This is a genomic window from uncultured Thioclava sp. (genome assembly GCF_913064665.1).
Classification (GTDB): domain Bacteria; phylum Pseudomonadota; class Alphaproteobacteria; order Rhodobacterales; family Rhodobacteraceae; genus Thioclava; species Thioclava arctica.
On record NZ_CAJYBT010000010.1, the window covers coordinates 57,672 to 109,916 of the forward strand.

Sequence of the window (52,245 nt, forward strand, 5' to 3'; positions counted from 1 at the left end):
TTCAGCATCGCGATCCCGTTTTCCCAGAGCTTTTCGATCTCGGCGGGCATGCCCTCAAGGCGATATTCTTTGGGGATACCGATCTTCTTGCCGCGAATATCGCCCGTCAACATCGCTTCGAAATCAGGAACGGCGATCTCGGTCGAGGTCGAATCCTTGGGGTCATGGCTGCACATCGTGCCCAGCATGATCGCGGCATCGCGCACCGATTTCGTCATCGGCCCGGCCTGATCGAGGCTAGACGCAAACGCCACCACACCCCAGCGCGACACACGCCCATAAGTCGGCTTGATGCCCACGATGCCGGTGAAGGCTGCAGGCTGGCGGATTGAACCGCCAGTATCGGTGCCCGTTGCTGCCAGACACAGATCCGCCGCCACAGCCGCCGCCGAGCCACCCGAAGAGCCGCCCGGCGTCAACTGACGGTCATCGACCTTCCACGGGTTCACAACCGGGCCATAGCAGGCGGATTCGTTGCTCGAGCCCATCGCGAACTCGTCCATGTTGAGCTTGCCCAACATCACCGCGCCCGCATCCCACAGGTTCTGCGTCACGGTCGATTCGTATTCCGGCTTGAACCCTTCGAGGATGTGTGAGGCTGCCTGCGTTGCGACACCCTTGGTCGCGAACAGGTCCTTGATCCCTAGCGGGATGCCGCACATCGCAGGCGCATCGCCCGACTTGATCCGCGCATCGGCGGCCTTGGCCTGCTCCAGCGCGATCTCGGGGGTTTTGTGCACGAACGCATTCAGCGCCCCTGCCCCTTCGATCTCGCCCAGACAGGCCTCGGTCAGCTCCACCGAGGTCAGATCGCCCTTGGCCAGCGCATCGCGCGCTGCGGAAATGGTCAGTTTGTTCAGGCTCATTCGACCACCTTCGGCACGGCAAAGAAACCCTCGCGGGCATCGGGCGCGTTCTTCAGAATTTTCTCGGGATAGCCGCCATCGGTGACCACATCTTCACGCCGCTTCAGGCGCATCGGCGTCACCGAGGTCATCGGCTCCACCCCCTCAACGTCAACTTCGTTGAGCTGCTCCATGAAGGTCAGGATGTTGGACAGCTCGGATGCAAGCGCAGGAAGGTGGTCTTCGGGCACCCGGATTCGGGCCAGATGCGCCACCTTGCGCGCGGTGTCGATATCAATGGACATTGGGTCACTCCGCTACTCTTGGATCGCGGTTTAGCCCGTGCATCAGCCGCTTTCAAGCGCCCCGCCCGATTGTGAGCGTCCCTCCCCCTATCCGGCACAGATTTACGCCCTAGACTTGGGGAAGACACAAAGGAGGACCAATGATGAAACTGACCTGGCTTGGCCATTCCGGCTTTCGTATCGAGACGGGCGACGCGGTGATCCTGCTGGACCCGTTCCTGACCGGCTCGCCCGTCTTTCCCGATGACAAACGCGGCGAGGCGATCAAAGGCGCGACCCATATCTTACTGACCCACGGCCATGGCGATCACGCATCGGATGCGGTGCCAATCGCCAAGGAATTGAGCATCCCGATCTATTGCATCCATGAACTGTCGATCATCCTCGGGGCTGAGGGCGCTGAGGTTGTGGGCTTTGGCAAAGGCGGCACGGTCGATATTGGCGGCGCCAAGGTAACGATGGTGAATGCGACCCATTCGGCCTCGATCGACTATAAGGGCGGCGATCCGATCTATGCCGGACAGCCCGCAGGCTTCATGATCGCGGCGGAAGATCACACGATCTATGTCAGCGGCGACACCGACATCATGGCCGATATGGAATGGATGGGCGAGCTGCACCAACCCGATATCGGCATCCTCGCGGCGGGTGGTCATTACACGATGAACATGGAGCGCGCGGCATGGGCGGCCAAGAAATACTTTGATTTCAAGACCGTGATCCCCTGCCATTACAAGACATTCGGCCTGCTGGAGCAATCAGCCCAGCCGCTGATCGACGGGCTGGCGGGCGTTAACGTGATCGAACCCGAAATCCTCAAACCGATCGAAATCTAAACAAAGGCGCGACCGGGCGGCAAGCGATCGCTTGAAGCCCGCCGCCCGGCGCGCTAGATTTTGGCTCTAGAGGAGGGGCAGTATGTCCGATTTGCTGACGTTCAAGGAAATGTGCGAGCGCTTCGACGTAACGCCGCGCACCTTGCGCTATTACGAGTATATCGAGCTTCTAAGCCCACAAAAGGAAGGCCGCTCGCGCTTTTATGGTCCGCGTGAGATTGCCCGCATGACGCTGATCCTGCGCGGCCGCCGCTTTGGTTTTTCTCTAGAAGAGTCGCGGCAATGGCTGCAAATCTATGATCAAAAGGGCACGCAGGAACAAAATCGCGTCTGGATCGAATTGGCCGATCGCCAGCTCGGCATTCTCCGCGCGCAGCGCGATGAGCTGGACAGCGCGATCGAAGATCTCCGACAATTGCGTGATCAGGGCTCGCCCCCCCTTGATTCTTGACTGCAAAATGCATTCCTTAGCGTCAGCACGCATGAGAAACCTCAAGCGGGCTTAATAATAAGTTTCGCATTCGGCGAAAGAATATTTCTTGGCCGAATGGTTAAAAGTTCCTGACATTACGTCACCAAATTCGTGACGCGACGTTACGGTGACGTACGCGTCAAGAAGTCTTGTAATGTAGGGGCAGTCGTATGATTTGCCCCTGCATTACGCTAAGGAAACACGGGGCTGAGAGCATGACCGAAGACGAAGTTTTGACGATCCGCGAGATGTGTGACGCGTTCAATGTAACGCCGCGCACCCTGCGGTTCTACGAAAGCAAGGAGTTGCTGTTCCCCATCCGTGAGGGTCAGAAACGGCTATTTACGCGGCGTGATCGCGCAAGGCTGAAACTGATCCTGCGCGGCAAGCGTTTTGGCTTTAGCCTGGAGGATATCCGCCAGCTGCTGGATCTTTACGAAATGGGCGATCAGCAAAAGACGCAGCTGCACGAGACGATTAAAGTCGCGCAGCAAAGAATGTCGGAGATGTCGCGCCAACGGGATGAGTTGGGGCAGGCCATTTCCGAACTGGCCGAGCAGATCAGCTGGGCAGAGAAACAACTGGATAAGGCGCGCCACACCGACGCGGCCTGATCCGCGACTGACGAAAAACCGGGAGGACGCCATGCCGAATTTCACCGCCAACACCAAGGACATGCAGTTCGTGCTGCAAGAGGTTCTGAAGATCTCGCAGACCGATATTCCGGGCTATGAGGACATGGAGCCCGATTTCACCGAGGCCGTGCTTGATGCCGCCGGTAAGGTCAGCGCCGAAGTGCTCGCCCCGCTCAATGAAGTTGGCGACAAGGAAGGCTGCGTGCTGGAAAACGGCATGGTGCGCACGCCCAAGGGCTTTGACAAGGCCTTTGCCGCGATGAAAGACGGTGGCTGGACCGCACTGGATTGCGACCCCGAATATGGCGGTCAGGGCATGCCTTATGTGCTCAACTGCGCGGTGGGCGAGATGTTCGTGTCCGCCAACATGGCGTTCAACATGTATCAGGGCCTGACGCATGGCGCCTACTCGGCGATCCACACGCATGGCACGGACGCGCAGAAATCCACCTATCTGCCCAAGATGGTCACCTGTGACTGGACCGGCACGATGAACCTGACCGAGCCCCATTGCGGCACCGATCTGGGTCTCATGCGCACCAAGGCAGAGCCGCAGGACGATGGCTCTTATCTGATCACCGGCACCAAGATCTTCATCTCGGCGGGCGATCATGACCTCTCGGATAACGTGATCCATCTGGTACTGGCCAAGGCACCGGGCGGTGGTGAGGGCACCAAAGGTGTGTCGCTGTTCATCGTGCCGAAGTTCCTCGTGAATGACGATGGTTCCCTGGGCGAGCGCAACGCGGTCTCCGTGGGCAAGCTCGAAGAGAAGATGGGCATCCACGGCAACGCCACTTGCGTGATGAACTACGACAGCGCCAAGGGCTGGCTGCTGGGCGATCTGCACAAGGGCATGCGCGCGATGTTCACGATGATGAACGAGGCGCGTCTGGGCGTGGGCCTGCAAGGCTACGCCGTGGCCGAGGCCGCCTATCAAGAGGCCGTGGCCTATGCCAAGGATCGTCTGCAAGGCCGCGCCGTCACCGGGGCCGAGGCCCCTGACAAGGCCGCCGATCCGATCATCGTGCACCCCGATGTGCGCCGGATGCTGATGGATCAGAAAAGCTTTGTTGAGGGCGCGCGTGCGTTCACCTTCTGGGGCGCGCATCTGATTGACCGCGTGCACAAGGCGGGTGACAAAGACGCTGACGGGCTGATCTCGTTGATGACGCCGGTGATCAAGGGCTTCCTGACCGACAAGGGCTTTGAGACCGCGGTGCAGGCCCAGCAGGTGTTCGGCGGCCACGGCTACACCGAAGATTGGCCGATGTCGCAGCATGTGCGCGACGCCCGCATCGCGATGATCTATGAGGGCGCGAACGGCATTCAGGCGCTCGATCTGGTGGGCCGCAAGCTCGCTCAGGACGGCGGCAAGCATGTCATGGCCTTCTTTGAGATGGTCAAGGCCGAGTGTAAGTCGCATGACGGCGATGAGCGCATGAAACCCTTCACCGATGCGCTGAAAGTGGCCAGCAAACAGCTTCAGGCGGCGGGCATGTTCTTTATGCAAAGCGGCATGAAGAACCCCAACGCGGCGCTGTCGGGCAGCTATGACTTCATGCATCTGATGGGCCATGTCTGCCTTGGCCTGATGTGGACGCGGATGGCAAAAGCCGCCAATGTCGCGCTGGACAATGGAGCGACCGATACCGCGTTCTACGAGGGCAAGATCGCCACCGGCCGCTACTACATGGCGCGCCAACTGCCCGCCTGCGCGATGCACCTGGCCCGCATCGAAACAGGGGCCGAAACGGTGATGGCGCTGGCCGAAGATCAGTTCTGATCCCAAGCGACCCAAGACCTAAGACGGCGGGCTTTGGCCCGCCGTTTTCAAATTGATCACCAGCATGTGCGGTGAAGTGTCCGGCCGGGCGATTGTGTCAGCCCGGGCGCGCGCTACCCTAGCCTCAATTCGACTCATGAGGTTGCCATGTATCTGGGCACAGCTGAAACCAATCGCCGCTATGCGGTCGCGCTGTCTGAATTGCGCGCGCGCGGCGTGATTCACGGCCCCCGCCCGCTGCTTGCGCGGGTGATGGCAGCGCTTGGCCTGGAGCCGCGTCCGGGCCCGTATCTGAGCTGGCGGCAAACCCTGCTGATTTACACCATCGGCTTTGCCATCGCGCGTCTTGTCGTTGATCCGCTGCTAAGCTGGACGACAGGATTGTCCTTCGGTGTGCATATCCTCGGGCTGGTGCTAAGCGCGCTGTTTTTCGGCTCCATCGTGGCGGGTCTGCAAATCTGGCGTCAGCATAAATTGGGCCTGAGCGCCTGGGATCAGCTTTAGACGCGACGGCCCCAAGGCCACGCCCCAAGCCCATGGCCACCCCCCAAGATCATGCTAAACTGTGGCGGCACAGCTTCGGAGCGCCAGATGATGCCTCAAAATCCGACTTTTCCTACAGCACGTGGCGGCTGCCAATGCGGCGCGATCCGATTCACCGTGTCCGAAGGCCCCGCCAAAGCCGGTCTTTGCCATTGCCGGATGTGCCAGCGCGCCACCGGAAATGCCTTTGCGCCGCTTTTCGAGGTGCCCGGTGCGCGGGTCGAATGGCAGGGCGAGACGCCACGCGAATGGGCCTCCTCCAACATCTCTGTGCGCGGGTTTTGCCCGACCTGCGGCACGCCGCTCTATTTGCGGACGGGCGACACGATAGAAATCATGGCGGGCTGCTTTGCCCCCGATTTCCCCTATCAACCGCGCGACCAAGGCGGGATCGAGGCAAAGATGGGCTGGCTCGACCAGCTAAGCCACCTGCCCGCACATGACACTTATCCCGATCTGATCGCACAGGTCGTTTCGAACCAAGCCCCCGAGGAGCGCGGATGACCAAACGCCTGAAACTGACCCGCCGCTTTCCCGTCGCCATGACAAACGATGCTTATCGTCGCCTCAACCGCTTTGCTCAAGAAGCCGAGATCACGCCGGACGAGGCCTTGACCTTCCTCTTTGAACATTTCAATTCGGTGACCCATCAAGAGAACCTCACCCACAGGTTGCGGCTGTTCAAGGCGGAATTGCCAGAGCGCAAAGCCTAGGCGCGAAAGGTCCGATATGCCTCGTCTGCTTCTTGCAACTGCGCTTTGTCTCGCGACCAGCCTGCCTGCCCTTGCCTTCGATGCGTCAGATCGCAATGCGATCACCCAAGAGGCGGCGGGTTTCGTGCGCGCGGTGCAAGACAAGAACTATGACGTGTTTTTTGACACCGTGCCGCCAAAGATGATGCGCGCCCTTGCCTCGCAATCGGGCGTGGGGGTCGATGCGCTGGAAGGCGAGATGGAAACGCAGATCAAAAAGGCGATGGCCCCCGTGGTGATCGACAGTTTCTCCATGGATGTCGCCGCGATGCAAAGCGGGCAAACCAAGGCGGGGCGCGCCTATGCGACAATCCCGACCACCTCGGTTCTGAAACTGCCCGCACGCGGCAAGCTGCGGCGCGACGACACCACTTTGGCCCTGCAAGACAATGCCGAATGGTATCTGATCCGCCTCGATAGCCCCACGCAGCTTCGCCTGTTGCGCAAAACCTATCCGGATTTTCAGGGTATTACCTTTCCCAAAGCCACGGAAGTGGTGGTGCAATAGGTCGGCCAGTTCACCTTCTTTTCACCTTTCGCAAACGGAACGTCTCGCGCGCTCTCGCGTTAGACGCGACGTCGTGATGGAATGACGTTGCGGCGAAACGCCCGCAAGGGGCTTACGTTCGCGTCACTTAATCGCCAGATTATGGGCAGACGAGGGGGAGGTCGCATGACCGCAAAACTGTATTGCTTTGGAGAATCGGGCAACGCCTACAAGGCGGCGCTGACGATGGAGCTGGCCGGCTATGACTGGCAGCCACACTATGTCGACTTCTTCAACGGCGAGTCGCGCAGCCCAGAGTTTCGCGCGCTCAACGAGATGGGCGAGGCCCCTGTTTTCGTCGAGGGCGATCTGACGCTCACACAATCCAGCCTGATCCAGCTACATATCGCGGAAAAAACCGGCAAGTTTCTGGCCGATGACCGCAATGAAATGATGCGCTGGCTGTTTTGGGACGCTCAGAAAGGGTCAGGCCAGCAAGGCAGCTTGCGGTTCTTGATGAACTTCCTGCCCGAGGACAAGCGCCCGACCGAGGCGATCAAATGGCTCAAGGGGCGGGTGCTCGCCGCGCTGGCCACACTTGAAACCCATATTGAAGGCCGCGACTGGATCGTGGGCAATACCCCGTCAATCGCCGATTTCGCCTGCTGCGGCTATCTCTACTACCCCGAGCCTTTCGGCTTCGAGCGTAAAGATTTCCCCAATATCGACCGTTGGTTAGACAGCATCTCTGCCCTGCCCGGTTGGAAACACCCCTATGATTTGATGCCCGGCAATCCGTCTGACCGGGCGTGAGGAGGAACCATGACAGACGCCTATATTTATGACGCAGCACGCACCCCGCGTGGCAAGGGCCGCAAGGATGGATCGCTGCACGAGGTCACCTCGGTGGCGCTTTCGGCGCGGTTGCTGAACGCGGTCAAAGAGCGCAACGGCCTTGAGGGCCACGCGGTCGAAGACGTGATCTGGGGCAATGCCACACAGGTCATGGAACAGGGCGGCTGTCTTGCGCGCTCGGCAGTGTTGCTGAGCGATCTTGATGAACGCATCCCCGGCCTGTCGATCAACCGCTTTTGCGCCTCGGCGACGGAGGCAGTGAACCTCGCTGCCAACCAGATCAAGGGCGGCGCTGGCAATGGCTATATCGCGGGCGGCGTCGAGATGATGAGCCGCGTTGCGATGGGCTCGGACGGGGCGGCGATCGCCGTTGACCCGCAGCTGGCGATGAAAACCTATTTCGTCCCTCAGGGTATTTCGGCTGACATTATCGCCACCGAATACGGATTTAGCCGCGAAGACGTGGACGCGCTGGGTGTTGAAAGCCAGCGTCGCGCCATTGAGGCGATCAAGGACAACCGCTTTGCCAAATCGATCGTGCCAGTTCTCGATCAGAACGGCTTGGTCATTCTTGATCACGACGAGTTCCCGCGTCCGGGCACCACGATGGAAACCTTGGGCGCGCTGAAACCGAGCTTCAAGGATATGGGCGAGGTAATGCCGGGCTTCGATAAAATCGCGATGCTGAAATACCCGCATCTCGATCACATCAACCACGTCCACCATGCGGGCAACTCCTCGGGCATCGTGGATGGTGCCTCGGCGATCCTGATTGGCAACAAGGAATTCGGCGAGGCGCATGGCCTCAAGCCCCGCGCCCGCATCCGCGCCACCGCCAAGATCGGCACCGACCCCACGATCATGCTGACTGGCCCCGTGCCAGTGACCGAGAAGATCCTGAAAGACAGCGGCATGTCGATTTCCGACATCGACCTGTTCGAGGTCAACGAGGCCTTCGCCGCGGTCGTGCTGCGCTTCATGCAGTTCTTCAATGTCGATGCGAGCAAGGTGAACGTGAATGGCGGCGCGATCGCGCTGGGTCATCCGCTGGGCGCGACAGGCGCAATCATCATCGGCACGCTTCTGGATGAACTGGAACGGCGCGACCTGAGCACTGGTCTGGCAACGCTTTGCGTGGCCTCCGGCATGGGTGCGGCCACCATCATCGAGCGCGTGTGAGGGAGGGACAAATGGCTGATTTCAAATACGAACTGGGCAGCGACGGCGTTGCCATCATCACTTGGGACGTGCCCGAGAAATCAATGAACGTGATGAGCATGGAGGGGTTCAAACTCCTCGATAGCTTCATCGACACCGCGCTGGCCGATGACGCCTGCAAGGGCGTGGTCATCACCTCGGGCAAGCCCGATTTCGCGGGCGGGATGGATCTCAACGTCATCGCGCAGATGCGCGAAGGCGGCGCGCAGGCGATCTTTGATGGCGTGATGAGCATGCACCACGTCCTGCGCAAGATTGAGCGCGCCGGGATGGACCCGAAGACCAACAAAGGCGGCAAGCCGATTGCAGCCGCCCTACCCGGCACTGCGCTTGGGATCGGGCTGGAACTGCCGCTCTCGACCCATCGCATCTTTGCCGCCGACAATCCCAAGGCCAAGATCGGCCTGCCCGAAATCATGGTCGGCATCTTCCCCGGCGGTGGCGGCACGACCCGTCTCGCGCGCAAGCTTGGTGCGATGGTCGCGGCCCCCTTCCTGCTGGAAGGCAAGCTGTCTGACCCGAAAAAGGCCAAAGCTGCTGGCCTGATCGACGAAGTGGTCGATGATCCGGTCGCGGCTGCGAAAGACTGGGTGCTTAACGCCAAGGACGCCGATCTGGTGAAACCGTGGGATGCCAAGGGCTACAAAATGCCCGGCGGCGCGCCCTATCACCCGGCGGGTTTCATGACCTTCGTTGGGGCTTCCGCGATGGTGCATGGCAAGACCGCAGGCGTCTACCCTGCCGCCAAGGCGCTGCTGAGCGCGGTTTACGAGGGCGCGCTGGTGCCCTTTGATCAGGCCATCAAGATCGAGGCGCGCTGGTTCACCAATGTGCTGCTCAACCCGTCCTCGACGGCGATGATCCGGTCGCTCTTCATCAACAAGGGCGCGCTGGAAAAAGGCGCGAACCGTCCGGACGCCCCCGATCAGACCGTGAAAAAGGTCGGCATTCTGGGTGCGGGCATGATGGGGGCCGGGATTGCCTATGTCAGCGCCGTGGCCGGGATCGAAGTCGTGCTGATCGACAACGCCCAAGAGGCCGCCGATCGCGGGAAATCCTATTCCGAGGGCATTCTCGACAAGGGGATTTCGCGTAAGAAGGTCACCGAAGAGAAGAAAGCCCAAGTGCTGGGCCGCATCACCGCGACCACCGATTACGCCGCCCTTGAGGGCTGCGATCTGATCGTCGAGGCGGTGTTCGAGGATATGGGCGTCAAGGCCGAGGTCACCAAGAAGACCGAAGCCGTGATCTCGTCGGATGCGATCTTCGCCACCAACACCTCGACCCTGCCGATCACCGAACTGGCCAAGGCCAGCGCGCGTCCCGAGCAGTTCATCGGCATTCACTTCTTCTCGCCGGTGGACAAGATGCTGTTGGTCGAGATCATCAAGGGGGCGAAAACCGGGCCGGTGGCCGTGGCCAAGGCGCTCGATTTCGTGCGCCAGATCCGCAAGACGCCGATCGTCGTGAACGATGCGCGCTTCTTCTATGCCAACCGCTGCATCATTCCCTATATCAACGAAGGTATTCGGATGCTGGCAGAGGGCGTGAACCCGACACTGGTTGAACATGCCGCGACACAGGTGGGTCTGCCGTTGGGGCCGCTGCAACTGGTGGATGAGACCTCGATTGATCTGGGCGTCAAAATCGCCAAGGCGACCAAGGCGGCGATGGGCGATGCCTACCCGGATGGGGCCGTCGACGATGTGCTGTTCTGGATGGCCGATCAGGGCCGGATGGGGCGCAAATCCAATGCGGGCTTTTACGAGTATGACGACAAGGGCAAGCGTCAGGGCCTTTGGTCCGGGCTCGATGCCAAATTCCCGCGCGCCGATGAGCAGCCTGATGTGCATCACGTCCAGCACCGCTTGCTGATGGCGCAGGTTCTCGAGGCCGTGCGCGCGTTTGAACAAGGCGTGCTGGAAGATATCCGCGAGGGAGACGTGGGCGCGATCTTGGGCTGGGGCTTTGCGCCGTGGTCGGGTGGCCCGTTCTCTTGGCTCGATATCCTCGGCGCGGGGAAAGCGGTCGAGATTTGCGACGCGCTGACCGCCCAATACGGTACGCGCTTTGAGGCTCCGGCCCTGCTGCGCGACATCGCCGCCAAGGGCGACACGTTCTATGGCCGCTTTGGCAAAGGTCAGGCTGCGAAAGCCGCCTGATCGCGACACGACAGACCGGGGCAAGGCGCGGTTCCCTGCTATTGCCCGGGTCAATATGAAGCGCCGGGGTCTGCAAAGGCCCCGGCGTTTTCATGCCGCCAAACCCGCAAACGCAAACCGCCGCGCCCATTTCAGGGCGCGGCGGCTTTGACTATCGGAAAAGCGGAGCGCTTATTCAGCGGCGTAAGCGTAGCTTTGGGCAATCATATCTTCGGCGATCATCTCCGCCACGATCGAGCGCGCCATTTCCAACGGCAGCGCCTCATACATTGCGGGGGGCGGCGCGATCATCGCATTCAAGCTGCACGCATCAACCGAGCTGCAATGGATCATGCTGGTGCCATTGGCGTAGATCACCTCGTCGCGGGCAAATTCCAGCACGACAATTTCAACCTTTTGGTGCGGCGTGATGCGGTCAATTCCGCGATAGCCCTCAAGGGCGGCCGCCCGGACTAGCGCAAAGGGGTCGCCAAACACCGCCTCGGCCATATCGCTTTCGACAAGAACGGTTTGCTCGGGCAGCAAAAGCATCGCGTAGGCATTGCCCAACGCGCCGACGGGAACGGCGAGCGGCTGCAAATGACGCGGGCAGGAATTTGAGCCAAGCCAAAACTGCGTGCGCTTGACGGCCACCACCGGGCGCGCACCGTGATCAAATGTCATCACCATGTCGCCCGCCACGATCCCCTCGACCGGGCGCCAGCCCATCTCGGTCGCAATCCGCGTGCCCGCCACAATCCCCCCGCTCTGGTTCACACCCGAGGCATGGCCCGAGGCGTTCGAAAAAATCTCGTCGAATTCGACAGCGTCGTTCCAAGCATTAGCGGCAGATGCGAACATATCCGTCTTCCTTCTGAAAAACCCCGAAGGGGGCGTTTGCCGATGCGTTCAGTCCAAGCGATTCCCGAGATGTTTCGTGGGCGAGAAAACGGCGCAACAAAGGCATTGCGGCGAAGATCTGAACAGTTCAGGCAACATTCGCGTGATTGCTGCTTTAGAGGGTGCAATCAGCCACTTATTCGCTAACGGATTAAAAAGAATACCCAAAGCGCGCGATGTCAGGTGCGCAAAGCCGCGCGACGAGCGCATGATCGGCGTCGCTGTAATAGCGCCGCCAGTCGCGTGCTCGGCTTGATTCATTGGCCCGCGCAAAGGGGGTAATGGCGAAACCCAGATGCGCCTCTAGGGGCGCGGCGTCTTGTTCGACATGCTCAAGGCGGAGGAACAGATCGCATCGCTCGGCCCCGTCCGGCCCGCGCATATAGCTACCATAGGGCGCCGCCCCAATCGACGCCTGCATCTGCGGAGCCGCCAAAAACCCCGAGAAATCCTGCGCCTTGGCCAGCGTCACCGCCGGGTGGTCAAAGCTTTGCACGCGCAGCCAGTGATAATAGCTCACCAACCGATCCCACGGATTGCGCACCAGCGTGAAGGTGAAATAGCTGTGCGCCTCGGACGCGTCATACAGCCCGATCCCATCCGCCAGCGTGCTGTGCTTCCACAACCGCCCCGCCGTTTGCGCCCCCGCCAGCCGCCCCTTGCGGCGGCGCGCCTTGGGCGTATCCCCGATCAGGATATCGTCGGCCATGGCGCGCGCCTCCAGCGCCAGCGCCAGCGCTGTGCCCCCCGTCTTGGGGATATGAACAAAGATATAGCGGCGGCCATGCGAGACGATCATAGGCGCAACTCTAGTGGCAAGTGTGATCGACGAAAAGCGCCACGCCCCCTTCACATTCCTGCGCGAGAGGCGATAAATGCGCAAGGATATTACCGGAGGAGGATTGCATGGGCTGGCTTGCCGACGAAACAGGGCTGGAGAAATGCGCGGCGAACTATGTTGCGCTGACGCCCTTGTCCCATCTGAACCGCGCCCTCGAGGTCTTTCCCGAACGCACCGCGCTGATCTACGGGACACGCCAGCTGTCTTACGTCGATTACCACGCGCGCGTCAGCCAGCTTGCCTCGGCGCTCAGGGCGCGCGGGATTGAGCCGGGCGATGTGGTGGCCACGCTGCTGCCAAACACCCTGCCCCAGGTCGAGGCCCATTTCGGCGTGCCCGCCTGCGGGGCGATCCTAAATGCGATCAACACCCGGCTCGATGTGGCAACCATCGCCTATATCTTTGAACATGGCGGCGCGAAAATCGTGCTGTGCGACACCGCGTTTTTGCCACTTGCCGAAGAGGCGCTCAAGGCGATGTCCGGCCCCGCACCCCAGATCATTGAGGTCGCCGACCCCGAGCACGGGTTCGAGCCGACTGGCCATTATCTGGAATACGAGGATCTGCTGGCCAAAGGCGACCCGCTATTTGACTGGATCATGCCGCAGGATGAATGGGAGAGCATCGCGCTCAACTATACTTCGGGCACGACGGGGCGCCCCAAGGGCGTTGTCTATCACCATCGCGGCGCGCATCTGTCCACCATTGGCAATATGATCGCGTGGCGGATGCAGCTTTACCCGGTGCTGCTGACCATCGTGCCGCTGTTTCACTGCAATAGCTGGACCCATGCCTGGATGGTGCCGATGCTTGGGGGCACGGTGGTATGCTGCCGCGATGTCACCGCCAAAGCGATCTATGACGCGATCGCCGATCATGGCGTGAGCCATTTCGGCGGCGCGCCGATCGTTCTCAACACCATCGTCAACGCCAAGGAATCCGACCGCCGCGCCTTTGATCATACCGTCGAAGTGTTCACCGCAGGCGCACCGCCCCCCGCCTCGACCCTCGCCGCGGTCGAACCGCTCGGCTTCAACGTCACGCAAACCTACGGGCTGACAGAGACCTACGGCCCCTCGGTCGAATGCACGTGGAAACCCGCGTGGGAGAGCGCCGCGGCCGAGGAACGCGCCAGTCTCAAGGCGCGCACCGGCATGATGATGGCGATGATGGAGACCGTGACCGTGCATGATCACGGCAGTGAGGTGGCGCGCGATGCCTCGCATCTGGGCGAGATCGTGATGCGCGGCAATATGGTGATGAAGGGCTATTACAAGAATCCGCAAGCCACCCGCGAAGCGTTTGAGGGCGGCGTGTTCCATTCCGGCGATATCGCGTTTCTACACGAAGACGGCTACATCAAGATCACGGATCGCGCGAAGGACATCATCATTTCGGGGGGCGAAAACGTCTCGTCGGTAGAGGTCGAGGGCGTGATCGCCGCCCATCCGGCCGTGTCGCTGGCCTCGGTCGTGGCCAAGCCGGACGAGAAATGGGGCGAGGTGCCCTGCGCGTTTGTCGAGCTCAAAGACGGGGCCGAGGCCACCGAGGCCGAGATCATCCAGTTCTGCCGCGAACGCCTTGCGGGTTTCAAGACGCCCAAGCGCGTGATCTTTGCCGATCTGCCCAAGACATCGACCGGCAAGATTCAGAAATTCGAACTGCGCGCCGTGGCCAAACTGCTGGATCAGGACCAAGGCTGAGCTTGGGCGCGGCGCGGAGTGGTCTGCGCCGCCAAATCCGGCATCTGGCCAAACCCGGCATCTGATTGACGCATCGGCAGGATCGGCTATCCTGCACGTCAACAAGAGCAGTAACAGGTCCCAATGACCGCCCTAAGCGAATATGACCGTCTTGAAGCCGTGGGGCTTTGGCGCGCCGATCCTGAGGCGCAGCGCCGCGAGGTGATTGTATCGCTGGGCGATGCAAGCCTCGTGATTTCTGAAACCAAGGCGGGCGCGGCCCTGGCCCATTGGTCACTGCCTGCGATGATCCGGCGCAACCCGGGCGCGCACCCTGCGATTTACGCGCCATCTGACGAGCCGGGCGAAAGCTTGGAGCTTGAAGATGAGGTGATGATCGCCGCGATCGAAAAGGTCCATGTGATCATCGAGTCCCATCGCCCCCATCCGGGCCGTTTGCGCTCATTCCTGATCGGCGGCGTTGTGCTGTGCGTTGGCGCAGCGGCGCTGTTCTGGCTGCCCGGCGCGCTGGTCGATCATGCCGCGCGCATCACCCCAATGGCCAAACGTATCGAGATCGGGCGCAAACTTTTGGCGGAGCTCTCCACGATGACGGGCCAGCCCTGCGCAAGCCCACCCGGCGAACAGGCCCTCGCTGTCCTGTCCAAGCGCCTGCCCGGCCATGACACAATCGTCGTGCTGCCCGAGGCATTAAAGGGCGCGCGGTTACTGCCCGGCAAGCTGGCCGTGATCGGGCGCAATACCATCGAGGGCCCCGACACCCCCGAGGTCGTTGCTGGCTATCTGATCTCGACAGAAGACGGCGCTGCCGGGCAATCGCCGCTCAAACAGATGCTGGGCGCGCTGGGACCGGCGGCGGCGTTGCGCCTGCTGACCACGGGCAATCTGCCCGATAGCGGCATCACCTCTTACGCTGAACAATTGCTGCGCGAGCAACCGACACCGCCTGCCACCGACGGCTTGTTGCGCGCCTTTCGTACGGCCGGAGTTAGCTCTACCCCGTATGCCTACGCGCTTGATCCGACAGGAGAAACCGTTCTGGGCCTGATTGAGGCTGACCCGTTCAAGGGGGAGCCCTCACCGCGTCCCGTTCTGCCTGATGCACAATGGGTCGCGTTGCAAGACATCTGCACGGGGCGCTAACCCACGCATCCCGGTTACAAAAAGGCGGCCCGCTTGGACCGCCGTTTTCATTTGTGTTGATGCCTGAGCCTAGCGCAGCAGCGCATCCCGAAACCCAGCGCTGCGCGCCGAGTTTAGTGCGTTTTGCAGGGCAGAGGGCGCGCTGAAGGGGCCTGCGTAAACCACCGTCAAACGGCCCGCACGCCCTGTCGCCACCGGAAGCCCAAGCGCGCGCAGCCGTGCCTTTGCAGCCGCAGCATTGCTGGGCACGCCAAAGCTGCCCACCTGCACGAACCGCTTGCCAGACCCTGCCGGCTGGCGCGTCGCGCTGGACGCGGGGGCCACCGTCTTCGCGGACATCCGCGCGCTGGCCACGGGCACATAGATCACCCGCTGCTGGGGCACTGCAACCATTCCCATCGGCGTCTTGGTATTCCAACGCTGCGCCATTTGCGCATCGCCCGACTGCGTGCGCGGCCCGCGATATGGGTTCAGACGCCCGTCTTCGAATGCGGGTTTCCAGCCACCCGGAGGTTCGGGCGAGGTCGTTACGACAGGTGCCACGCCCCCGACGCTGACCTCACGCGGGATTTTTTGCACCACAGGTTGCACCATGGCGACCTGTGCGCGCGTCGCACGCGTTTGCCCCCGAGCCGAGGCGGGTTGCGCCATCGCGCGCGGGGCCAGTGTCTTCACCGGGGAATAGGGCGCGTTTGGCGAGCGCGCCTCGGGCACCATATTCGAGGCAATCGTGGCTATCGGCGCCTTCACGGAGCGCCGACTGAGCGTATTGCCGCGCATCACGGGCGCCGCCATTTTCGGCGCCGGGGCTGCTTTTGCGATCACGGTTTTGGGGGCTACAACCTTCGCAGGGGCCGCAACAGCGACCTTTTCGGCAGGCAAGCTGGGTTTAAAGCCGCAAACCGCCGTGCGATCGCGGTTGATCCGCGGCACCCACTTAGTGGCATCGCCATAGCCCGCGCGCACGAATACGCAGCCCGCGCTATCGACATATTGACGCCCCTTAAACGAAGCGGGTGGCGTTTCTTCGGGCGCATAGCTTTGCGCCATTGCCCCGCTTGCGCCCATCACCGCCCCAAAAAGCGCAGCCGTCAAAACCCCACCAAACCGCATGCATGCCCCCATGTCTAATAAGGCTGGAGGATGGCGGAGTCTTGACGGTGAGTAAAGGAAAAATGGCTTATTTTGTGCCAAACATCCGGTCACCCGCATCCCCTAGACCGGGCACGATATAAGCCTGATCATTCAGCTTTTCGTCAAGCGAGGCGGTGACGATCGGCACATCGGGGTGGGCCTCACGCATCCGCGCAACACCTTCGGGGGCGGCCAGCAGGCATAGGAAGCGAATATTCTTGGCCCCCTTCGCCTTGATCAGATCAATCGCCGCGACTGAGCTATTGCCCGTCGCCAGCATCGGATCGACCACAATCGTCAGGCGGTTTTCCAACTCATTGGGCAGCTTGCAGTAATATTCGACCGGTTGCAGCGTCTCGGGGTCGCGATACAGCCCGACAAAGCCCACCCGCGCCGCCGGGATCAGCTCCAACACACCATCGAGCAACCCGTTGCCTGCGCGCAAGATCGACACCAGCGCCAACTTTTTGCCCTCAAGAATGGGGGCCTCCATTTCGCACAAAGGCGTCTGGATCGTGCGGGTCGTCATCTCCAGCTCGCGGGTGATCTCATAGGCCAGCAACAGGCTGATTTCGCGCAGCAATTGGCGGAAAGAATTGGTCGAAGTATCCTTGTCGCGCATCAAGGTCAGCTTGTGTTGCACCAGCGGGTGGTTCACCACGGTCAGATGATCAGTCATGTCTTGTCCCTCACGAAAAACGATTTGCCCGGACCTTGAGCCGGGATGTTGAGATGATCCGCGATCGACGCGGCAATATCGGTGAAAGCGATCTGACCAATGCCGCGCGCGTCCAGCCCGGGCGCGCAAGCCAGAACCGGGACGCGTTCACGGGTGTGATCGTTGCCAGTCCAGGTCGGGTCATTGCCATGATCGGCGGTAAAGATCGCCAGATCCCCGGGGCGTAGCCGCGCCATGAACGCGTTTGCCACACCATCGAACCATTCCAGCGCGCGCGCATAGCCCGCCACGTCACGGCGATGGCCGAAAAGGCTGTCGAATTCAACGAAATTGGCGAAGGTCAGGCTGCCCTCTTCGGCTGTTTCGGCCAAGGCGATCAGGTGCTTGGCCAGATCGGCATCGCCCTTGCCCTTGTGCAGATGGGTGACGCCGCGATGGCTGAAAATATCGCCGATCTTGCCAATCGCATGGGTCACCCGGCCCGCGTCATAAGCCCAGTCCAGCAGCGTCGGCGCAGGCGCAGCCATGGCAAAATCGCGCCGGTTCGGCGTGCGCGTGAACACACCGTTTTCGCCGATAAAAGGGCGCGCGATTACGCGGCCCACCTTCATACCATGCAGCGTCGGCGCTAGCCCCTCGCACAGCGCCAGAAGCCGGTCGAGACCGAAATGCTCTTCATGGGCGGCGATCTGAAACACGCTATCGGCCGAGGTGTAGCAGATCGGCCAGCCCGTGCGGATATGTTCGTCGCCGAGTTCTTCGATGATATTGGTGCCCGAGGCGTGGCAATTGCCCAAGACCCCCTTGGTTCCCGCAATCTCGCAGGCCTTGGCCACCAGATCGGGTGGGAAGCTGTTGGTCTTGTCAGGGAAATAATGCCAGTCCCACGGCACCGGAACGCCCGCCATTTCCCAATGCCCCGAGGGCGTGTCCTTGCCCGACGAGACCTCGGTTGCCGCGCCCCAAAGCCCCTGCGGCGCAGCGTCCAGACCGGGTGCCGCCACGCCAGAGGCCAGCGTGATCGCAGCCCCCAGACCCAGCGCATCCAGATGAGGCAGCTTCAGCGCCCCTTCCCGGCCCTGATCGGCGCGGCCCTGCGCGCAGGCCTGCGCGATGTGGCCCACGGTATTGGCACCGGTATCGGGCGTGCCGTCATTGAAAAATCGATCCGCATCGGGTGCGCCGCCAATGCCGACGCTGTCCATGACGATCAAAAACGCCCGGCTCATGCCCCGATCCTTTCGTGAATTAGCGGAGGCTCTTCTGGGGGCTCGTCGCTGAAGTGATAGGCGGCGCGCAGGGCGGCTTCGGCGGCATCGGCATGCGCGGCGTCGCTGGCATGGATCAGCATCAGCGGATCGCCCTTCCCCATCGCCTCGCCAATCATGCGGATCTCTGACAGCCCCACCGAGGGGTTGATCTTGTCGCCCCCGACCAGCCGTCCGCCGCCCAGATGCACCACTGCCTCGCCCAGCGCGCGGGTGTCGATGCGCGCGATAAACCCATCCCGCGGCGCGTCCAGCGCGCGCACAACCGGGGCAGAGGGCAACCGGTCGGGGTAACGCTCCACGAAATCTACGGGGCCCCCAAGGGCGGCCACCATTTTGCCGAAGATTTCCGCCGCGCGCCCCGTCTCAAGCGCATCGTCGATCCGCTCCGATCCTTCCTCGGCATCTGCCGCCAAGCCCGCCAGCACCAACGCCTCACCGCCCAGCGCCGCCGTGACATCCCACAACGCGCCGCTGACAGCCGTGCCGGTCAGCGTCTCCATCACCTCGATCACCTCAAGCGCATTGCCCGCGCACAGGCCAAGCGGCTGATTCATATCGGTGATCAGCGCAGTGGTCTTGCAGCCCGCGCCATTGGCGGTCTCAACCAGACTTTTCGCCAAGGCGCGCGCCTCATCTGCCGTGGCCATGAACGCGCCAGAGCCGACTTTGACATCGAGGATCAGCCCCTCCAGCCCGGCGGCGAGTTTTTTCGACAGGATCGAGGCAGTGATCAGATCAATGCTTTCGACCGTGCCCGAGATATCGCGAATGCCGTAAAGGCGCTTGTCGGCGGGCGCGATTTCCTCGGTCGCGCCGACAATAGCGCAGCCGACTTCGCCCACCACTTTGCGCAAGACCTCAATGCCGGGCAGCGCGCGATAGCCGGGGATCGATTCCATCTTGTCCAATGTGCCGCCGGTATGGCCCAGCCCGCGCCCCGAGATCATCGGAACGTAGCAGCCACACGCCGCCAGCGCCGGGGCGAGTAGCAGCGACACGCTATCGCCCACCCCGCCGGTCGAGTGCTTGTCGATCACCGGGCCGGGCATATCCCATTGCAGAACTGAACCGCTGTCGCGCATCGCTTGCGTCAGCGCCACACGGCCGGACGACCCGATCCCCTTGAGCAGCACGGCCATCGCAAAAGCCCCCGCCTGCGCATCCGAAACCGCACCATCGGCCAAGCCACGCGCGAACCATGCCGCGCCCTCAGCCGATAGCCCATTCCCATCGCGCACCGCGCGGATGACCGAACGCGCATCCATCAGACGTTATCCATATGGCTCATGTCGAAACGCCCCGGCAGCAGCGCGCCCACCGAGGTATCCAGCCGCTCGCCCGCAGTTGTCGCCAGCGTCACCGGCGTGTCATGGCGCGCAAATTCCGCCAGTTTCTGGCGACACCCGCCACAGGGCGGCACCGGGCTCGGGCAATCGGCAATCACGGCCACTTCGATAATCTCGGTTTCCCCCGCGGCAATCATCGCGGCAATCGCCCCCGCCTCGGCGCAGGTGCCCTCGGGATAGGCCACATTCTCGACATTGACGCCGCGATAGATCGTGCCCGAGGCGCCGCGCACCGCCGCCCCCACCTTGAATTTGGAATAGGGGGCATAGGCGTTTTCGCGCACCTGACGCGCGGCATCGAGAAGCGACATGGCCGTCTCCGGACTGGGCTGGACGGGCAAATTTGTCCAGCTGGTTGAGTTTTGCCGATCCTGCGCCGGGCGCGCGGATGATGCAAGCGGTGACGCCAGATCAGCCCCCGCTCTCGATCAGTTCATGCCCCTAGGTCAGCGAGAGGCTTGCATTTGTAGCCCTTGTGCTATCTAGAACGAAAGTATGAATCGCGATCAGACGAGATAGTTTAGCACTAAACCAGTTCCGGGAGAGGCACATGGAAGAGGTTCGTCAGGACAATCACCGGCAATCGGCATTGGACTATCACGCCTATCCAAAGCCCGGCAAACTGGAGATTCGCGCCACCAAGCCGCTGGCCAATGGCCGCGATTTGGCGCGCGCCTATTCACCCGGCGTGGCCGAGGCCAGCCTTGAGATAAAGGCCAACCCAGACACCGCACGCGACTACACCGCGCGGGGCAATCTGGTCGGCGTCGTAACCAATGGCACCGCCGTGCTGGGGCTGGGCAATATCGGCGCGCTTGCCGCCAAACCGGTGATGGAAGGCAAGGCGGTTCTGTTCAAGAAATTCGCCGATATCGACGCGTTCGATATCGAACTGAACGAAAGCGACCCCGAGAAACTGGCCGAGATCGTCTGCGCACTAGAGCCGACCTTTGGCGCGATCAACCTTGAAGACATCAAGGCACCCGAATGCTTCATCGTTGAGAAAATCTGTCGTGAGCGGATGAATATCCCGGTCTTTCATGACGATCAGCACGGCACCGCGATTGTTGTGGGGGCGGCTGCCACCAATGCGCTTCATCTGAGCCACAAGAAATTCGAAGACATCAAGATTGTGTCCACCGGCGGCGGGGCGGCGGGGATTGCCTGCCTTAACATGCTGCTCAAGCTTGGCGTGAAGCGTGAAAATGTGTGGCTGTGTGACATTGCCGGGCTGGTTTACAAGGGCCGCGAGGCCGAGATGACGCCGCAAAAGGCCAATTATGCACAAGACAGCGATCTGCGCAGCTTGGACGACGTTATCGACGGGGCGGATATGTTCCTCGGGCTCTCTGGCCCCGGCGTTCTGACGCCCGAAATGGTCGCCAAGATGGCCGACAAGCCGATCATTTTTGCGCTGGCCAACCCGACCCCGGAAATCCTGCCCGATCTGGCGCGCGCGGTCGCGCCCGGTGCAATCATCGCCACGGGACGCAGCGATTTCCCCAATCAAGTCAATAACGTACTGTGTTTCCCCTTCATCTTTCGCGGCGCGCTGGATGTGGGGGCCACAACGATCAACGACGAGATGCAGATCGCCTGTATCGAAGGCATCGCCAAGCTCGCGCGTCAGACCACCAGCGCCGAGGCCGCCGCCGCCTATCGCGGCGAAAAGCTGACCTTTGGCACCGAATATCTGATCCCGAAGCCGTTTGATCCGCGTTTGATGGGCGTCGTAGCCAGCGCCGTGGCCAAGGCCGCGATGGAGACCGGAGTGGCGACCCGTCCGCTGGAAGATCCCGCAGCTTATAAGCTCAAACTTGATGGTTCGGTGTTCAAATCGGCGCTGCTGATGCGCCCGGTCTTCGAGGCTGCGGCCACCGCCTCGCGCCGCATCGTGTTCGCCGAGGGCGAGGATGAACGCGTGCTGCGCGCCGCCAATGCGATGATCGAGGAAACCACCGATACGCCGATTCTGATCGGGCGCCCCGAGGTGATCGAGATGCGCTGCGAGCGCGCCGGTCTGCCGCTGCGCCTGTCGGATCTGGAAATCGTGAACCCACAAGACGACCCGCGCTATCGCGACTACTGGGGCACCTATCACGAGCTGATGGCGCGCCGTGGCATCACGCCTGATCTGGCGCGCGCGATCATGCGCACCAACACCACCGCGATTGCCGCCATCATGGTGCATCGCGAAGAGGCGGATTCCATGATCTGCGGCACCTTTGGGCAGTATTTGTGGCACCTGAAATATGTTCGCGAGATTCTTGCGCGCGGCAAGTTGCGTCCCGTTGGCGCGTTGTCCCTGATGATCCTTGAGGATGAGCCGCTGTTCGTCGCGGACACGCAGGTGCATCACACTCCGACCGCCGAGCAGCTTGTGGAAACCGTGATCGGGGCGGCGCGTCATGTCTGCCGCTTTGGGTTGCGACCCAAAATCGCACTATGCTCGCATAGTCAGTTCGGCAATCTCGACACCGATAGCGGCGAGCGGATGCGCGAGGCGATGAACCTGCTGTTGCTGCGCGAGGTCGATTTCGATTTCGAAGGCGAGATGCATGTCGATGCCGCACTCGACTCCGAAACGCGCGCCCGCCTGATGCCCGAGAGCCGCTTTGAGGGGCCCGCCAATGTACTGGTCTTCGCCAATACCGATGCGGCCTCGGGGGTGCGCAACATCCTCAAGATGAAGGCCGGCGGGCTGGAAGTCGGGCCGATCCTGATGGGGATGGGCAACAAGGTGCATATCGTGACGCCCTCGATCACCTCGCGCGGCTTGCTCAATATGTCCGCGATCGCAGGCACTCCGGTTTCGCATTACAGCTGAGTCGCGCGCGGGTTTGCAAAGCCCGCCCGCCCGTCGCAAAGCATGAACAATCCCGCAGAGTTTGCAAAACTTTGCGGGACCATTTCCGCAGATTCTGCAAAATCCCTCCCCCATCCCTGCAATGTGCGCGGTAACATTCTTGCGCCAATGCCCCCTGCGGCTTAACACAATCTTCATATTCCTGAGGAGGAGGCATTCGCATGGGCTATAAAGAGGTCTATTCCGCGTGGCAGGCAGATCCTGACAAATTTTGGATGCAGGCGGCTGAGAAAATCGATTGGGACAGCAAGCCTTCCAAGGCGCTGTTTGACGGCGATGCCCCTTTCTTTGAGTGGTTCTCGGACGGGATGGTCAACACCTGCTGGAACGCGGTGGACCGCCATGTCGAGGCGGGGCGCGGCGATCAAATCGCGATCATGCATGAAAGCCCGATCACCCATTCGACCAAGGGCATCACCTACCGCGAGTTGCAAACGCGCGTGGCCAGCCTCGCCGGGGCGCTGAAAATGCGCGGCGTCGAAAAGGGCGACCGCGTCATCATCTACATGCCGATGATCCCCGAAGCCTTGGAGGCGATGCTGGCCTGCGCGCGCATCGGTGCGGTCCATTCGGTCGTGTTTGGCGGATTTGCCGCCAATGAGCTTGCCGTGCGGATCGACGATTGCACCCCCAAGGCGATCATCGCGGCGAGTTGCGGGCTCGAACCGGGGCGGGTGGTGCATTATAAGCCGCTGCTCGACGAGGCGATTGAACTGGCCACGCATAAGCCTGAATTCTGCGTCATCTTCCAACGCGAACAGGAAGTCGCCAAGCTGATCGAGGGGCGCGATTTCAGCTGGCACGGCTTCCAATATGGCGTGAAACCTGCGGAATGCGTGCCCGTTGAGGGCAACCACCCCGCCTATATATTGTACACCTCCGGCACGACCGGCCAGCCCAAGGGCGTGGTGCGCCATACCGGCGGCCATCTGGTCGCGCTGCAATGGTCGATGAACAATATTTACAAGATTGAGGAGGGCGACCGGTTCTGGGCGGCCTCGGATGTCGGCTGGGTCGTGGGCCACAGCTATATCTGTTACGGCCCGTTGATTGCCGGTGCCACCACCGTCGTGTTTGAGGGTAAGCCGATTGGCACGCCCCATCCCGGCGTGTTCTGGCGCATCATCCAGAACAACCGGATCAAGTCCTTCTTCACCGCCCCTACCGCCCTGCGCGCCATCAAGCGCGAGGACCCGACCGGCGAATGGATCAAGCGCTACAAGTTGCACGACCTACAGGCGCTGTTTCTGGCGGGTGAGAGGGCCGACCCCGACACCGTGGAATGGGCGCAAAAGCATCTGAACGTGCCAGTCGTCGATCACTGGTGGCAGACCGAAACCGGCTGGGCGATTGCCGCCAACCCGATCGGGATCGAAGAATTGCCAACCAAGGTGGGCAGCCCGTCCGTGCCGATGCCCGGCTATGATGTGCAAGTTCTGGATGAAGGCGGCCACCCGCTTCCCCCCGGCGAATTGGGCGCAATCACGATCAAGCTGCCGCTGCCTCCGGGCACCTTGCCGACGCTGTGGAATGCCGAAGACCGGTTCAAGAAAAGCTATCTCGAACATTTCCCCGGCTATTACGAAACAGGCGATGCGGGCTACATCGACGAGGACGGCTATCTTTACATCATGGCGCGCACCGATGACGTGATCAACGTCGCCGGCCACCGCCTGTCCACTGGCGCGATGGAAGAGGTCTTGGCGGGTCATCCAGATGTTGCGGAATGCGCCGTGATCGGTGTGGCAGATGACCTGAAGGGACAAAGCCCGATGGGATTCTTGTGCCTCAATTCCGGCTGCAACCGCCCCGAGGCCGAAATCGTCCAGGAATGCGTCAAGCGCGTGCGCGACAAGATCGGTCCGGTCGCGGCGTTCAAGCTGGCCTGCATTGTCGACCGCCTGCCCAAGACCCGCTCGGGCAAGATTTTGCGCGCAACGATGGTCAAGATCGCCGACGGGCAAGACTGGAAAATGCCCGCCACGATCGACGACCCGGCGATTCTGGATGAGATCACGCAAGCGTTGAAAGTACTGGGCTATCCCAAAGCCTGACCCACAAACGTCAGGCGCGCCCTGCAAAAAGGCGCGCCTGCATCGGAATTGCGACAGTTTCTAAAGTTTTTTTGCCCTGTCACCTCGCTGACCCTGCTCTGACAAAAAGCGTTACTTGATTTACGTGCACGTCACGCCGATGATCCGTGCAGGGTATTAAACATGAAAACGCCGAGTATATTTCGGAATACAGATCAAGCCTCGTATGAGGACGCCGCCAGACTCGAGCGAATTTCGATGCACGGTCATGATGCGCGCACCGCACTTGCCGACACTCTCGGCAGGCTGAGTTTGATACCCGACACCTCACTTGATCCCCAAACAAGCCTGCAGCTTGATCGCATTCCAAAAGCCAGAAAGTATCTCGCGCAGTTCTTGCAACAGGGTTTAGAACGCACTATGCCCAACGTCGCGCCAGTTGCGGCGGCACGGCTGCAACCGATCGGATCGGGGCGCGAAAGCAGCACTTCGTCCCATTACGCCACCACCGATCTGCGATTGATCGCAAGCGCGTTCGAGCAATGCGGCTACGCCCATTTCATGCGCCAATATCACAAGCGCATCGCGGTGGCCGGGGCCATTGGTAAGAGCATGCCGGTCCGCCAGATCGGTTCCCAACAATGCGCCCTCAATCGTGGGGGCTATATTGAGTTTCACGACCTCGCGCGCGAAGCTCTTGATAGAATGGACAGATTGTTCCATCAGATAATAGTCAATTTTCAATTAAAGAATTTTATCGCTCATGAATAATGCACAGGCCAACTCCGAGCGCAGCCTCGAAGCAGACATCCGCACAGGACGTGCAACCCCCGCTGGAAGCCCCCCGTCCGAGCGCATTCTGGTGGTTGAAAACGGGGCCTCGATATCCGCGAGTTATAAAACACATCTGGGCAATGTCGGGTTTAAGGTGCACACCGCCGCCACGGCAAGCGATGCCATGAGTTTGTTTCGCACCCACCCAATTGAAATCGTGCTGCTGGATCTGATGTTGCCCGACCGTGACGGCGATGATCTGATCCCAGAAATGCTGGCGTTGCGGGCGGGCACCGCGATTGTGGTGCTTACGGCAGACCGCTCGGTTGATCGCGCGGTCAATGCGATGCGCGCCGGAGCGAAGGACGTGCTGATCAAACCGGTGAACGAGCCACGCCTGAGCAGCGCAATCGAGAACGCACGCAGCAGCTATGCGCCGCAAGCCAAGCCACACTACATTGCAGGCGATGCCCTGCCCAGCGGCTCGTTTATTGGCCAATCGTCACGCATGCAAAAAGTCTATGCTCAGATCCGCTCGGCGGCGCTGTCCGTCGCCCCACTTTTCATCTGGGGTGAAAGCGGCACGGGCAAGGAACTGTGTGCGCAGGCGATTCACGCGATGGGCGCGCGTGCCAGTGCACCATTCGTCACCCTTGATTGCGGCGCCTTGCCGGCAGATCGCCTTGATAGCGAATTATTTGGCCATAAACGGGGCGCCTTCCCCGGTGCGCTTTCGGACAAACCCGGCGCCTTGATGAGCGCCAATGGCGGGTCCCTGCTGCTTGACAATGTGTGCGAACTGGCCCCTGCGGTGCAGACCAAATTGCTGCGGTTTCTGCAAAGCAGTCAGATCAGACCCGTTGGCGCGGAAGAGACAATGCATGTCGATGTGCGCGTCCTAAGTGCCGCGGCACTGCCCCCGATGGAGGCCGTAAAGCTAGGCCGAATACGCGAAGATCTGGTCTATCGCCTACATGTTTTGTCCATCGAAATGCCGCCATTGCGAGAGCATCCAGAAGACATCCCAATGATTGCGCGCGCGGTTCTCACGCGGTTCTCGTCTGAAGAGCAGCGCAGTTTCAAAGATATCAGCGCGGCAGCGCTGGACTGGCTCAAGGCGCATCATTGGCCCGGAAATGTGCGTCAGTTGATGAATGTATTGCGCGCTGCGGTGGTGATGCATGATGGCGCAGAATTGCACGTCGATATGCTGCCCAATGGGACCGGCCAATACGCCAAACACACTGAGACGGTGGCTCGCACACCGCGCGACAATGACCGTCCCGCGATGCGAACCCTTGCCGAAATCGAACGCACCGCAATCGAATCTGCCATCGCACGCCATGACGGCTCGATCCCGCGCGCGGCGCAGGAATTGGGCGTGGCCCCTTCAACGATTTATCGCAAGCGTGACAACTGGCTTAGCAAAAATACGCTTTAGGGCAGTCAGGCGAACTGCTCGCGCATCAGGCGTTCTTCCAACCCGTGCCCCGGGTCGAACAGAATGTGATGCGCGATCTCGGGCTCGGAGCGGATCTCGACCCATTTCACCGGCTTGACCGAGCGTGAATCCGCATCCGCCATGACCGGGCGTTTGTCAGATTCCAGCACGTCAAAGCGCACCAAGGCAGACGAGGGCAGGATCGCACCTTGCCAGCGCCGGGGCCGGAAACTGGCGATCCCCGTCAACGCCAGCACATCCGAGCCAATCGGCAGGATCGGCCCGTGCGCCGAGAAATTATACGCAGTCGATCCGGCAGGCGTCGAGACGATCGCCCCGTCGCAGACCAGCTCCTCCAGCCGCACCTTGCCATTGATCGAGATCCGCAGCTTGGCCGCTTGCGGACCCGCGCGCAGCAGCGAGACCTCGTTGATCGCAAGCGCCTCGTGCAGCACGCCATCCTCAGTTTCGGCCTTCATCGAGAGCGGATTGATCACGGCCTCTTCGGCAGCGGCCAGCCGTTCAGGCAGGTCGCTGGGCACATAATCGTTCATCAAGAACCCGACCGTGCCGCGATTCATCCCGTAAACCGGCAGGCCCGTGCCCTCATGCAGGCATTGCAGCATGAACCCATCGCCCCCAAGCGCCACGATCACATCGGCCGCATAGCGCGGCACTTGCCCGTAGCGATCGCTCAGATCAGCAAGCGCGGCTTGCGCCGACTCACTGGATGAAGCGGCAAAATGGATATGCGTCAAAGGGCTCACAGCGCACCGTTTCCTCTCAGTCTTACAAGGTGTTGCAAGCGTATGGGCGAAAGACAAGCACCAATCACCCGGCAAAAAAGCCGATTTGCGCGTTTGCCCGCTTCCGGCTCAACAAAAACTGCGTTAAACGAGCGCCAACACCGGATATTTGCGAGGAGTTCCCTATGACCGAGCAACGCGACGCTGGCTTTTTCACCGAAAGCCTCGCCACCCGTGACCCCGAGCTTTACGCTTCGATCACAGACGAGCTGGGTCGCCAGCGCGACGAGATCGAGCTGATCGCCTCTGAAAACATCGTCTCCGCGGCGGTGATGGAGGCCCAAGGCTCGGTGTTGACGAATAAATATGCCGAAGGCTATCCGGGTCGTCGCTATTACGGCGGCTGCCAATATGTCGACGTGGCGGAAAACCTGGCGATCGACCGGGCCAAGGCGCTGTTCGACTGTGAGTTCGCCAATGTGCAGCCCAATTCTGGATCGCAGGCCAACCAGGGCGTGTTCACCGCCCTTCTCAAGCCCGGCGATACCATTTTGGGCATGAGCCTTGATGCAGGTGGTCACCTGACCCACGGTGCCAAGCCCAACCAATCGGGCAAATGGTTCAACGCGATCCAATACGGTGTGCGCAAGCAAGACAGCCTGCTCGATTACGAACAGGTGCGCGAGTTGGCGCTGGAACATAAGCCCAAGCTGATCATCGCTGGCGGCTCTGCCATCCCACGCCAGATCGACTTTGCCAAATTCCGCGAGATCGCGGATGAGGTGGGCGCCTATCTGATGGTCGACATGGCGCATTTCGCAGGGCTCGTGGCGGGCGGTCAGCACCCCTCGCCCTTCCCCTATGCTGATGTCGCGACCACCACGACGCACAAAACCCTGCGCGGTCCGCGCGGCGGCATGATCCTGACCAATAACGAAGAGATCGCCAAGAAAGTGAACTCGGCGATCTTCCCCGGCATTCAGGGCGGTCCCTTGATGCATGTGATCGCGGCCAAAGCCGTCGCCTTTGGCGAGGCGCAGCGCCCCGAGTTCAAGGTCTATGCCGATCAGGTCGTCAAAAACGCCAAGGCGCTGGCCGATGAGCTGATGAAGGGCGGTCTTGATATCGTCACCGGCGGCACGGACACCCATGTGATGCTGGTCGATCTGCGCCCCAAAGGCGTCAAAGGCAACGCCACCGAAAAAGCCCTCGGGCGCGCCCATATCACCTGCAACAAGAACGGCATCCCGTTTGATCCCGAAAAGCCGATGGTCACCTCGGGCGTGCGGCTGGGCACCCCGGCGGGTACCACGCGCGGCTTTGCCGAAGACGAGTTCCGCGAAATCGGGCGTCTGATCGTTGAAGTGGTCGATGGTCTGGCCGCCAACGGCGAAGACGGCAACACCGAAGTCGAGGCCGAGGTGCGCGCCAAGGTCGCCACACTTTGCGCGCGCTTCCCGCTTTATCCCAATCTGTGATCTGATCCAGATCGCGCAGAAGGCCCCCGGTTTCGGGGGCCTTTTTGTTTGGCCCTAGCTGGTGAGCAACCACATCGCGCCAAAGATCATTCCGCCCACCACGATCACAATGAAGGCGACCGAACTACCAAAGGTCAGGGCGGCGGCGCGAAGACGCTCGTCCGCGCCCAAGGGCTCCAGATAGCGGATGCAGGTCGCAAACGCCGCCTCAAGCGCGCGCGCATCCAGTTGACGCGCCTGCTTGGGGGATTGCGCCAAACGTTCCGCCTGCGCCAGCTCTAGCGCGGCACGGCGCACCTTACGCGGCAGCGCACGGGCACGATGCGCCACCCGCGCCTCAAGCCCCGCCCCTTTCGCCCCCAATCGCAGCGCCAGCAGGCGTGACACCTGCGCGGCCCTTTGGGTGATCTGCTCTGGCCCCATACCCATCCCTCACACTTGCCTGCGCACGCTATCCACGCAGAAAGCACCGCGCAAGCCACCCGCCACGCGAGATTTTCACATTTCCGCACTGGTCGCCCGCCTCTGCGCGCCCTAGGTTAATCAGCATGTTGAACACTCTCATTCATGGCGCTCAAACCGATGCGCCCCCGCTGATCATCGCGCCCGGCCTCTTCGGATCGGCGCGCAACTGGACTGCAATTGCCAAACAGCTTGGCCGGCAGCGCCAAGTCATCGCGCTGGACATGCGCAATCATGGCGACAGCTTCTGGGATGACGATCACAGCTACCCGGCAATGGCTGACGATATTGCCGAGGTGATCAAGGCCCATGGCGGGAAAGCCGATGTGCTGGGTCACTCGATGGGGGGCAAGACAGCGATGATGCTGGCGCTCAACCACCCCGATCTGGTGCGCCGCCTGATCGTGGCCGACATCGCCCCGAAATCCTACGAACATGGCGACAGCCATGGCGCGCTGATCGAGGCGATGCAGGCACTGCCTCTCGACGAGCTCGACACACGCTCCGAGGCGGACAGGCAACTGGGCGTGCAGATCCAAGACCCCGGCACCCGGGCGTTTTTGCTGCAATCGCTAAGCCTGCGCGACGGCCCTGTGCATTGGAAATTCAACCTGCGCGCACTGAAAGACAACCTGCCTGCAATCCTGAACTGGCCCGAGACAGCGCTTGGCGCCACGTTCGACGGCCCTGCGCTGTTCCTGTCTGGGGCGAACTCGCATTATGTTGCGCCAAGCGATCATGAACTGATCCGCGCGCTCTTTCCGCAAGCGGAGTTTGTGGAGCTTGAAAACGCGGGCCACTGGCTTCATGCCGAGCGCCCGCGCGAAGTTGAGGCAGAGGTGGCGCAGTTTCTGAGCTAGGCCGGAAACTGCGCCGCACGCGCGTCAGTCGACCGACTTCATCATCCTGCGCAGCAGGTGATCTTTCAGGTAATACTGGTGATACAGCGCCGCCACGACATGCAATCCCGCGATGATCAAAAGCCCGGTCGTCAGCGCCGAATGCACCTCTGCCATCCAGCGGAGTGTGTAGTAATACGCAATCCCCCCTGTGATCGGCAGCAAGAACAGCGTCGCATAAAGCAGCCAATGGATCACCTTGGCCCCGAACCGCATCAGCTCAGGGTCGTCATGCGGCGGCTCGGGCGCACCATGCGTCGCGCGCAAGACCAGCCGCCACGCTGCGAGGATGAGAATCACGACCCCGATCACGATATGTAGATAGGTCAGGAAATCGGTGGAAACCGGCACCCCCTTCACTTGCGAATAAAACGTGTGCCCCATCCCGTCATTGAGTAAGAATTGCGGGATGAGCAACAAAACGACCAGCCAGTGCAGGCCGATTTGCGTTCTGGAGTAACCGGGTGCGTTGGACATAAAACCTCTCGCGGATGAGTCAGACAAAGCGCGGCGCGCTAAACGTTACAATGAACGAATAGCCGCTGCAGTTCCGTCTGTCACTTTCGCAAGTGAGCGATCACATGTTCTCGTCGATCTGTTTGGACACAAACCAAGCAATTGGCAGCGCTACGATAAAACCAATCACCGCCGAGGCAATAATGGCGCGCGATGTGAACATATTCATGGTCAGCGCGGCAATGATCAAGATTCCTGCAAGTGTCGGTCCAGTGAGCGAATAGATGATGGCGAACAGACGCATGTCGTTTCTCCGTGAGCGATACATTTCATCGCAGACATGACCACGTTCACAGAGTCGTTACCTTGATCCGAGTCAAGTTCCGGGTGCGTTTTCTGCGTCAGGGCGACGCATCAACAACTCAGCTGAAAGCGCGCCTCGCCGGTGTCGCCCGGCAAGGAAGGCGAGCGATGGAGCCCCCCTGCCGGCCCGGCCACCTTGCACCCCGATGCCGTTTCCGCCGCGCGGATCATCAGCGGCGGCACCCGGTCACGCTCGGAGCGCGACAGATAGCCCAGCCGGATCACCTCGGCCTTGTCGGCCTTGACGAAAACGGTGAAATCGATCCCGTCCAGCGTCAGATCGTGGCGGATCGCGCCGAAGAATTGCGGCGCAGGCGAGGCACCACAACCGATCAACAAGAGGCAGCTCAGAAGAAGATGTCTTGACATAAAAAGGCTCCGGGGAGGGACAACCCGGAGCCTTTCAGAGCTTGGTTAACATAGGGTTAACCTACTCGGGTAGTGTCGCGCGCTTCCCACGGGGACGACGCAGGATCACGCGGGGATTCTGACATCCCTAAACGTGAGAGGGAGGCCAGAATGGATCGGATCTTTTGATGGCGCGCTCTGTCCACGTTCCCGCAGGACCGCCCAGAACCACACCGGCAAGCACCGCCAGCGCGAAACCCTGCCAAATAAAGATCCCAAAGCTCAGCGCCGCTATGATCACCACGCCGGCAATGCAAATCCCCCAAATCAGGGACAACAGAATGCGCAGCGGAGTCTTCATCACGTGCCTCTTGAGCTTGTGTTCACCGGCTAAACGTCGATTAATGAATTCGGTTCCGGGGAACCGTAATTTTTTTCGCACGTTCGGCTGTATAGCCTTCAAAGGAGAGCACTATGATGAGTTCGGTTAAACTGTCTGGCGTGATGCTGCTGGCGCTTCTGGGTCTTGCGGCCTGCAACACCGTGCAGGGCGCTGGTCAAGACCTGTCGGTCGCAGGCAATACCATTGCCAGCGAAGCACAGCAGGCGAAGTAACGCCCCAGAAGGCCCCGGGTACACCGGGGCCTTTTTTCATCTGCCGTTATTTCTTTTTGACGAATTCAGTCAGGATCACGATGCGCTGACCCTCGACCCGGCCCTCGATATGGCCCGCATTATCGGCCACCAACGAGATCCCCCGCACCGCCGTGCCACGCTTGGCCGTAAAGCCCGCGCCCTTGACCGGCAGATCCTTGATCAGCACGACCGTATCGCCACGCGCCAGCAACGCCCCGTTGGAATCGCGATGCTCCAACGTGGTTTCGACGTTGTCGACCCAAGCGCGCGTCTCGTCATCAAGATACATCTGATCGGCGAGATCATTCGCCCAAACCTCGTCAATGCGCCCCAGCATCCGTGCCGCGAGCACCTGCACGGCAGGCTCTTCTGACCAGATCGCCCCCGCCAAGCCGCGCCAATGGGCCGGATCGGGCGTGCCCTCGATCTGCTCGGCACAGGTGGCGCAGATCGCCGCCGTTGCGCCCTCGGGGCCGCCGGAGACGGGATAGTCTTGGAGCGGGGCGTCAGAGGCGCAAAGCGGGCAGGTCATGGGCGGTCCTTTGGGTATGGGGTTTGGGGTTGGGGTTGGAGAGGGCAATTAGCTCGATACATGCCCGCAATCAGACATCTTGACTCTGCGGCAACCCCAATCAATCTAGTATGCATGTATTAACCACCGGATATTCAATCATGCAACATAGAGAAAGAGACATCCGTAGAGAGGCTCTTAAGGAACTCCTCGCGAAACCCGGTCACACGCTGACGACTTCCGAGCTTATAGAGCGCCTCCAAAATCGATTGGGTCCATCTGGCCACGATGCAGAAATAGCAATCAATCGCAGTGATACATATTTTTCTCAGAAAGTTCGAAACTTGGTTTGCCATCGAAATCAAGGCACTGGACTGCAAGCTAGAGGATTGGCAGACTATGACTCGAGTAACGAAAGCTGGACGTTGACCAAGCTCGGCCGTCGGGAAGCCGCAAGGCTCTAAGAAAATTTAGCTTTCAATCCGGACGGCAACCAGTCCAATTTCGTTTCCCCGTCAGATGCGCGGTCCCATACAAACCAAGCATATGCGGTCGTACCGGACCCTTTACGACTCGCGCCGGCTGGATAGAAAGTAATGCGTTCACTGAATACCCAAACTCTTGCCGGGGGGTATATCTTAAAAATACTATTCTGCCGCTTCGCGCCCTCGAGAAACGCTAGTCGCAATAGAAGCGCGGTTTTCTTTCGGACTGATGCTTGCGCTTTGTGCACGAAATCTTCCGCGCTATGGAATGGAGGATTGGTGACAATGTTGTCGGCCCGGCGATCTGACAACATAAAATCCGTTCCAGCCTCACCATAACCTCTATCATATAGATCACTACTATACACGCTCTCGCAGTATTCGTTTGCGACCTGAGCCATAGCACCATCACCGCAGGCACATTCCCAAACTTCGCCATCGAACTTCTCAACCTGAAACAACGCGTGGGTGGCCCATTTAGGTGTTGGATAGAAGTCCGGTCCCTCCAAATCTGCTATGCGTTTCATCGTTGGCTGCGGTGCTAGCAAAAATCTTTGGTTCATTTGTTATCCTGCTCTTTTTCAACAGAGTCTTCTATGCAGGCCAATTGCACAAGTCGCTTGTGAATCTAAACAGTTAATCGCCACCCAGCCCTCGGCATAGCCTCGGGCGTTCGACACTCAATTCTTTCCACTGGAAAGAATTGACCCCGCCAGGGGCGGGGTCGTGTCTCACTCATCCATCTTCAACGCCGCAATAAACGCGCTTTGCGGGATTTCCACTTTCCCGAACTGGCGCATCTTTTTCTTACCCGCTTTCTGCTTTTCCAGCAGCTTTTTCTTACGGGTCGCGTCGCCGCCGTAGCATTTGGCGGTCACGTCCTTGCGCATCGCAGACAGGGTTTCGCGTGCGATGACGCGGCCGCCGATGGCGGCTTGGATCGGGATCTTGAACATGTGGCGCGGGATCAGGTCCTTGAGCTTTTCGACCATCGCGCGGCCGCGTGCATCGGCGCGGTCCCGGTGCACCATGATCGACAGCGCATCGACCGGCTCATCGTTCACAAGGATCGACATTTTCACAAGGAAATCCTCGCGATAACCGGTGATCTGATAGTCAAAGCTGGCATAGCCCTTGGTCACTGATTTCAGGCGGTCGTAGAAATCAAACACCACTTCGGCCAGCGGCAGGTCATAGACCACCATCGCGCGCGAACCCGCATAGGTCAGGTCCATCTGGATGCCGCGCCGGTCTTGGCACAGTTTCAGAACGTCGCCCAAGTATTCGTCAGGCACGAGGATCGTCGCCTTGATGCGCGGCTCTTCGATATGATCAACAAGGGTCAGGTCGGGCATGTCGGCGGGGTTGTGCAGGTCCAGCACTTCACCGCTTTTCATGTGCAGCTTGAACACCACGCTCGGCGCGGTGGTGATCAGATCAAGGTCATATTCGCGCTCCAGCCGGTCGCGGATGACCTCAAGGTGCAACAGCCCGAGGAAGCCGCAGCGAAAGCCAAAGCCCAGCGCCGCAGAGGTTTCCATTTCCGAGCTGAACGACGCGTCGTTAAGTTGCAGCTTTTCGATGGCGTCGCGCAAAGCATCAAAGTCATTGGCATCGACCGGGAAGAGGCCGCAGAACACCACCGGGATCGAGGGTTTAAAGCCCGGCAAAGCAGTGGCGCAGGGCCGTTTCTCATGCGTGATCGTGTCGCCGACCTTGGTGTCGCGCACCTGCTTGATCGAGGCGGTGAACACCCCAATCTCGCCCGGCCCCAGTTCGGCAATCTCGACCATCTGCGGTTTCAGCACGGCCAGACGGTCCAGCTTATAGGCAGCCCCTGTCCGCATCATCTTGATCTGGTCGCCCTTCTTGATCACGCCATCCATGACGCGGATCAAAACGACAACGCCGAGATAACTGTCATACCAGCTATCGACCAGCATCGCCTTGAGCGGCGCATCGCGATCGCCCTTGGGCGCGGGCAGACGGGTGACGATGGCTTCCAGCACTTCGGGAATACCAAGCCCCGTCTTGGCCGAGATCATCACCGAGTTCGACGCGTCGATCCCGATCACATCCTCAATCTGCTCTTTCACCCGCTCGGGTTCGGCAGCGGGCAGGTCGATCTTGTTGAGAACCGGCACGATCTCATGATCGGCATCAATCGCCTGATAGACATTGGCGAGCGTCTGCGCCTCGACCCCTTGGGAGGCATCCACAACCAACAAAGACCCCTCGACCGCCTGCATCGAGCGGCTGACCTCATAGGCGAAGTCGACATGGCCGGGGGTGTCGATCAGGTTCAACACATAGGTGTTGCCGTCCTTGGCCGGATAATCGATGCGCACCGAGTTGGCCTTGATCGTGATGCCACGCTCGCGCTCGATATCCATCGCATCGAGCATTTGCGCCTTCATATCACGTTCGGCCACCGTCCCGGTCAGCTGGATCAGCCGGTCGGCAAGAGTGGATTTACCGTGGTCGATATGGGCCACGATGGAGAAGTTGCGGATGTGCTTGATATCGGTCATGGCGCGCGTATATCGCGGAAAATGGGGGCCGGGAAGAGGGATTGCACGCCCTTTAGGGCAAACCCCGCCCGACAAGGGTCACACCAGCCTTGACCTTCGCTCGCCCCCGCCCCACAGCAAGAGCAGGATAAGGAGAAACGCCATGATCTATTCCGTTCCCAATATGACCTGCGCGCACTGCAAAGCCGCGATCGAGGCTGCCATCGAAGAGGTGGGCGGGCGCGCCGATGTCTATCTTGAAGATCGCGAGGTCGAGGTCTCCGGCCTGCCGCCCGCCACGGTTCTCAGTGCGCTCAAAGCCGCAGGCTATGAGGCGACGCCGTCAGACTAGCCCCCTTTGGCTGCGTCCCTAGCGCTTGCACAGACCACATCTTGGGGCACAAACGGGCGCGCCCCCGACAGGTGGAAAACAGGGTCCATCGGATCGGCTAAATTGACGCAATTCGGCCATCTACATTGCCTTCGCTTTGATTTTCCGTTAGCTTCAAAGCCAATTAAAAAAAGAAGATCGAGCAAAAAATCAGCCGGTCAAAATATGAGGGCAGTGCAAATGAACATCAAAACGACGCTCGGACTCTGTGCATTCGGGGCCACTATCGGCTTTGCCTCAATCGCTGCGGCGGGGCCGATCGACAGCGCCTGCATGAAAGCCGGGCGCACCGATAGCGCGGCCACCTGTGGCTGCATCCAGCAAGTCGCAGACATGACGCTGAGCAATCGCGACCAGCGCCGTGCGGCCAGCTTCTTCAAAGATCCCGACCGCGCACAAAGCGTTCGGATGTCTGACAGCAAATCTGACAATGATTTCTGGGACCGCTACAAAAACTTCGCCTCGACAGCCGAGGGCTATTGCAGCCAGTGAACCGCCGGGCGGCTTACTTTGCCTGATCGGCCAGCAGGTCTGCCACCAACGCTTCGGCGCCCGCCTCGATCAGGTCGAGCGATGTTTCGAAATCGCGCGTAAAATAGGGATCTGGCACGTCTTGCGGGCCTGCCGGACCCTCTAGAAACATCTGCACCTGCGCTTGCATGTCGCGCGGCGCTTGATCGAGCACATCGCGCAAATTGTTTTCATCCATCGCCAGAATCAGATCAAAGCCCGCATAATCTTGTGGGCCGATTTGACGTGCGCGCAGCGTGCTGAGATCATAGCCGCGCGCGCTCGCCGCCTCGATCATCGGGGCGTAGGGCGGCTCTCCAAGATGCCAAGAGCCCGTTCCCGCGCTATCAAAGGTTACATCAAGCCCCGCAGCCACAGCTTTGGCACGGGTGATCGCCTCGGCGGCGGGCGAGCGGCAGATATTGCCAAGACAGAGAAACAGGATACGCATGAGGGCTGTTGTAACGAAAGGAGCGCACATGTCCAGAATCGTGATTTTGACCGGCGCCGGAATTTCAGCCGAAAGCGGGATTCGCACGTTTCGCGCCTCGGACGGGCTGTGGGAGGATCATCGCATCGAAGAGGTCGCCACGCCCGAAGGCTTCCTGCGCGACTCCGCCTTGGTGCATCAATTCTACAACGCCCGACGCGCCGCAGCACGCGCCGCCCAGCCCAATGCCGCCCACCTTGCCTTGGCCGAGCTAGAGGCCGATCCACACCACACCGTGCTGATCGTCACCCAAAACGTCGACGACCTGCACGAACGGGCCGGATCGCAGAACGTGATCCACATGCACGGCTCACTGGTAGGCGCGCTGTGCCATGACTGCGGGCATCGCTGGCCCGCCCCCGAGGTGATGACACAAGCTGATCTTTGCCCCGCCTGCGCGCGCGCTGCGACCCGCCCCGATATCGTCTGGTTTGGCGAAATGCCCTATCAGATGGATCAAATCGTGCGCGCGCTTGAGGCCGCGGATCTGTTTGTCTCGATCGGCACCTCGGGCAATGTCTACCCGGCGGCAGGGTTCGTACGCGATGCCGCGATGGCGGGGGTGCAAACGCTGGAACTGAACCTGGAGCCGTCGGCAGGCACAGACATGTTTGATACCGCCCATCACGGCCCCGCCACGCAAGTCGTGCCAGCCTGGGTGCGCGCGCAACTGGCCCAGAGGCGCTAAGGGCTGAAAAGATTCGTGCAAAGCGCGCCGAAATCCGGGCGAAAACCTGTCTCACCCGCTTGACGCGGCCCCCCATTCCTCGTATCTCCCGCCAACAGATTTCTGGGCGCTGCCTAACGCGGCGCCTTTCTATGTTGGGGCCAAAGCGCGATTCGTTGCGTGGGCCAGGTAAGAAACGAAGGATGAATGCCATGTCGCGCGTTTGCGAACTGACCGGCAAGGGGCCCATCACGGGCAACAAAGTGAGCCACGCGAAGAACAGAACGCGTCGTCGCTTCCTGCCGAACCTCAACGATGTCACCCTGATCTCGGATGCTCTGGGTCAGAGCTTCAAACTGCGCGTGTCGGCCGCTGGCCTGCGCTCGGTTGACCACCGTGGTGGCCTCGATACCTATCTCGCCAAGGCGAAGGACGTTGAACTGTCCACCAAGGCGCTGAAAATCAAAAAAGCGATTGCCAAGTCTCAGGCTGCTGTCTGAACTTTGCCGTGCTGATGCAGTTTAAACCCCGTGCCTTTGGTGCGGGGTTTTTGCACGTCGCCGCATCGGGTGATTGGCTTTTCATCACCCCCCGTGGGCGCTAGGATGCGCGAAACGCACCAGATACACGCTCCAAAGGAGACCGCATGTTTCGCCAGATCTTGATGGCCACCGCGCTGACCGCACTGGCCCTGCCCGCTTTCGCCGATGAGATCGAGATCGTGGATCCCTATATGCGCGTCTCGACCCCGATGTCGAAATCGGGGGCTGCCTTCATGCAAATTAAGAACGTAACCGATCGCGATGACCGTCTGGTCTCGGCCAGTTCGGATGTCGCGGTGCGGGTGGAGCTGCACACCCACAAGGATCTGGGCGGCGGCAAAATGCAGATGGCCAAGGTCGAGGGTGGTTTTGCGATCCCCGCCCATGGCGAGCATGATCTCAAACGTGGCGGCGATCATGTGATGTTCATGGGGCTCAATCACGGGCTCAACCAAGGCGTTTTGGTGCGCGTGACCCTGCATTTCGAGAAGGCCGGCGATATGACCATCGAGATTCCCGTCGACCTCAAGCGCGGTCAGGGCATGGAGATGCCGGCGAACGCAGATCCGGTGACCCATGGCCAGATTGTTCATGGCACCATGAGCCATGGCACGATGACCCATGGCGAGCCCAAGCTGAACAAAACCGAAAGTGATATGTAAGCCGGGGCGGCGCGCCTAGCTGCGCAGCCGCTTGAGCATCTCGCTCGCAGCGACGGAGGGGGGCGTTTCGCCCGCCGCGACCGCTGCCCCAAACTGCGCCATCATCGCGCGCATGTCCGGGTCTTCGCGCAGGCGTGCCAAAAGCCCCTCGCGCACCTCTGCCTCAAACCAATGGCGCGCCTGTTCCGCCCGGCGGCGTTCCAGATGGCCCGTCTCGCGACGCCAATCGGCGAGCGTGGTCATCTCCTCCCACGCTTTGATCAAGCCCTCATCCGCCAGCGCCGACACCGGCAGCGCCTTGGGAAAGCCCGGCGGGTCTTGGGGGCGTTTGCGCAGCAAATGCAACGCACCGGCGTAATCGGCCACGGTGCGCATCGCGGCGGGTTTCAGGTCACCATCGGCCTTATTGACCAAAATCAGATCGGCCATCTCCATGATGCCTCGCTTCACGCCTTGCAACTCATCCCCGCCCGCCGGGGCCATCAGCAACACGAACAGATCGACCATTTCAGCCACCAGCGTTTCCGACTGGCCCACGCCCACGGTCTCGATCAGGACCACGTCGAAATTGGCCGCCTCGCACAGCGCCACCGCCTCGCGGGTGCGCCGGGCCACGCCACCAAGATGGGTTTGCGAAGGCGAGGGGCGAATGAACGCGTTGGGATCACGCGACAGCCGCTCCATCCGGGTTTTGTCGCCCAGAATCGAGCCTCCCGAGCGCGACGAACTGGGATCGACCGCCAGCACCGCCACCTTGTGCCCCTGTGCCGTGAGCATTAGGCCGAACGCCTCGATAAAGGTCGATTTGCCCACACCGGGCGTGCCCGACAGCCCGATCCGCAACGCCTGCCGTCCCGATTTCGCCAGCACCTCAAGCAGCGCGCTTGCCTGTGCGCGATGATCGGCGCGCCCCGATTCCACCAACGTAATCGCGCGCGCCAAGGCACGGCGGTCGCCTTGCAAAAGGCGCGGGGCAAGTTTGGCGGGTGTTCTGTCAGTCATCGGCGGGCTTTCGCTGATTTTCGCGATCGTGTCAGGTTTGATACGAAAGGTGAAGGCTTTGCGGTTACTTGCCCGCTCTGCGCAGGCTATGTCCAGCCTCTAAAGAGTGTCTGCCCCATGAGGAGCGCTATGATCTCCACTTTCCTTCGCGCCCGCCGTGCGACCCTGTTCGCGCTGCTCGCATCACTTGGCGTATTGCAACCCACCCTGCCCGCGCGGGCCGATCAAAGCGATCAGATCGTGTTTGACGTCGTCCTCAAGGGGATTCGCGCCGGCGAATTGGTGATCAATGGCAAGATCGTCGGGACGTCTTACGGGGCAAACGGGGTGCTGCAAACCGCCGGGCTGATCGGGCTACTGCGCAAGATCCGTCACGATGCGACCGTCTCGGGCGGCTATCGCAATGGGCGCTTCACCCCGATGCGGTTTTCTGAGAAATCCGATACGCCCCGGGGCAAGTCCACCCATGAAATCGTGTATAAGAACGGCACGCCCATCGCGGTCAGCCAAGTCCCGCCACGCAAGCCGCGTGACACCGATGTGGACCCAGCCAAACAAGGCGGCACGATCGACCCGCTCACAGCGCTTTATGCCGTGTTGCGCGATGTTGACCGCGATCAAGCCTGCCAGCTTGATGTGAAGATGTATGACGGCGCGAAACGCTCGCAGGTGCGCCTGTTTGATCCGCGACCAGAGGGCAAGGGCGTTGTCTGTTCGGGCGAATACCGCCGTCTCGCCGGGTTTTCCGCCAAGGATATGGCCGAAAAAAGCCGCTTTGCCTTTACGCTGCATTACGACCCGACCACGAATGGCCGCCTGCAAGTCGATGAGATCGAAACCGACACGATCTATGGCAAAGGCCGTTTGAAACGGCAATAAGGGGGTGTGAGCCCGCCGAACGCCCCTCTTCCAATTGACGCGGTGCTGCCCGATCTGCGGGCGGCCTTGAGCGCGCATGGCCGCGCTGTTCTGATGGCCCCGCCCGGTGCGGGCAAAACCACGCGGGTGCCGCTTGCGTTGCTCGACCAGATCAGCGGTCGCATCGTGATGCTGGAACCGCGCCGTCTGGCCGCGCGTGCCGCTGCCGAGCGCATGGCGCAAAGCCTTGGCGAAAGCGTCGGGCAACGTGTGGGCTACCGAATCCGGGGCGAAACCAAGACTTCGAACGCCACCCGGATTGAGGTGGTGACCGAGGGCATTCTTACCCGCATGCTGCAATCTGATCCCGAATTGGCGGGCGTCGGTTGCGTGATTTTCGACGAGTTTCACGAACGTTCGCTGAATGCCGATCTGGGCCTTGCGCTGCTCTGGGAGATGCGCACCGCTTTGCGCCCCGATCTCGCGCTGGTGGTGATGTCGGCTACTTTGGATGCAGACCCCGTAGCCACCCTGCTTGATGATGCGCCTATCATCATCTCGCAGGGGCGCGCCTATCCGGTCGAGACCCGCTGGCTCGCACGCCCGGTGGATCGCACGATGCGCTTTGAGGGCGCGATGGCGGGGCTGATCGAACAGGCGGCGGCGGAAACCGAGGGCTCGCTGCTGGCCTTTTTGCCCGGCGAGGGCGAGATTCGCCGCGTCGAGGGGCTGCTCAAGGGGCGCTTGCCCGCTGACATTGCGATTCGTCCGCTGTTTGGCGCGATGGAGTTTGCCGCCCAGCGCGCTGCGATTGCGCCCTGCACGTCGGGGCGCAAACTGGTGCTGGCGACCTCGATCGCGGAGACCTCGCTCACGATCGAAGATATCCGCGTGGTGATTGATGGCGGGCGCTCGCGCCGGGCGCGGTTTGATTCGGGCTCGGGCATGGCGCGTCTTGTCACCGAACCCGTCAGCCGCGCCGAGGCCGAGCAACGCCGGGGACGTGCGGGCCGTGTGGCCCAGGGCATTTGCTATCGGCTCTGGACCAAAGGGGCCGAGGGCGCGCTGCCCGCCTTTGCGCCCGCCGAGATCGAGGTGGCCGATCTGACGGGCTTGGCGCTGGAGCTTGCGCTTTGGGGCAGCGATGGCAGCGATCTGGCCTTTCTGACGCCGCCCCCCGCCCCTGCCTTGGCCGAAGCGCGCGCGCTACTCGCTGAGCTGGGCGCGATGGACGGGCTGGGGCTGACAGAACACGGTCGCGCCTTGGCCGCGCTGCCGCTGCATCCGCGCCTTGGTCATATGCTGCTGCGCGCCGGGCCCGAGGCCGCGCCGCTGGCCGCGTTGCTGGCAGAACGTGACCCGCTGCGCGGCGCCCCTGCCGATCTAAGCCTGCGATTGGCCGCGATCCGCAGCCCCGGCCCCGAGGCCCATCGCGCCACCATCGAACGCATCCGCACCGAGGCCAAACGTCTGGCGCGCCTTGCGCCCCCCACTCAGCAACGCCTTGCCCCCGAAGCGATGGCGGCGCTGGCCTATCCCGACCGCATCGGGCTGCGGCGCAAGGGCGATGCACCCCGCTATGTGCTGTCGGGCGGCAAAGGGGCCGTGGTGGCCGAGGGCGACCCGCTGGGTGCGCAGCGTCTGATCGTGGCAACCGATCTGGATGGCGACCCGCGTGAGGCCCGCGTCCGTCAGGGCATCGCGATATCCGAGGCGCAGATCCGCGCGCTATTCGCCGACCAGATCGGCTGGCACGATGTTTGCGAATGGTCGCGCCGCGAGGGCCGCGTGCTCGCGCGCAAGCAGGAACGCCTTGGCGCGCTAGTTCTGGATGACCGGATCTGGAAAGACGCCCCGCGTGAGGCGATCGCCTTGGGCGCGCTGGACGGGCTGCGCCAGATCGGGTTGCCGATGACGCCTGCGGCCCAGCGCCTGCAAGCGCGCGTCGAGCTGCTGCGCGGGCAAGGAGCGGATCTGCCCGACTTCACTGACGCGGCCCTTCTGGCGCGCGCCGAGCACTGGCTACTGCCCTATCTGAAGGGCAAGCGATCCGAGGCCGACCTGCGCAAGCTCGACGTCACCGAGGCCCTGCGCGCCAGCCTTGATTGGGAGCAGATGCAGCTGATCGACCGTCTCGCGCCGGGCCATTTCGAAACGCCTTTGGGGCGACGCGTGCCGATTGACTACGCTGGCGACGCGCCCGGCATCGAGATTCGCCTGCAAGAAATGTTTGGCGTCACCACCCACCCCACGGTCGGCCCGAAACGCCTGCCGCTGCGCGTGACGCTGTTGTCGCCGGGGCACAAACCGATTCAGGTCACGATGGATCTGCCGGGGTTTTGGGACGGCTCCTATAGCGATGTGCGCAAGGATATGCGCGGACGCTATCCCAGGCACCCTTGGCCCGAAGACCCACGCGAGGCCGACCCGACCCTGCGCGCCAAACCGCGCGGCAGCTAGACGCCCGCCATCACCCGCGGATAGTCGATTTTCGGGCAGCGGTTCATCACCACCCGGACCCCCTTGGCGCGCGCCTGCTCGGCCGCGCCCTCATGCACCACGCCCAACTGCATCCAGATCGTACGCAGCCCCGGCAAATGGGCCAAAGCGTCTTTGACCACCTCGGGCACCGCCTCGGAGTGGCGGAAGACATCCACCATATCAACGCTCAAATCGGCCGGAACCGCGCCCAGATCGGCATAGACCGTCTCGCCCAGCAGCGTCTGGCCCGCCAAACCCGGATTGACCGGCACGATGCGATAGCCCTTGGTTTGCAAATACTGCGCAACCTCGTGGGATGGGCGTGTGGGTTTGTTCGATATGCCGACCACCGCAATCACGCGGGTCTCGCTAAGGATGTCACGCAGGTCAGAATCGGTCATCAAAGCCTCCGGGTCAGAAAAAAGCGCCCAAACCATAAATGGTCGGGGCGCTGAAGTGGCGGAACGAGGGACAGTGAACTTGAAGCGCGAAGGTTCCGAAATCGCGCTTCCGGTTAGAAACATGGGTATCAATCTGCGCCGTTAAAGAGGCACACCCGTCCGCTCGCATTCTTGTGATCACATCCGGCTTGCAGCGGCATAGAGCGACACCGCCGCCGCGTTGGAAACGTTGAGCGAGCCGAATTCGCCAGAAAACGGAATTCTGACGAGGCGGTCGCAGGTCTCCTGGGTCTTTTCACGCATCCCCGGCCCTTCGGCCCCAAGCACCAGCGCAATCGGATCGGCCCCTGCCTCGGCCAGCCCATCGGCCAGCGTCATCTCGGCCTCACCGGCAAGGCCCAGCAGGCGGAAGCCCATGCCGCGCAGCTCTTCCATCGCGTCCGACAGGTTTTTGACGCGCATATAGGGCTGACGCTCCAGCGCGCCGCTCGCGGTTTTCGCCAAGGCCCCGGTTTCGGGCGCAGAATGACGATGGGGCGCGATCACAGCCGCCGCCCCGAACACCTCGGCCGAGCGCAGCACCGCGCCCACATTATGCGGGTCGGTGACGCGATCCAGCACCACCACAAGGCGCGCATGCGAGCACGCATCGCGCAGCTTGCCCCAATCCAGCGGCTTCACCTCGAGTGCGACGCCTTGATGCACAGAATCAGCCGCGATTGGCACGAGCGAGGCGAATTTGCGCACATCGACGATCTCGGGCTCCATGCCCGAAATCCCGATCGCCTCAGCCAGCTTATCGGCGGCATTCTTGCCACAGACCAGCCGCAGCCGCTCGCGCATCGGGTTTTGCAGCGCGTCGCGCACCGCATGCAGCCCGAAAAGCCACACCGTTTCCGAGGCAGACGCGCGCCGCGCACGTTCTTTATCAATCACCCAGGTCGGTTTTTTCATCGCAGCTCTCCTTTTGCCCTGCAATGGCCGCTCAAAGCCCGCTTTGCAAGCCCGGCGCGCCTCGCGTGGATGCAATCAGGGGATTTTTCGTCAATCTCTCTCTTGACGCCCCCGGCCCCCTTTTGTATCTCCCGCCCAGCGTCGGGTGACGTGCTGCAAGGTGCGGCAGCGGACTGTAACTCCGCCGGGGCGACCCACGCCTGGTTCGATTCCAGGGTCACCCACCAAATTCCCCAATTTGGTAGTGTTTTCAATGAGTATGTGTCCCGCACATGCTTCATTGGGCGTTATATATATCAATGGCTTATCCCATGGGTGTCCCGCAGAACTGCGGATGTTGCCAACCTCAATGCGAATCAACTTGATCGTCACGAGCTCGATCTTGAGCACTCAGTCGACTTTCTCTGAACCACTGAGCGCTATGGTGTAAACAAAGCGGCACTTGGCCAACCTATTGAATTCTGGTCAACGAAACGCTTCGTATAAAGGGCATGTTCTCTGTTTGGCCAATGTTTTCGCGTTTTCTCAGGTTCACTGAACTTTGGCGCACTTCGTAAAATCGAGAGCTTACCCTTCACGCTTTGCTATGATCCTGGCGCCATGTTGAAGCGTCACACTCTGACCCGGCCTGACGACGATCTGATCAAAGGCTGGCTTAGCCGCCGTGAAGCTTTCGTGCGACTCGTCAATGACAATGCGATCATTCTGATCACGAACGACAATTCGATGCTGGACGTAGATCTTACCCAACTGCATCTCCCAAAAACTTGCTGAGCTAGCCCTAGCGTCTCTCTATAGCAGGGGCGTTTTCTAAGTATTAGTAGAAATTATAAGACTGAATTCATAAAGGTGATGCGCAAATAAATGCGCATGCCCATTGACGAACCGAACAAAAGTGTGTAGATAAATACACATGAAAGGGGACGCAATGCAGATCGAGCACAACTCAAAAAAGCTCCGCGTTCTGCTCTTGAAAGAAGGCTTCGAGGAAATTTCGCAAAACGGATCTCACTTGAAGCTGAGGAAAGGCGATCTAACGGTGATCCTACCCCACCCAAAGAAAGACCTCCCAACAGGAACAGTCCGGAGTATCTACAAACAGGCGGGGCTTCTATAGCCCCGCTACCACCGATCACCAAGCTCAATAATTTGCATTGCTATTCGCACACAGGAGCTGAAGGAGACAAAAATGCACTACTATATTGCTGTCGTCCATCAGGATGGCGACAGCGCTTACGGTCTATCCTTTCCTGATCTTCCCGGTTGCTTCGCAGCATCGGACACTTGGGACGGAATTCCGAAGGCCGCAACGGAGGCGCTTGACCTCTGGTTTGAAGACCAGCCGGACATTGAACCCGCCTCGCTTGAGGACGTTCGCGCGCATCAAGAGGTGATTGAAGAGATGAAAGATGGTGCCGTGCTTATGCCGGTACCATACATTCCAGCTGATACTGCAACAGTGCGCGCAAATATCTCTATTGAACGCGGTCTTTTGCGAGCGATCGACGAGGCAGCCAAGGCCCGAGGTATGAGCCGATCAGGGCTGATCTCATCTGCCACAAGGCGAGAGATCGCAGGGGCGGCTTAAGAACACTTTAAGGGGGCGCTATGGCGCCCCCTTTTTCTTCTATAGCAAGGTACAGATATCACGCGGAAGTCAAACGGAGGGACAATCAGCAAGCATAAATTTCAATTTATTATATTTTTACTTGCTGGATTTCTGCAAGCATGGCAATCTACTTTTTCGAAGCAAGCATGGTGCAATTAATTGTCAAAATCCCCTCAGTCCCAAGGCGGCACGACGCGCGCAGAAAAGCTAACTACAGAACAGCGCCGCGAGATAGCTAAAAATGCTGCTGCAGCGCGCTGGAGCAGAATCAAAGATCCACTCCGTGTTCCAGAGGCGGATAGTCAGGGCGTTCTGTTCATCGGCGACGTTGGACTAGAGGTCTACGTTTTAGATGATAAGCGAAGGGTCATCAGTAAGAAGGCTATGGCTAACGCGCTCCGTTTGCAGAGTGAGGGAGGAAACGCCTTCTTGCGCACCATGTCGCGCAAAGGGGTACGATCCGTACTTAGCGAAAATCTGGTAAAAAAGATAGAAAACCCAATATTTTTCAGGCCACTAGGGGGGGATTTGGCAGATGGATTTGAAGCAGAGACCTTGATTGAAGTCTGCGATGCATTGATCGAAGCCAAGAACCAAAAAATGCTTCATAGCTCCCAAGCATTCTTGGCTTTGCAGGCTGAGATCATTGTACGTTCTGCGGCTAAAATCGGCATCATCGCGTTGGTAGATGAAGCCGCCGGCTACATTGACCGAGCTAAGGACGAGTATCGAAAACTCTTTGACAAGTTTATTCGAAAAGAACTCGCAGAGTGGGAGAAGGAGTTCCCTGACAAGTTTTTTGACATGATCTATCGTCTTTATGGATTGAAGAGGCAGAAGCCAGATTCGACACGCCATCCTCAGTTCTTCGGCCATTTTATTCGCCGGTACATCTATCACCCATTGGCAAACTCAAACGGAGCTATCCTTGAGAAGCTCGATGAAAAGAATCCAGTCGTCTATGACAACGGTGGCCGTCGATATAAGTTCACTCAATGGCTTACCGAGCAAGTTGGAAAAGCAGTCTTCCGTCAGCACCTGTGGCAGGTAGTCGGTATCGGCGAGGCGGCGACATCCAAGGAAGGCTTTGTTCGTGGATTCTATCGGGCATTCCCAGAAGCAATCCCAAAGTTTGGAGATGCAGACCAGCTAGACTTTTTGGACAAGCTCAAATAACTCTTGCCCGGAGGCCGCCTACTGCACCACCCCGACCAGCGCACGCACCTGCCCGCTACAAGCCCGTAAAGCGGCGCGGTCCCTGCCCCAGCCAAGCTCTACATCGCGCTCGCTCATTGCCCCCGGCGGGATCGCCACTGGCACAGAGCAAGGTACCAGAAGCGATGGCGGAATCGTTGGCCTGATCTGCGGGCCATTAACGCTGCCGCAGCCGCTCAACGCGGCCAGCAGATAGGCCGCAGCTCTTTGACGTGTCAGCATATGCCCGATCCTCTAGTTTGCGCCCCAGCGTGAAATCTGCGGCCTGCAAGGTGAGGCGAGCAACCTCAGCGGCGGAGTTGGTGGTATTAGTTGCGTTTGCCTTGGCCTGCGCCTTATCCCGCGCAGCGATCTGGCGCTTGAGCGTTGTGGCTTGCAGTGATCGGTCATAGACGCCGCGCGCGATCCAGCCGCCAAGGACAAGCGCCACGGCGAAGCCAGCGATAGCAAAGACGCGCCAGTTCTTGGCGAGCCAGATCATGCACCCACCATGCACATGTCGTAATTGTCGCCGCGCCGGACGACGAGGCCGACCCAGACCATGCCGCCCGCCTTGTTGAACCAGGTCATCGCCTTACAACTGCCCGGGACATTTCCAGCGTTCAGCCGCCGCATCGCGGTCGAGCTACTCGCCGCGCCGATTCCAACGTTAATCGTGAAATCGGTCCATGCTGCCCCGCGCGGCACATTGATCCGTAGCCTCTTCGTTTCCAACGTCATCGCTCGCGAGACACCGCGCCAGTACTCCGTGGCCTCGGATGCGATGAGCCGGTCACAGTCGGCAGCCGACATCGTCATACCCATGCGGACACCTCGGATCGTGCCGGAGCAAATCGTCGTGATGCCTATAGGATCGCGATATGCAGCCAGCCGCACGCCCTCGTGGCGTTTGATCTCGGGCAGTGCCAGCATGACGATCTGATGCTCGGTGACGGATGCGCCGGGCGCGATAGCTGAATGGCTGGGCGTAAGCTGCGGGGCTGAGGGCCGATATGTCTCGGCAGCGGCGAAATGCGCCATTGCGAGGATCATGATGACTGCCATCAGACCGATGCGCCAAAGGTTTGCCAGTAGCCCATCCGGCTGCGAAATGAACCGCCCGATCGCTGAGAAGGCCAGCATGCCGAGCGCGATAAAGAATACGGCGTTCGGGTCGAGCTGACAGTCGAACACTGTCCAACTAACGACGGGCGTCAGCAGTGCGCACAGGGTCAGGATAGTCCCTGCGAACGAGTAGCCGATGCGAGCGCGCTTACGCTCTTCTTTGGAAATCAGTTTCATCATGGGCTCACCTCGAAGATGTTGGAATCGATGCACTCACCCCGCTCTCCGACGAGCGGAATGCCTGTTTTCACAAAAACGCAGGTGGTCAGGACGTATTGACCGGGGATTAGCTCCTGCATGCAGGGCGGCATCGCGCCAGCGGTCCACCAGTCTAGGTCGACGGACTCGCGCAGCTCGGCCCCAGCCCGATACGGCACGGCCTCGCCGCCCGGGCACATGCCCTCATTGTTCGGGACGGAACGAACAGTGGTGACATATCGCCCATTGAAGTCGCGCAGGATAACCCGGCTCGGAGTAACGCGGATCGGGTCGCCATAATCCGCGCCGTCTACTTTGACCTCGCTGAGGACATACTACCGCGATGCAGGAAACAGTGATCGCCAGAGATAGGTCACGCCGATCGTGCAGCCGACGAAGATGCACGCTAGGAGCGCGAGTCCACCGATCTTGTCAACGAGCGTCCACGGCTTGGTTTTTCTCATTTCCAGATACTCCCCTTGAGCGTGCTGATCGTGATCAGGATCGAGCCGAGCGCGAGGAAGATGCGGACACTCCACTTGATACCCCATGACCCGCTCTCGGCAGCATTGACTACGCGCGCGGCCCGCTGGAGAAACGGCGGCGTGCCGTCCGGCTCTGGTAGCAACAGCGCCCGGTTTAGCGATGAAACCTCTTCGCGCAGCTTGGACATTTCAGACCGAAGATCCCTTATCATTGAATGCTCTTCAGGCGTCATCAGCGCCCCCCCTTTCGCGCATAAAAAAGCCCGCCAGCAGCGGGGTGTTTCGTCTCAAATTTGTTGCTTGGTTACTTCACCGGCTCGGTCGGCCACGCGGACCCATTCTCTGGCAGATCACGAAGAGCCTGCCGATAGGTTGCCCATGCCGCCTTATCAGCATCAGTCAGGGGGCTATCTAGCATCTGCGTCCAGTCACAAGCCGCGAGCGCTGCATCGCGCTTTGCGCGCAGGTCTGCGAGCTTAAACTCTGCGCTCGGCCCAGTCCACTTACTGCCGTCCCAAGTATATCCCGGCCCCGGACGATCTTGCGGAACCTCAATTGCACCCGCTGGCGGCTCTGCACCGTCAAACCCACCGAGGTAGTCATGGCTCGCGCTAACGTAAAACTTCATTTCCATGCCCTCACGAAGAATTTCCATGCAGTCGTTCCAGATGCAATTGGAGCTCGCCCACCACTGGTTTTATGGATGATTTGAAGCACATTGCCATTCGCACCGAACCGAACATCTATGTTTGTCGCGTCTGGGACGAGTGCAACACCTGAGTCATATGCACCTGCGACGTTCAGGCTAGGGTTAATCAAAAGCTCGTCCCCGACTGAATATCCGTTGTCTGCCGTTTTGCATTTTAGATATGGCAGGTAGAGCGTTGGCTGCACCCCGAGGCCATGAGCAATCGTTAGCGCACCAGCCGCAGTGATTGAGTATTCGGCGGACTCAAACGGGGTAGATGATGATGCCGCAATCGCAGCCGCAATAGTCTCCCGATCTGCCAGATCATTTGGTGCAACCCCAGTGAAGTCAGGGTCGCCAGACAAGTCCTTCTGCGCGCCAGCCTTGAGTTCAAGGGCCGTTCTCTGTGCTGCTTTATCAGCAGCGGTAAGCAGCGTTTTGCCAGCCGTACTGGCTCCAAGTGCGGACAGCGCCTCAACCCACGCAGTATTCGCATCATTGCGAATTTTAAGCACGGAAGGGCTTATCGATGTGTCACGCCATTTCATTCCAGCGAACGTATTGGTGGGGGCTGTTGCTCCCGAGTAATCCGTTGCAACGGCATTGATCGATGCGTTGAATCCCTGCCTGACCTCAACGCCGGAACCGTCGGGAACGGTCAGGTTAGCTACTTGGCTCATTATACTACCTCATCTGCATTAAGACGTAGCTTCGAAATGAGAGGAACGAAGCTTGTGTCGGTTGTTGAAAGCATTGCGCGGGCCTTGATGTAGCGGACCTCAACTTCACTGGCATCGAGCCGCGACCAATCCGTCCATGTTGCGCCATCATCTGATGCTTGAATCTGGACATAGGCGTCACACTCCGCCCCCGCCGTCGCATCCCAGCTCGGCCATGCATCTGCTTTTCCTGGACGGCTATCGAAGACATCAGACCGATTGTTTGCCTGCATCTCGATCAAAGAGCGCAGCCTGACGCGCTTGATTGATCCAAGGTCCAGATCTGCAGCAAAATCGTATGACCCACTTGCTACGACACCGAATGGATAATCCCAGGATGGCAGCGCATCTACATCAGCCACATCATCAAAGAGGCCATAGGCGCCAAGCGTAAGCTGACCGCCGATAGCCGCAGTGCCAGATTTCGCCCCAGAGAACTCATCATCCTCTTGCAGTACCCCCGTACTGACGAGCCCGATAACCTGTGCGCCAGATGCGTAAAGCATTGTTTCAGGCCCAAGGTTTCCGGTGCTATCGCGTGCCCGCAGAATGTATGTCCCCGGCATCAATGGCATTGCCGCTATTGTCTGATTGCCGCTGATCTGATCGAGGGATCGGGATGCAGACCATGCTGGTGCGCCCAATGTGGAGTGGCGGATCACGATATGACCACCAGCACGCACATCAAGATCTGGGTGCAGCGCCCACTTTATGATCGCCAAGCCGCCAGCAGCTTGCAGTGTTGCGCCCATGATCGCGGCAGGAGCCGCCCCAAGACCGTATATCTCGGTTGCATATACCGACCAATCAGACGACACGCCGATGATCGAAACTGCACGAATGCGGAACGACCAATTGCCCGGCGCTATGTCATCAAGTGTCGCGCTTAGACCAGTGACTGATGCAAGATCGGCATAGTCACCCCCGCTCAAGCTGCCTTGCAGGTCATATCGCGAGACACCCGCAGAGCTGCTTTCAGACCAACTGACCGTGGCACGGGCCTTCACAGCGTTGTCACGCGTCACATAGAGCGATTCAGAGACACCAGAGATACCCGGAGCAGCAATATTAAGCCCACTCGGTAGGTTCGATCTTGGAGCGGCCGCATAAATCTGACCTTCCGTTGCATCCCAATCGTAAACCAGCGGCGAGGTCTCTGACATTTGCAGTGAAGGCACAAGGCCAAGCCCATCTGCAGAGGCGCTGAACGTGAACCCCGTCACAACGAATGGCTTTTGATCGAACCCCCAGCGCGGACGCGTGAGTTGGATTACATCACCGCATCCTGCCTCCATCACGTTGAGCTTTCCCGGCCACTCGACCGACATCTGCCGGCGGGCCATCTCAAGCTGTATCTTGGCAATGCGCT

The 52,245-nt window shown here is 60.4% G+C and carries 58 protein-coding genes, 1 tRNA gene and 1 pseudogene (1 of these 60 cut by a window edge); 31 read left to right on the forward strand and 29 right to left on the reverse strand.

All coding sequences use genetic code 11. The annotated features are described in order from the left end of the window. Together gatA and gatC are read right to left on the reverse strand one after the other, a co-directional pair. Positions 1 to 866: the 5' portion of an Asp-tRNA(Asn)/Glu-tRNA(Gln) amidotransferase subunit GatA gene (gatA, locus tag QZ571_RS06130; protein WP_295532831.1), read on the reverse strand. Its footprint begins 613 nt before the window's first position; 866 of the gene's 1,479 nt are visible here — the first part of the coding sequence; the start codon lies at positions 864 to 866; its stop codon lies off the left edge, out of view. Further along, positions 863 to 1,150, reverse strand: a complete 288-nt coding sequence (gatC, locus tag QZ571_RS06135) for an Asp-tRNA(Asn)/Glu-tRNA(Gln) amidotransferase subunit GatC (RefSeq protein WP_038131791.1) — start codon at positions 1,148 to 1,150, stop codon at positions 863 to 865. Before gatC ends, gatA begins: the two co-directional genes overlap by 4 nt. Positions 1,151 to 1,293: 143 nt before the next feature. Between gatC and QZ571_RS06140 the strand changes: the two genes are divergently transcribed. From QZ571_RS06140 to QZ571_RS06190, 11 genes are all read left to right on the forward strand, one after another. After that, on the forward strand, positions 1,294 to 1,986 hold the full coding sequence (locus QZ571_RS06140) for a metal-dependent hydrolase (protein ID WP_295532887.1): 693 nt from the start codon (positions 1,294 to 1,296) through the stop codon (positions 1,984 to 1,986). Positions 1,987 to 2,068: 82 nt separating this feature from the next. After that, positions 2,069 to 2,437, forward strand: a complete 369-nt coding sequence (locus QZ571_RS06145) for a MerR family DNA-binding transcriptional regulator (protein ID WP_295532832.1) — start codon at positions 2,069 to 2,071, stop codon at positions 2,435 to 2,437. Between the two features lie 236 nt (positions 2,438 to 2,673). Further along, positions 2,674 to 3,072: a MerR family DNA-binding transcriptional regulator gene (locus QZ571_RS06150; RefSeq protein ID WP_295532833.1), complete on the forward strand. Its 399-nt coding sequence runs from the start codon at positions 2,674 to 2,676 to the stop codon at positions 3,070 to 3,072. Between the two features lie 31 nt (positions 3,073 to 3,103). After that, on the forward strand, positions 3,104 to 4,879 hold the full coding sequence (locus QZ571_RS06155; protein ID WP_295532834.1) for an acyl-CoA dehydrogenase C-terminal domain-containing protein: 1,776 nt from the start codon (positions 3,104 to 3,106) through the stop codon (positions 4,877 to 4,879). Positions 4,880 to 5,026: 147 nt separating this feature from the next. Next, complete coding sequence (locus QZ571_RS06160; protein ID WP_295532835.1) at positions 5,027 to 5,383, forward strand: DUF6404 family protein; 357 nt, start codon at positions 5,027 to 5,029, stop codon at positions 5,381 to 5,383. Positions 5,384 to 5,470: 87 nt separating this feature from the next. Next, positions 5,471 to 5,926 carry a GFA family protein gene (locus tag QZ571_RS06165; protein ID WP_295532836.1) on the forward strand — a complete coding sequence of 152 codons (456 nt, stop codon included), beginning with the start codon at positions 5,471 to 5,473 and terminating at the stop codon, positions 5,924 to 5,926. Beyond that, entirely contained in the window at positions 5,923 to 6,135 is a 213-nt protein-coding gene (locus QZ571_RS06170) for a hypothetical protein (protein WP_295532837.1), read from the forward strand. Before QZ571_RS06165 ends, QZ571_RS06170 begins: the two co-directional genes overlap by 4 nt. Positions 6,136 to 6,151: 16 nt before the next feature. Next, positions 6,152 to 6,682, forward strand: coding sequence for a hypothetical protein (locus tag QZ571_RS06175; protein ID WP_295532838.1), 531 nt, complete (start codon positions 6,152 to 6,154; stop codon positions 6,680 to 6,682). A gap of 165 nt (positions 6,683 to 6,847) precedes the next feature. Then, positions 6,848 to 7,474, forward strand: coding sequence for a glutathione S-transferase family protein (locus tag QZ571_RS06180; protein WP_295532839.1), 627 nt, complete (start codon positions 6,848 to 6,850; stop codon positions 7,472 to 7,474). 9 nt (positions 7,475 to 7,483) lie between these two features. Next, positions 7,484 to 8,695 (forward strand): acetyl-CoA C-acetyltransferase, encoded by a 1,212-nt coding sequence (locus QZ571_RS06185; RefSeq protein WP_295532840.1) that lies wholly within the window; start codon positions 7,484 to 7,486, stop codon positions 8,693 to 8,695. Positions 8,696 to 8,706: 11 nt separating this feature from the next. Then, complete coding sequence (locus QZ571_RS06190) at positions 8,707 to 10,896, forward strand: 3-hydroxyacyl-CoA dehydrogenase NAD-binding domain-containing protein (protein WP_295532841.1); 2,190 nt, start codon at positions 8,707 to 8,709, stop codon at positions 10,894 to 10,896. 171 nt (positions 10,897 to 11,067) lie between these two features. Here the strand turns inward: QZ571_RS06190 and QZ571_RS06195 are convergent, their stop codons facing one another. Then, the gene (locus QZ571_RS06195; RefSeq protein ID WP_295532842.1) at positions 11,068 to 11,736 is read right to left on the reverse strand and encodes a Hint domain-containing protein; all 669 of its coding nucleotides are present in this window, start codon (positions 11,734 to 11,736) and stop codon (positions 11,068 to 11,070) included. A gap of 190 nt (positions 11,737 to 11,926) precedes the next feature. Beyond that, positions 11,927 to 12,574, reverse strand: coding sequence for a sulfotransferase family 2 domain-containing protein (locus QZ571_RS06200; protein WP_295532843.1), 648 nt, complete (start codon positions 12,572 to 12,574; stop codon positions 11,927 to 11,929). A 107-nt stretch (positions 12,575 to 12,681) separates the two neighbouring features. Between QZ571_RS06200 and QZ571_RS06205 the strand changes: the two genes are divergently transcribed. Together QZ571_RS06205 and QZ571_RS06210 are read left to right on the forward strand one after the other, a co-directional pair. Continuing rightward, entirely contained in the window at positions 12,682 to 14,319 is a 1,638-nt protein-coding gene (locus QZ571_RS06205; protein ID WP_295532844.1) for an AMP-binding protein, read from the forward strand. A 123-nt stretch (positions 14,320 to 14,442) separates the two neighbouring features. Next, positions 14,443 to 15,462, forward strand: a complete 1,020-nt coding sequence (locus QZ571_RS06210; protein WP_295532845.1) for a hypothetical protein — start codon at positions 14,443 to 14,445, stop codon at positions 15,460 to 15,462. 69 nt (positions 15,463 to 15,531) lie between these two features. Here QZ571_RS06210 and QZ571_RS06215 read toward each other — a convergent pair whose 3' ends face one another. The 5 genes from QZ571_RS06215 to QZ571_RS06235 form a co-directional block, all read right to left on the reverse strand. Next, positions 15,532 to 16,575 carry an SPOR domain-containing protein gene (locus QZ571_RS06215; RefSeq protein WP_295532846.1) on the reverse strand — a complete coding sequence of 348 codons (1,044 nt, stop codon included), beginning with the start codon at positions 16,573 to 16,575 and terminating at the stop codon, positions 15,532 to 15,534. A 67-nt stretch (positions 16,576 to 16,642) separates the two neighbouring features. Beyond that, positions 16,643 to 17,275, reverse strand: a complete 633-nt coding sequence (gene upp, locus QZ571_RS06220; protein ID WP_295532847.1) for a uracil phosphoribosyltransferase — start codon at positions 17,273 to 17,275, stop codon at positions 16,643 to 16,645. Continuing rightward, a complete protein-coding gene (locus QZ571_RS06225) occupies positions 17,272 to 18,504 on the reverse strand; it encodes a phosphopentomutase (protein WP_295532848.1) in 1,233 nt (410 codons plus the stop codon). Before QZ571_RS06225 ends, upp begins: the two co-directional genes overlap by 4 nt. Continuing rightward, positions 18,501 to 19,811, reverse strand: a complete 1,311-nt coding sequence (locus QZ571_RS06230) for a thymidine phosphorylase (RefSeq protein ID WP_295532849.1) — start codon at positions 19,809 to 19,811, stop codon at positions 18,501 to 18,503. The genes QZ571_RS06225 and QZ571_RS06230 overlap by 4 nt, the downstream gene beginning before the upstream one ends. Continuing rightward, positions 19,811 to 20,203, reverse strand: a complete 393-nt coding sequence (locus QZ571_RS06235; RefSeq protein ID WP_295532850.1) for a cytidine deaminase — start codon at positions 20,201 to 20,203, stop codon at positions 19,811 to 19,813. The genes QZ571_RS06230 and QZ571_RS06235 overlap by 1 nt, the downstream gene beginning before the upstream one ends. 239 nt (positions 20,204 to 20,442) lie before the next feature. Here QZ571_RS06235 and QZ571_RS06240 point away from each other — a divergent pair, with 239 nt between their 5' ends. From QZ571_RS06240 to QZ571_RS06255, 4 genes are all read left to right on the forward strand, one after another. Beyond that, complete coding sequence (locus tag QZ571_RS06240) at positions 20,443 to 22,719, forward strand: NADP-dependent malic enzyme (RefSeq protein ID WP_295532851.1); 2,277 nt, start codon at positions 20,443 to 20,445, stop codon at positions 22,717 to 22,719. Positions 22,720 to 22,919: 200 nt separating this feature from the next. Then, positions 22,920 to 24,812: a propionyl-CoA synthetase gene (locus QZ571_RS06245; RefSeq protein ID WP_295532852.1), complete on the forward strand. Its 1,893-nt coding sequence runs from the start codon at positions 22,920 to 22,922 to the stop codon at positions 24,810 to 24,812. A gap of 162 nt (positions 24,813 to 24,974) precedes the next feature. Then, positions 24,975 to 25,562, forward strand: a complete 588-nt coding sequence (locus QZ571_RS06250) for a hypothetical protein (RefSeq protein ID WP_295532853.1) — start codon at positions 24,975 to 24,977, stop codon at positions 25,560 to 25,562. Beyond that, on the forward strand, positions 25,555 to 27,006 hold the full coding sequence (locus QZ571_RS06255; protein WP_295532854.1) for a sigma-54 dependent transcriptional regulator: 1,452 nt from the start codon (positions 25,555 to 25,557) through the stop codon (positions 27,004 to 27,006). Before QZ571_RS06250 ends, QZ571_RS06255 begins: the two co-directional genes overlap by 8 nt. A gap of 5 nt (positions 27,007 to 27,011) precedes the next feature. On the opposite strand, the gene QZ571_RS06260 is transcribed toward QZ571_RS06255, so the two are convergent. Further along, complete coding sequence (locus tag QZ571_RS06260; RefSeq protein ID WP_295532855.1) at positions 27,012 to 27,773, reverse strand: NAD kinase; 762 nt, start codon at positions 27,771 to 27,773, stop codon at positions 27,012 to 27,014. A gap of 164 nt (positions 27,774 to 27,937) precedes the next feature. On the opposite strand from QZ571_RS06260, the gene glyA reads away from it, so the two are divergent. Further along, positions 27,938 to 29,230, forward strand: a complete 1,293-nt coding sequence (gene glyA, locus QZ571_RS06265) for a serine hydroxymethyltransferase (RefSeq protein ID WP_295532856.1) — start codon at positions 27,938 to 27,940, stop codon at positions 29,228 to 29,230. 54 nt (positions 29,231 to 29,284) lie between these two features. Here the strand turns inward: glyA and QZ571_RS06270 are convergent, their stop codons facing one another. Next, entirely contained in the window at positions 29,285 to 29,659 is a 375-nt protein-coding gene (locus tag QZ571_RS06270) for a hypothetical protein (protein ID WP_295532857.1), read from the reverse strand. Positions 29,660 to 29,778: 119 nt separating this feature from the next. On the opposite strand from QZ571_RS06270, the gene QZ571_RS06275 reads away from it, so the two are divergent. Then, positions 29,779 to 30,552: an alpha/beta fold hydrolase gene (locus tag QZ571_RS06275; protein ID WP_295532858.1), complete on the forward strand. Its 774-nt coding sequence runs from the start codon at positions 29,779 to 29,781 to the stop codon at positions 30,550 to 30,552. 24 nt (positions 30,553 to 30,576) lie between these two features. On the opposite strand, the gene QZ571_RS06280 is transcribed toward QZ571_RS06275, so the two are convergent. From QZ571_RS06280 to QZ571_RS06295, 4 genes are all read right to left on the reverse strand, one after another. Beyond that, positions 30,577 to 31,068, reverse strand: a complete 492-nt coding sequence (locus tag QZ571_RS06280; RefSeq protein WP_295532859.1) for a cytochrome b/b6 domain-containing protein — start codon at positions 31,066 to 31,068, stop codon at positions 30,577 to 30,579. A 100-nt stretch (positions 31,069 to 31,168) separates the two neighbouring features. Continuing rightward, entirely contained in the window at positions 31,169 to 31,351 is a 183-nt protein-coding gene (locus QZ571_RS06285; protein WP_295532860.1) for a hypothetical protein, read from the reverse strand. Positions 31,352 to 31,461: 110 nt separating this feature from the next. Next, on the reverse strand, positions 31,462 to 31,779 hold the full coding sequence (locus QZ571_RS06290; protein WP_295532861.1) for a hypothetical protein: 318 nt from the start codon (positions 31,777 to 31,779) through the stop codon (positions 31,462 to 31,464). A gap of 127 nt (positions 31,780 to 31,906) precedes the next feature. Further along, positions 31,907 to 32,119, reverse strand: coding sequence for a hypothetical protein (locus QZ571_RS06295; protein ID WP_295532862.1), 213 nt, complete (start codon positions 32,117 to 32,119; stop codon positions 31,907 to 31,909). 116 nt (positions 32,120 to 32,235) lie between these two features. Here QZ571_RS06295 and QZ571_RS06300 point away from each other — a divergent pair, with 116 nt between their 5' ends. Beyond that, entirely contained in the window at positions 32,236 to 32,373 is a 138-nt protein-coding gene (locus tag QZ571_RS06300; protein WP_295532888.1) for an entericidin EcnAB, read from the forward strand. Positions 32,374 to 32,419: 46 nt separating this feature from the next. Here the strand turns inward: QZ571_RS06300 and QZ571_RS06305 are convergent, their stop codons facing one another. From QZ571_RS06305 to lepA, 3 genes are all read right to left on the reverse strand, one after another. Continuing rightward, complete coding sequence (locus QZ571_RS06305) at positions 32,420 to 32,926, reverse strand: alkylphosphonate utilization protein (RefSeq protein WP_295532863.1); 507 nt, start codon at positions 32,924 to 32,926, stop codon at positions 32,420 to 32,422. Positions 32,927 to 33,365: 439 nt separating this feature from the next. Further along, positions 33,366 to 33,953: a hypothetical protein gene (locus QZ571_RS06310; RefSeq protein WP_295532864.1), complete on the reverse strand. Its 588-nt coding sequence runs from the start codon at positions 33,951 to 33,953 to the stop codon at positions 33,366 to 33,368. A 168-nt stretch (positions 33,954 to 34,121) separates the two neighbouring features. Continuing rightward, the gene (gene lepA, locus QZ571_RS06315; protein WP_295532865.1) at positions 34,122 to 35,921 is read right to left on the reverse strand and encodes a translation elongation factor 4; all 1,800 of its coding nucleotides are present in this window, start codon (positions 35,919 to 35,921) and stop codon (positions 34,122 to 34,124) included. 142 nt (positions 35,922 to 36,063) lie between these two features. Here lepA and QZ571_RS06320 point away from each other — a divergent pair, with 142 nt between their 5' ends. Both QZ571_RS06320 and QZ571_RS06325 read left to right on the forward strand, forming a co-directional pair. Then, a complete protein-coding gene (locus QZ571_RS06320; protein ID WP_295532866.1) occupies positions 36,064 to 36,252 on the forward strand; it encodes a heavy metal-associated domain-containing protein in 189 nt (62 codons plus the stop codon). Between the two features lie 219 nt (positions 36,253 to 36,471). Next, complete coding sequence (locus tag QZ571_RS06325) at positions 36,472 to 36,783, forward strand: hypothetical protein (protein WP_295532867.1); 312 nt, start codon at positions 36,472 to 36,474, stop codon at positions 36,781 to 36,783. Between the two features lie 13 nt (positions 36,784 to 36,796). On the opposite strand, the gene QZ571_RS06330 is transcribed toward QZ571_RS06325, so the two are convergent. Next, positions 36,797 to 37,252, reverse strand: coding sequence for a low molecular weight protein-tyrosine-phosphatase (locus tag QZ571_RS06330; protein WP_295532868.1), 456 nt, complete (start codon positions 37,250 to 37,252; stop codon positions 36,797 to 36,799). Positions 37,253 to 37,280: 28 nt separating this feature from the next. Here QZ571_RS06330 and QZ571_RS06335 point away from each other — a divergent pair, with 28 nt between their 5' ends. The 3 genes from QZ571_RS06335 (at position 37,281) to QZ571_RS06345 (ending at position 39,162) form a co-directional block, all read left to right on the forward strand. Continuing rightward, a complete protein-coding gene (locus QZ571_RS06335) occupies positions 37,281 to 37,979 on the forward strand; it encodes an NAD-dependent deacylase (protein WP_295532869.1) in 699 nt (232 codons plus the stop codon). Positions 37,980 to 38,170: 191 nt separating this feature from the next. Continuing rightward, positions 38,171 to 38,458: a 50S ribosomal protein L28 gene (gene rpmB, locus QZ571_RS06340; RefSeq protein ID WP_295532870.1), complete on the forward strand. Its 288-nt coding sequence runs from the start codon at positions 38,171 to 38,173 to the stop codon at positions 38,456 to 38,458. A 146-nt stretch (positions 38,459 to 38,604) separates the two neighbouring features. Beyond that, positions 38,605 to 39,162 carry a copper chaperone PCu(A)C gene (locus QZ571_RS06345; protein WP_295532871.1) on the forward strand — a complete coding sequence of 186 codons (558 nt, stop codon included), beginning with the start codon at positions 38,605 to 38,607 and terminating at the stop codon, positions 39,160 to 39,162. A 15-nt stretch (positions 39,163 to 39,177) separates the two neighbouring features. Here the strand turns inward: QZ571_RS06345 and meaB are convergent, their stop codons facing one another. Continuing rightward, on the reverse strand, positions 39,178 to 40,164 hold the full coding sequence (gene meaB, locus QZ571_RS06350; RefSeq protein ID WP_295532872.1) for a methylmalonyl Co-A mutase-associated GTPase MeaB: 987 nt from the start codon (positions 40,162 to 40,164) through the stop codon (positions 39,178 to 39,180). A 129-nt stretch (positions 40,165 to 40,293) separates the two neighbouring features. Here meaB and QZ571_RS06355 point away from each other — a divergent pair, with 129 nt between their 5' ends. Both QZ571_RS06355 and hrpB read left to right on the forward strand, forming a co-directional pair. After that, the gene (locus QZ571_RS06355; RefSeq protein WP_295532873.1) at positions 40,294 to 41,043 is read left to right on the forward strand and encodes a DUF3108 domain-containing protein; all 750 of its coding nucleotides are present in this window, start codon (positions 40,294 to 40,296) and stop codon (positions 41,041 to 41,043) included. A 6-nt stretch (positions 41,044 to 41,049) separates the two neighbouring features. Continuing rightward, a complete protein-coding gene (hrpB, locus tag QZ571_RS06360) occupies positions 41,050 to 43,482 on the forward strand; it encodes an ATP-dependent helicase HrpB (protein WP_295532874.1) in 2,433 nt (810 codons plus the stop codon). On the opposite strand, the gene QZ571_RS06365 is transcribed toward hrpB, so the two are convergent. Both QZ571_RS06365 and rlmB read right to left on the reverse strand, forming a co-directional pair. Further along, positions 43,479 to 43,904: a CoA-binding protein gene (locus QZ571_RS06365; protein WP_295532875.1), complete on the reverse strand. Its 426-nt coding sequence runs from the start codon at positions 43,902 to 43,904 to the stop codon at positions 43,479 to 43,481. The two genes, hrpB and QZ571_RS06365, sit on opposite strands and share 4 nt — an antisense overlap. Positions 43,905 to 44,081: 177 nt before the next feature. Then, positions 44,082 to 44,858, reverse strand: a complete 777-nt coding sequence (gene rlmB / locus QZ571_RS06370; RefSeq protein ID WP_295532876.1) for a 23S rRNA (guanosine(2251)-2'-O)-methyltransferase RlmB — start codon at positions 44,856 to 44,858, stop codon at positions 44,082 to 44,084. Positions 44,859 to 45,001: 143 nt separating this feature from the next. Between rlmB and QZ571_RS06375 the strand changes: the two genes are divergently transcribed. Continuing rightward, positions 45,002 to 45,085: transfer RNA gene (locus QZ571_RS06375), tRNA-Tyr, on the forward strand. 340 nt (positions 45,086 to 45,425) lie between these two features. On the opposite strand, the gene QZ571_RS06380 is transcribed toward QZ571_RS06375, so the two are convergent. Beyond that, on the reverse strand, positions 45,426 to 45,608 hold the full coding sequence (locus QZ571_RS06380) for a hypothetical protein (protein WP_295532877.1): 183 nt from the start codon (positions 45,606 to 45,608) through the stop codon (positions 45,426 to 45,428). 178 nt (positions 45,609 to 45,786) lie between these two features. On the opposite strand from QZ571_RS06380, the gene QZ571_RS06385 reads away from it, so the two are divergent. From QZ571_RS06385 to QZ571_RS06395, 3 genes are all read left to right on the forward strand, one after another. After that, positions 45,787 to 45,975, forward strand: a complete 189-nt coding sequence (locus QZ571_RS06385) for a type II toxin-antitoxin system HicA family toxin (RefSeq protein ID WP_295532878.1) — start codon at positions 45,787 to 45,789, stop codon at positions 45,973 to 45,975. Positions 45,976 to 46,047: 72 nt separating this feature from the next. After that, complete coding sequence (locus tag QZ571_RS06390) at positions 46,048 to 46,446, forward strand: type II toxin-antitoxin system HicB family antitoxin (RefSeq protein ID WP_295532879.1); 399 nt, start codon at positions 46,048 to 46,050, stop codon at positions 46,444 to 46,446. Between the two features lie 180 nt (positions 46,447 to 46,626). Next, positions 46,627 to 47,643 (forward strand): P63C domain-containing protein, encoded by a 1,017-nt coding sequence (locus QZ571_RS06395; RefSeq protein ID WP_295532880.1) that lies wholly within the window; start codon positions 46,627 to 46,629, stop codon positions 47,641 to 47,643. Between the two features lie 196 nt (positions 47,644 to 47,839). On the opposite strand, the gene QZ571_RS06400 is transcribed toward QZ571_RS06395, so the two are convergent. From QZ571_RS06400 to QZ571_RS06425, 6 genes and pseudogenes are all read right to left on the reverse strand, one after another. Then, positions 47,840 to 48,163 (reverse strand): hypothetical protein, encoded by a 324-nt coding sequence (locus QZ571_RS06400; RefSeq protein ID WP_295532881.1) that lies wholly within the window; start codon positions 48,161 to 48,163, stop codon positions 47,840 to 47,842. Then, positions 48,160 to 48,966 (reverse strand): lysozyme, encoded by an 807-nt coding sequence (locus QZ571_RS06405; RefSeq protein ID WP_295532882.1) that lies wholly within the window; start codon positions 48,964 to 48,966, stop codon positions 48,160 to 48,162. The genes QZ571_RS06400 and QZ571_RS06405 overlap by 4 nt, the downstream gene beginning before the upstream one ends. 478 nt (positions 48,967 to 49,444) lie before the next feature. Beyond that, positions 49,445 to 49,702: a hypothetical protein gene (locus QZ571_RS06410; protein WP_295532883.1), complete on the reverse strand. Its 258-nt coding sequence runs from the start codon at positions 49,700 to 49,702 to the stop codon at positions 49,445 to 49,447. 71 nt (positions 49,703 to 49,773) lie between these two features. Further along, a complete protein-coding gene (locus tag QZ571_RS06415) occupies positions 49,774 to 50,124 on the reverse strand; it encodes a tail fiber assembly protein (RefSeq protein ID WP_295532884.1) in 351 nt (116 codons plus the stop codon). Next, a complete protein-coding gene (locus QZ571_RS06420; protein ID WP_295532885.1) occupies positions 50,094 to 50,837 on the reverse strand; it encodes a hypothetical protein in 744 nt (247 codons plus the stop codon). The genes QZ571_RS06415 and QZ571_RS06420 overlap by 31 nt, the downstream gene beginning before the upstream one ends. Continuing rightward, a pseudogene (locus tag QZ571_RS06425) lies at positions 50,837 to 52,245 on the reverse strand (host specificity protein J); the annotation flags it as partial. The gene QZ571_RS06420 and the pseudogene QZ571_RS06425, both read right to left, overlap by 1 nt.

What these genes read in the sequence shown, in the direction of transcription:
- gatC (WP_038131791.1), bottom strand. Translation starts at nt 1,150, where the DNA reads ATGTCCATTGATATCGACACCGCGCGCAAGGTGGCGCATCTGGCCCGA.
- QZ571_RS06140 (WP_295532887.1), top strand. Translation starts at nt 1,294, where the DNA reads ATGAAACTGACCTGGCTTGGCCATTCCGGCTTTCGTATCGAGACGGGC.
- QZ571_RS06145 (WP_295532832.1), top strand. Translation starts at nt 2,069, where the DNA reads ATGTCCGATTTGCTGACGTTCAAGGAAATGTGCGAGCGCTTCGACGTA.
- QZ571_RS06150 (WP_295532833.1), top strand. Translation starts at nt 2,674, where the DNA reads ATGACCGAAGACGAAGTTTTGACGATCCGCGAGATGTGTGACGCGTTC.
- QZ571_RS06155 (WP_295532834.1), top strand. Translation starts at nt 3,104, where the DNA reads ATGCCGAATTTCACCGCCAACACCAAGGACATGCAGTTCGTGCTGCAA.
- QZ571_RS06160 (WP_295532835.1), top strand. Translation starts at nt 5,027, where the DNA reads ATGTATCTGGGCACAGCTGAAACCAATCGCCGCTATGCGGTCGCGCTG.
- QZ571_RS06165 (WP_295532836.1), top strand. Translation starts at nt 5,471, where the DNA reads ATGATGCCTCAAAATCCGACTTTTCCTACAGCACGTGGCGGCTGCCAA.
- QZ571_RS06170 (WP_295532837.1), top strand. Translation starts at nt 5,923, where the DNA reads ATGACCAAACGCCTGAAACTGACCCGCCGCTTTCCCGTCGCCATGACA.
- QZ571_RS06175 (WP_295532838.1), top strand. Translation starts at nt 6,152, where the DNA reads ATGCCTCGTCTGCTTCTTGCAACTGCGCTTTGTCTCGCGACCAGCCTG.
- QZ571_RS06180 (WP_295532839.1), top strand. Translation starts at nt 6,848, where the DNA reads ATGACCGCAAAACTGTATTGCTTTGGAGAATCGGGCAACGCCTACAAG.
- QZ571_RS06185 (WP_295532840.1), top strand. Translation starts at nt 7,484, where the DNA reads ATGACAGACGCCTATATTTATGACGCAGCACGCACCCCGCGTGGCAAG.
- QZ571_RS06190 (WP_295532841.1), top strand. Translation starts at nt 8,707, where the DNA reads ATGGCTGATTTCAAATACGAACTGGGCAGCGACGGCGTTGCCATCATC.
- QZ571_RS06195 (WP_295532842.1), bottom strand. Translation starts at nt 11,736, where the DNA reads ATGTTCGCATCTGCCGCTAATGCTTGGAACGACGCTGTCGAATTCGAC.
- QZ571_RS06200 (WP_295532843.1), bottom strand. Translation starts at nt 12,574, where the DNA reads ATGATCGTCTCGCATGGCCGCCGCTATATCTTTGTTCATATCCCCAAG.
- QZ571_RS06205 (WP_295532844.1), top strand. Translation starts at nt 12,682, where the DNA reads ATGGGCTGGCTTGCCGACGAAACAGGGCTGGAGAAATGCGCGGCGAAC.
- QZ571_RS06210 (WP_295532845.1), top strand. Translation starts at nt 14,443, where the DNA reads ATGACCGCCCTAAGCGAATATGACCGTCTTGAAGCCGTGGGGCTTTGG.
- QZ571_RS06215 (WP_295532846.1), bottom strand. Translation starts at nt 16,575, where the DNA reads ATGCGGTTTGGTGGGGTTTTGACGGCTGCGCTTTTTGGGGCGGTGATG.
- upp (WP_295532847.1), bottom strand. Translation starts at nt 17,275, where the DNA reads ATGACTGATCATCTGACCGTGGTGAACCACCCGCTGGTGCAACACAAG.
- QZ571_RS06225 (WP_295532848.1), bottom strand. Translation starts at nt 18,504, where the DNA reads ATGAGCCGGGCGTTTTTGATCGTCATGGACAGCGTCGGCATTGGCGGC.
- QZ571_RS06230 (WP_295532849.1), bottom strand. Translation starts at nt 19,811, where the DNA reads ATGGATGCGCGTTCGGTCATCCGCGCGGTGCGCGATGGGAATGGGCTA.
- QZ571_RS06235 (WP_295532850.1), bottom strand. Translation starts at nt 20,203, where the DNA reads ATGTCGCTTCTCGATGCCGCGCGTCAGGTGCGCGAAAACGCCTATGCC.
- QZ571_RS06240 (WP_295532851.1), top strand. Translation starts at nt 20,443, where the DNA reads ATGGAAGAGGTTCGTCAGGACAATCACCGGCAATCGGCATTGGACTAT.
- QZ571_RS06245 (WP_295532852.1), top strand. Translation starts at nt 22,920, where the DNA reads ATGGGCTATAAAGAGGTCTATTCCGCGTGGCAGGCAGATCCTGACAAA.
- QZ571_RS06250 (WP_295532853.1), top strand. Translation starts at nt 24,975, where the DNA reads ATGAAAACGCCGAGTATATTTCGGAATACAGATCAAGCCTCGTATGAG.
- QZ571_RS06255 (WP_295532854.1), top strand. Translation starts at nt 25,555, where the DNA reads ATGAATAATGCACAGGCCAACTCCGAGCGCAGCCTCGAAGCAGACATC.
- glyA (WP_295532856.1), top strand. Translation starts at nt 27,938, where the DNA reads ATGACCGAGCAACGCGACGCTGGCTTTTTCACCGAAAGCCTCGCCACC.
- QZ571_RS06270 (WP_295532857.1), bottom strand. Translation starts at nt 29,659, where the DNA reads ATGGGTATGGGGCCAGAGCAGATCACCCAAAGGGCCGCGCAGGTGTCA.
- QZ571_RS06275 (WP_295532858.1), top strand. Translation starts at nt 29,779, where the DNA reads ATGTTGAACACTCTCATTCATGGCGCTCAAACCGATGCGCCCCCGCTG.
- QZ571_RS06280 (WP_295532859.1), bottom strand. Translation starts at nt 31,068, where the DNA reads ATGTCCAACGCACCCGGTTACTCCAGAACGCAAATCGGCCTGCACTGG.
- QZ571_RS06285 (WP_295532860.1), bottom strand. Translation starts at nt 31,351, where the DNA reads ATGCGTCTGTTCGCCATCATCTATTCGCTCACTGGACCGACACTTGCA.
- QZ571_RS06290 (WP_295532861.1), bottom strand. Translation starts at nt 31,779, where the DNA reads ATGTCAAGACATCTTCTTCTGAGCTGCCTCTTGTTGATCGGTTGTGGT.
- QZ571_RS06295 (WP_295532862.1), bottom strand. Translation starts at nt 32,119, where the DNA reads ATGAAGACTCCGCTGCGCATTCTGTTGTCCCTGATTTGGGGGATTTGC.
- QZ571_RS06300 (WP_295532888.1), top strand. Translation starts at nt 32,236, where the DNA reads ATGAGTTCGGTTAAACTGTCTGGCGTGATGCTGCTGGCGCTTCTGGGT.
- QZ571_RS06305 (WP_295532863.1), bottom strand. Translation starts at nt 32,926, where the DNA reads ATGACCTGCCCGCTTTGCGCCTCTGACGCCCCGCTCCAAGACTATCCC.
- QZ571_RS06310 (WP_295532864.1), bottom strand. Translation starts at nt 33,953, where the DNA reads ATGAACCAAAGATTTTTGCTAGCACCGCAGCCAACGATGAAACGCATA.
- lepA (WP_295532865.1), bottom strand. Translation starts at nt 35,921, where the DNA reads ATGACCGATATCAAGCACATCCGCAACTTCTCCATCGTGGCCCATATC.
- QZ571_RS06320 (WP_295532866.1), top strand. Translation starts at nt 36,064, where the DNA reads ATGATCTATTCCGTTCCCAATATGACCTGCGCGCACTGCAAAGCCGCG.
- QZ571_RS06325 (WP_295532867.1), top strand. Translation starts at nt 36,472, where the DNA reads ATGAACATCAAAACGACGCTCGGACTCTGTGCATTCGGGGCCACTATC.
- QZ571_RS06330 (WP_295532868.1), bottom strand. Translation starts at nt 37,252, where the DNA reads ATGCGTATCCTGTTTCTCTGTCTTGGCAATATCTGCCGCTCGCCCGCC.
- QZ571_RS06335 (WP_295532869.1), top strand. Translation starts at nt 37,281, where the DNA reads ATGTCCAGAATCGTGATTTTGACCGGCGCCGGAATTTCAGCCGAAAGC.
- rpmB (WP_295532870.1), top strand. Translation starts at nt 38,171, where the DNA reads ATGTCGCGCGTTTGCGAACTGACCGGCAAGGGGCCCATCACGGGCAAC.
- QZ571_RS06345 (WP_295532871.1), top strand. Translation starts at nt 38,605, where the DNA reads ATGTTTCGCCAGATCTTGATGGCCACCGCGCTGACCGCACTGGCCCTG.
- meaB (WP_295532872.1), bottom strand. Translation starts at nt 40,164, where the DNA reads ATGACTGACAGAACACCCGCCAAACTTGCCCCGCGCCTTTTGCAAGGC.
- QZ571_RS06355 (WP_295532873.1), top strand. Translation starts at nt 40,294, where the DNA reads ATGATCTCCACTTTCCTTCGCGCCCGCCGTGCGACCCTGTTCGCGCTG.
- QZ571_RS06365 (WP_295532875.1), bottom strand. Translation starts at nt 43,904, where the DNA reads ATGACCGATTCTGACCTGCGTGACATCCTTAGCGAGACCCGCGTGATT.
- rlmB (WP_295532876.1), bottom strand. Translation starts at nt 44,858, where the DNA reads ATGAAAAAACCGACCTGGGTGATTGATAAAGAACGTGCGCGGCGCGCG.
- QZ571_RS06385 (WP_295532878.1), top strand. Translation starts at nt 45,787, where the DNA reads ATGCAGATCGAGCACAACTCAAAAAAGCTCCGCGTTCTGCTCTTGAAA.
- QZ571_RS06390 (WP_295532879.1), top strand. Translation starts at nt 46,048, where the DNA reads ATGCACTACTATATTGCTGTCGTCCATCAGGATGGCGACAGCGCTTAC.
- QZ571_RS06400 (WP_295532881.1), bottom strand. Translation starts at nt 48,163, where the DNA reads ATGATCTGGCTCGCCAAGAACTGGCGCGTCTTTGCTATCGCTGGCTTC.
- QZ571_RS06405 (WP_295532882.1), bottom strand. Translation starts at nt 48,966, where the DNA reads ATGATGAAACTGATTTCCAAAGAAGAGCGTAAGCGCGCTCGCATCGGC.
- QZ571_RS06410 (WP_295532883.1), bottom strand. Translation starts at nt 49,702, where the DNA reads ATGACGCCTGAAGAGCATTCAATGATAAGGGATCTTCGGTCTGAAATG.
- QZ571_RS06415 (WP_295532884.1), bottom strand. Translation starts at nt 50,124, where the DNA reads ATGGAAATTCTTCGTGAGGGCATGGAAATGAAGTTTTACGTTAGCGCG.
- QZ571_RS06420 (WP_295532885.1), bottom strand. Translation starts at nt 50,837, where the DNA reads ATGAGCCAAGTAGCTAACCTGACCGTTCCCGACGGTTCCGGCGTTGAG.